This is a genomic window from Spirosoma profusum (assembly GCF_014699005.1).
GTDB classification, from domain to species: Bacteria; Bacteroidota; Bacteroidia; order Cytophagales; family Spirosomataceae; genus Spirosoma; species Spirosoma profusum.
Map to the genome: position 1 here is coordinate 1 of NZ_JACWZY010000021.1, position 57,322 is coordinate 57,322.

61 protein-coding genes (1 of these 61 cut by a window edge) are annotated in these 57,322 nt (G+C 44.3%); 27 read left to right on the forward strand and 34 right to left on the reverse strand.

Translation table 11 applies throughout. The features are described from left to right. The first annotated feature begins 167 nt into the window (after positions 1 to 167). Complete coding sequence (locus tag IC229_RS21865; protein WP_190889156.1) at positions 168 to 998, forward strand: helix-turn-helix domain-containing protein; 831 nt, start codon at positions 168 to 170, stop codon at positions 996 to 998. Positions 999 to 1,076: 78 nt separating this feature from the next. Then, the gene (locus IC229_RS21870; RefSeq protein ID WP_190889157.1) at positions 1,077 to 1,616 is read left to right on the forward strand and encodes an SgcJ/EcaC family oxidoreductase; all 540 of its coding nucleotides are present in this window, start codon (positions 1,077 to 1,079) and stop codon (positions 1,614 to 1,616) included. A gap of 382 nt (positions 1,617 to 1,998) precedes the next feature. Here IC229_RS21870 and IC229_RS21875 read toward each other — a convergent pair whose 3' ends face one another. The 5 genes from IC229_RS21875 to IC229_RS21895 form a co-directional block, all read right to left on the reverse strand. Next, a complete protein-coding gene (locus IC229_RS21875; protein WP_190889158.1) occupies positions 1,999 to 3,099 on the reverse strand; it encodes an alpha/beta hydrolase in 1,101 nt (366 codons plus the stop codon). A gap of 59 nt (positions 3,100 to 3,158) precedes the next feature. Further along, complete coding sequence (locus tag IC229_RS21880; protein WP_190889159.1) at positions 3,159 to 3,782, reverse strand: cupin domain-containing protein; 624 nt, start codon at positions 3,780 to 3,782, stop codon at positions 3,159 to 3,161. 87 nt (positions 3,783 to 3,869) lie between these two features. Continuing rightward, positions 3,870 to 4,697, reverse strand: coding sequence for a helix-turn-helix domain-containing protein (locus tag IC229_RS21885; protein ID WP_190889160.1), 828 nt, complete (start codon positions 4,695 to 4,697; stop codon positions 3,870 to 3,872). Between the two features lie 306 nt (positions 4,698 to 5,003). Next, on the reverse strand, positions 5,004 to 5,522 hold the full coding sequence (locus IC229_RS21890; RefSeq protein ID WP_190889161.1) for an Imm30 family immunity protein: 519 nt from the start codon (positions 5,520 to 5,522) through the stop codon (positions 5,004 to 5,006). A gap of 201 nt (positions 5,523 to 5,723) precedes the next feature. Then, positions 5,724 to 6,542, reverse strand: a complete 819-nt coding sequence (locus IC229_RS21895; RefSeq protein WP_190889162.1) for a Fic family protein — start codon at positions 6,540 to 6,542, stop codon at positions 5,724 to 5,726. Between the two features lie 394 nt (positions 6,543 to 6,936). On the opposite strand from IC229_RS21895, the gene IC229_RS21900 reads away from it, so the two are divergent. The 3 genes from IC229_RS21900 (at position 6,937) to IC229_RS21910 (ending at position 9,102) form a co-directional block, all read left to right on the forward strand. Beyond that, positions 6,937 to 7,725 carry a polysaccharide biosynthesis/export family protein gene (locus IC229_RS21900; protein WP_190889163.1) on the forward strand — a complete coding sequence of 263 codons (789 nt, stop codon included), beginning with the start codon at positions 6,937 to 6,939 and terminating at the stop codon, positions 7,723 to 7,725. A 349-nt stretch (positions 7,726 to 8,074) separates the two neighbouring features. Further along, positions 8,075 to 8,557, forward strand: a complete 483-nt coding sequence (locus IC229_RS21905) for a response regulator (RefSeq protein WP_190889164.1) — start codon at positions 8,075 to 8,077, stop codon at positions 8,555 to 8,557. Positions 8,558 to 8,748: 191 nt separating this feature from the next. Then, the gene (locus IC229_RS21910; protein ID WP_317171611.1) at positions 8,749 to 9,102 is read left to right on the forward strand and encodes a response regulator; all 354 of its coding nucleotides are present in this window, start codon (positions 8,749 to 8,751) and stop codon (positions 9,100 to 9,102) included. 2 nt (positions 9,103 to 9,104) lie between these two features. On the opposite strand, the gene IC229_RS21915 is transcribed toward IC229_RS21910, so the two are convergent. Continuing rightward, the gene (locus tag IC229_RS21915) at positions 9,105 to 9,527 is read right to left on the reverse strand and encodes a response regulator (protein ID WP_190889165.1); all 423 of its coding nucleotides are present in this window, start codon (positions 9,525 to 9,527) and stop codon (positions 9,105 to 9,107) included. A 158-nt stretch (positions 9,528 to 9,685) separates the two neighbouring features. Between IC229_RS21915 and IC229_RS21920 the strand changes: the two genes are divergently transcribed. After that, entirely contained in the window at positions 9,686 to 10,126 is a 441-nt protein-coding gene (locus tag IC229_RS21920; protein ID WP_190889166.1) for a response regulator, read from the forward strand. A gap of 170 nt (positions 10,127 to 10,296) precedes the next feature. Here IC229_RS21920 and IC229_RS21925 read toward each other — a convergent pair whose 3' ends face one another. After that, complete coding sequence (locus IC229_RS21925; protein ID WP_190889167.1) at positions 10,297 to 10,584, reverse strand: hypothetical protein; 288 nt, start codon at positions 10,582 to 10,584, stop codon at positions 10,297 to 10,299. A 485-nt stretch (positions 10,585 to 11,069) separates the two neighbouring features. Between IC229_RS21925 and IC229_RS21930 the strand changes: the two genes are divergently transcribed. Beyond that, the gene (locus tag IC229_RS21930; RefSeq protein WP_190889168.1) at positions 11,070 to 11,438 is read left to right on the forward strand and encodes a hypothetical protein; all 369 of its coding nucleotides are present in this window, start codon (positions 11,070 to 11,072) and stop codon (positions 11,436 to 11,438) included. A gap of 463 nt (positions 11,439 to 11,901) precedes the next feature. Here the strand turns inward: IC229_RS21930 and IC229_RS21935 are convergent, their stop codons facing one another. Further along, positions 11,902 to 12,885, reverse strand: coding sequence for a site-specific integrase (locus tag IC229_RS21935; RefSeq protein ID WP_190889169.1), 984 nt, complete (start codon positions 12,883 to 12,885; stop codon positions 11,902 to 11,904). Positions 12,886 to 13,160: 275 nt separating this feature from the next. On the opposite strand from IC229_RS21935, the gene IC229_RS21940 reads away from it, so the two are divergent. The 5 genes from IC229_RS21940 to IC229_RS21960 all read left to right on the forward strand — a co-directional run bounded on the left by IC229_RS21940 (position 13,161) and on the right by IC229_RS21960 (position 16,397). Further along, complete coding sequence (locus IC229_RS21940; RefSeq protein WP_190889170.1) at positions 13,161 to 13,349, forward strand: hypothetical protein; 189 nt, start codon at positions 13,161 to 13,163, stop codon at positions 13,347 to 13,349. A 338-nt stretch (positions 13,350 to 13,687) separates the two neighbouring features. After that, positions 13,688 to 14,281, forward strand: a complete 594-nt coding sequence (locus IC229_RS21945) for a tetratricopeptide repeat protein (protein WP_190889171.1) — start codon at positions 13,688 to 13,690, stop codon at positions 14,279 to 14,281. Between the two features lie 81 nt (positions 14,282 to 14,362). Further along, positions 14,363 to 15,103 (forward strand): hypothetical protein, encoded by a 741-nt coding sequence (locus IC229_RS21950; RefSeq protein WP_190889172.1) that lies wholly within the window; start codon positions 14,363 to 14,365, stop codon positions 15,101 to 15,103. A 347-nt stretch (positions 15,104 to 15,450) separates the two neighbouring features. Continuing rightward, the gene (locus IC229_RS21955) at positions 15,451 to 15,879 is read left to right on the forward strand and encodes a DUF4304 domain-containing protein (protein WP_190889173.1); all 429 of its coding nucleotides are present in this window, start codon (positions 15,451 to 15,453) and stop codon (positions 15,877 to 15,879) included. Between the two features lie 158 nt (positions 15,880 to 16,037). Continuing rightward, positions 16,038 to 16,397, forward strand: a complete 360-nt coding sequence (locus IC229_RS21960) for a hypothetical protein (RefSeq protein ID WP_190889174.1) — start codon at positions 16,038 to 16,040, stop codon at positions 16,395 to 16,397. Between the two features lie 808 nt (positions 16,398 to 17,205). Here IC229_RS21960 and IC229_RS21965 read toward each other — a convergent pair. The 7 genes from IC229_RS21965 to IC229_RS21995 all read right to left on the reverse strand — a co-directional run bounded on the left by IC229_RS21965 (position 17,206) and on the right by IC229_RS21995 (position 21,082). Beyond that, entirely contained in the window at positions 17,206 to 17,445 is a 240-nt protein-coding gene (locus tag IC229_RS21965) for a hypothetical protein (RefSeq protein ID WP_190889175.1), read from the reverse strand. Between the two features lie 34 nt (positions 17,446 to 17,479). Next, entirely contained in the window at positions 17,480 to 18,040 is a 561-nt protein-coding gene (locus tag IC229_RS21970) for a hypothetical protein (RefSeq protein ID WP_190889176.1), read from the reverse strand. 20 nt (positions 18,041 to 18,060) lie between these two features. Next, the gene (locus IC229_RS21975; protein ID WP_190889177.1) at positions 18,061 to 18,522 is read right to left on the reverse strand and encodes a hypothetical protein; all 462 of its coding nucleotides are present in this window, start codon (positions 18,520 to 18,522) and stop codon (positions 18,061 to 18,063) included. Positions 18,523 to 18,760: 238 nt separating this feature from the next. Further along, entirely contained in the window at positions 18,761 to 19,210 is a 450-nt protein-coding gene (locus IC229_RS21980) for a response regulator (protein WP_190889178.1), read from the reverse strand. 76 nt (positions 19,211 to 19,286) lie between these two features. Next, positions 19,287 to 19,715 carry a response regulator gene (locus IC229_RS21985; RefSeq protein ID WP_190889179.1) on the reverse strand — a complete coding sequence of 143 codons (429 nt, stop codon included), beginning with the start codon at positions 19,713 to 19,715 and terminating at the stop codon, positions 19,287 to 19,289. Positions 19,716 to 19,971: 256 nt separating this feature from the next. After that, entirely contained in the window at positions 19,972 to 20,364 is a 393-nt protein-coding gene (locus tag IC229_RS21990) for a response regulator (protein WP_190889180.1), read from the reverse strand. 70 nt (positions 20,365 to 20,434) lie between these two features. Further along, positions 20,435 to 21,082, reverse strand: coding sequence for a recombinase family protein (locus IC229_RS21995; protein ID WP_190889181.1), 648 nt, complete (start codon positions 21,080 to 21,082; stop codon positions 20,435 to 20,437). Between the two features lie 178 nt (positions 21,083 to 21,260). On the opposite strand from IC229_RS21995, the gene IC229_RS22000 reads away from it, so the two are divergent. Both IC229_RS22000 and IC229_RS22005 read left to right on the forward strand, forming a co-directional pair. After that, positions 21,261 to 21,494 carry a hypothetical protein gene (locus IC229_RS22000; RefSeq protein ID WP_190889182.1) on the forward strand — a complete coding sequence of 78 codons (234 nt, stop codon included), beginning with the start codon at positions 21,261 to 21,263 and terminating at the stop codon, positions 21,492 to 21,494. Positions 21,495 to 21,931: 437 nt separating this feature from the next. Next, positions 21,932 to 22,366: a response regulator gene (locus IC229_RS22005; protein WP_190889183.1), complete on the forward strand. Its 435-nt coding sequence runs from the start codon at positions 21,932 to 21,934 to the stop codon at positions 22,364 to 22,366. Positions 22,367 to 22,499: 133 nt separating this feature from the next. Here IC229_RS22005 and IC229_RS22010 read toward each other — a convergent pair whose 3' ends face one another. The 5 genes from IC229_RS22010 to IC229_RS22030 form a co-directional block, all read right to left on the reverse strand. Then, on the reverse strand, positions 22,500 to 24,563 hold the full coding sequence (locus tag IC229_RS22010) for a PAS domain-containing sensor histidine kinase (RefSeq protein WP_190889184.1): 2,064 nt from the start codon (positions 24,561 to 24,563) through the stop codon (positions 22,500 to 22,502). Positions 24,564 to 25,491: 928 nt separating this feature from the next. After that, entirely contained in the window at positions 25,492 to 26,421 is a 930-nt protein-coding gene (locus tag IC229_RS22015) for a ketopantoate reductase family protein (RefSeq protein WP_190889185.1), read from the reverse strand. Positions 26,422 to 26,430: 9 nt separating this feature from the next. Further along, positions 26,431 to 27,210: a class I SAM-dependent methyltransferase gene (locus IC229_RS22020; RefSeq protein ID WP_190889186.1), complete on the reverse strand. Its 780-nt coding sequence runs from the start codon at positions 27,208 to 27,210 to the stop codon at positions 26,431 to 26,433. 76 nt (positions 27,211 to 27,286) lie between these two features. Then, positions 27,287 to 29,206 (reverse strand): CocE/NonD family hydrolase, encoded by a 1,920-nt coding sequence (locus IC229_RS22025; RefSeq protein ID WP_394355975.1) that lies wholly within the window; start codon positions 29,204 to 29,206, stop codon positions 27,287 to 27,289. Then, positions 29,203 to 30,642, reverse strand: coding sequence for an aminotransferase-like domain-containing protein (locus IC229_RS22030; RefSeq protein ID WP_190889187.1), 1,440 nt, complete (start codon positions 30,640 to 30,642; stop codon positions 29,203 to 29,205). Before IC229_RS22030 ends, IC229_RS22025 begins: the two co-directional genes overlap by 4 nt. 198 nt (positions 30,643 to 30,840) lie before the next feature. On the opposite strand from IC229_RS22030, the gene IC229_RS22035 reads away from it, so the two are divergent. From IC229_RS22035 to IC229_RS36295, 6 genes are all read left to right on the forward strand, one after another. Further along, entirely contained in the window at positions 30,841 to 32,079 is a 1,239-nt protein-coding gene (locus IC229_RS22035) for an aminotransferase class V-fold PLP-dependent enzyme (RefSeq protein WP_190889188.1), read from the forward strand. An 8-nt stretch (positions 32,080 to 32,087) separates the two neighbouring features. Continuing rightward, entirely contained in the window at positions 32,088 to 32,693 is a 606-nt protein-coding gene (locus IC229_RS22040; RefSeq protein WP_190889189.1) for a DUF1572 family protein, read from the forward strand. Then, positions 32,690 to 33,043 (forward strand): nuclear transport factor 2 family protein, encoded by a 354-nt coding sequence (locus IC229_RS22045; protein ID WP_190889190.1) that lies wholly within the window; start codon positions 32,690 to 32,692, stop codon positions 33,041 to 33,043. The genes IC229_RS22040 and IC229_RS22045 overlap by 4 nt, the downstream gene beginning before the upstream one ends. A gap of 53 nt (positions 33,044 to 33,096) precedes the next feature. Then, the gene (locus IC229_RS22050) at positions 33,097 to 33,525 is read left to right on the forward strand and encodes a hypothetical protein (RefSeq protein ID WP_190889191.1); all 429 of its coding nucleotides are present in this window, start codon (positions 33,097 to 33,099) and stop codon (positions 33,523 to 33,525) included. A 441-nt stretch (positions 33,526 to 33,966) separates the two neighbouring features. Continuing rightward, positions 33,967 to 34,206 (forward strand): recombinase family protein, encoded by a 240-nt coding sequence (locus IC229_RS36290; protein ID WP_449451361.1) that lies wholly within the window; start codon positions 33,967 to 33,969, stop codon positions 34,204 to 34,206. Then, positions 34,199 to 34,588 carry a recombinase family protein gene (locus IC229_RS36295; protein ID WP_449451362.1) on the forward strand — a complete coding sequence of 130 codons (390 nt, stop codon included), beginning with the start codon at positions 34,199 to 34,201 and terminating at the stop codon, positions 34,586 to 34,588. Before IC229_RS36290 ends, IC229_RS36295 begins: the two co-directional genes overlap by 8 nt. Before the next feature lie 159 nt (positions 34,589 to 34,747). Here the strand turns inward: IC229_RS36295 and IC229_RS22060 are convergent, their stop codons facing one another. After that, entirely contained in the window at positions 34,748 to 35,299 is a 552-nt protein-coding gene (locus IC229_RS22060; RefSeq protein ID WP_190889192.1) for a dihydrofolate reductase family protein, read from the reverse strand. A 251-nt stretch (positions 35,300 to 35,550) separates the two neighbouring features. Continuing rightward, positions 35,551 to 35,742: a hypothetical protein gene (locus IC229_RS22065; RefSeq protein ID WP_190889193.1), complete on the reverse strand. Its 192-nt coding sequence runs from the start codon at positions 35,740 to 35,742 to the stop codon at positions 35,551 to 35,553. 331 nt (positions 35,743 to 36,073) lie between these two features. Between IC229_RS22065 and IC229_RS22070 the strand changes: the two genes are divergently transcribed. Then, entirely contained in the window at positions 36,074 to 36,739 is a 666-nt protein-coding gene (locus IC229_RS22070) for a hypothetical protein (protein WP_190889194.1), read from the forward strand. A gap of 146 nt (positions 36,740 to 36,885) precedes the next feature. Here IC229_RS22070 and IC229_RS35385 read toward each other — a convergent pair whose 3' ends face one another. The 3 genes from IC229_RS35385 to IC229_RS35395 all read right to left on the reverse strand — a co-directional run bounded on the left by IC229_RS35385 (position 36,886) and on the right by IC229_RS35395 (position 38,205). Continuing rightward, positions 36,886 to 37,326, reverse strand: a complete 441-nt coding sequence (locus IC229_RS35385) for a WG repeat-containing protein (protein ID WP_317171617.1) — start codon at positions 37,324 to 37,326, stop codon at positions 36,886 to 36,888. Positions 37,327 to 37,353: 27 nt separating this feature from the next. Further along, positions 37,354 to 37,668, reverse strand: a complete 315-nt coding sequence (locus IC229_RS35390) for a hypothetical protein (RefSeq protein WP_223834124.1) — start codon at positions 37,666 to 37,668, stop codon at positions 37,354 to 37,356. A 105-nt stretch (positions 37,669 to 37,773) separates the two neighbouring features. Next, entirely contained in the window at positions 37,774 to 38,205 is a 432-nt protein-coding gene (locus tag IC229_RS35395; protein ID WP_223834125.1) for a WG repeat-containing protein, read from the reverse strand. A gap of 533 nt (positions 38,206 to 38,738) precedes the next feature. Between IC229_RS35395 and IC229_RS22080 the strand changes: the two genes are divergently transcribed. Next, positions 38,739 to 39,392 carry a recombinase family protein gene (locus tag IC229_RS22080; RefSeq protein ID WP_190889195.1) on the forward strand — a complete coding sequence of 218 codons (654 nt, stop codon included), beginning with the start codon at positions 38,739 to 38,741 and terminating at the stop codon, positions 39,390 to 39,392. A 46-nt stretch (positions 39,393 to 39,438) separates the two neighbouring features. Here the strand turns inward: IC229_RS22080 and IC229_RS22085 are convergent, their stop codons facing one another. Further along, entirely contained in the window at positions 39,439 to 39,861 is a 423-nt protein-coding gene (locus tag IC229_RS22085; RefSeq protein ID WP_190889196.1) for a DUF1810 domain-containing protein, read from the reverse strand. Between the two features lie 683 nt (positions 39,862 to 40,544). Here IC229_RS22085 and IC229_RS22090 point away from each other — a divergent pair. From IC229_RS22090 to IC229_RS22105, 4 genes are all read left to right on the forward strand, one after another. Continuing rightward, positions 40,545 to 40,724, forward strand: coding sequence for a hypothetical protein (locus IC229_RS22090; RefSeq protein ID WP_190889197.1), 180 nt, complete (start codon positions 40,545 to 40,547; stop codon positions 40,722 to 40,724). A gap of 5 nt (positions 40,725 to 40,729) precedes the next feature. Next, positions 40,730 to 43,108, forward strand: coding sequence for an AAA family ATPase (locus IC229_RS22095; RefSeq protein ID WP_190889198.1), 2,379 nt, complete (start codon positions 40,730 to 40,732; stop codon positions 43,106 to 43,108). Positions 43,109 to 43,338: 230 nt separating this feature from the next. Continuing rightward, the gene (locus IC229_RS22100; protein ID WP_190889199.1) at positions 43,339 to 44,517 is read left to right on the forward strand and encodes a DUF262 domain-containing protein; all 1,179 of its coding nucleotides are present in this window, start codon (positions 43,339 to 43,341) and stop codon (positions 44,515 to 44,517) included. Further along, positions 44,510 to 45,220, forward strand: a complete 711-nt coding sequence (locus tag IC229_RS22105; RefSeq protein ID WP_223834126.1) for a hypothetical protein — start codon at positions 44,510 to 44,512, stop codon at positions 45,218 to 45,220. Before IC229_RS22100 ends, IC229_RS22105 begins: the two co-directional genes overlap by 8 nt. A 294-nt stretch (positions 45,221 to 45,514) precedes the next feature. Here IC229_RS22105 and IC229_RS22110 read toward each other — a convergent pair whose 3' ends face one another. From IC229_RS22110 to IC229_RS22135, 6 genes are read right to left on the reverse strand one after another with little or no spacing between them, the layout of a single operon-like run. After that, complete coding sequence (locus tag IC229_RS22110) at positions 45,515 to 46,936, reverse strand: argonaute/piwi family protein (protein ID WP_190889201.1); 1,422 nt, start codon at positions 46,934 to 46,936, stop codon at positions 45,515 to 45,517. Continuing rightward, positions 46,933 to 48,465 carry a trypsin-like peptidase domain-containing protein gene (locus IC229_RS22115; RefSeq protein WP_190889202.1) on the reverse strand — a complete coding sequence of 511 codons (1,533 nt, stop codon included), beginning with the start codon at positions 48,463 to 48,465 and terminating at the stop codon, positions 46,933 to 46,935. The genes IC229_RS22110 and IC229_RS22115 overlap by 4 nt, the downstream gene beginning before the upstream one ends. Beyond that, the gene (locus IC229_RS22120) at positions 48,462 to 49,529 is read right to left on the reverse strand and encodes a ComEC/Rec2 family competence protein (protein WP_190889203.1); all 1,068 of its coding nucleotides are present in this window, start codon (positions 49,527 to 49,529) and stop codon (positions 48,462 to 48,464) included. Before IC229_RS22120 ends, IC229_RS22115 begins: the two co-directional genes overlap by 4 nt. A 30-nt stretch (positions 49,530 to 49,559) precedes the next feature. After that, positions 49,560 to 50,861: a patatin-like phospholipase family protein gene (locus IC229_RS22125; RefSeq protein WP_190889204.1), complete on the reverse strand. Its 1,302-nt coding sequence runs from the start codon at positions 50,859 to 50,861 to the stop codon at positions 49,560 to 49,562. Between the two features lie 14 nt (positions 50,862 to 50,875). Then, positions 50,876 to 53,131 (reverse strand): ThiF family adenylyltransferase, encoded by a 2,256-nt coding sequence (locus IC229_RS22130; RefSeq protein WP_190889205.1) that lies wholly within the window; start codon positions 53,129 to 53,131, stop codon positions 50,876 to 50,878. A gap of 1 nt (position 53,132) precedes the next feature. Continuing rightward, positions 53,133 to 54,293, reverse strand: coding sequence for a ComEC/Rec2 family competence protein (locus IC229_RS22135; protein WP_190889206.1), 1,161 nt, complete (start codon positions 54,291 to 54,293; stop codon positions 53,133 to 53,135). A 122-nt stretch (positions 54,294 to 54,415) separates the two neighbouring features. Here IC229_RS22135 and IC229_RS22140 point away from each other — a divergent pair, with 122 nt between their 5' ends. Then, entirely contained in the window at positions 54,416 to 55,615 is a 1,200-nt protein-coding gene (locus IC229_RS22140) for a helix-turn-helix transcriptional regulator (protein ID WP_190889207.1), read from the forward strand. Between the two features lie 41 nt (positions 55,616 to 55,656). Here the strand turns inward: IC229_RS22140 and IC229_RS22145 are convergent, their stop codons facing one another. Further along, positions 55,657 to 56,655, reverse strand: a complete 999-nt coding sequence (locus tag IC229_RS22145) for a PDDEXK nuclease domain-containing protein (protein ID WP_190889208.1) — start codon at positions 56,653 to 56,655, stop codon at positions 55,657 to 55,659. A gap of 501 nt (positions 56,656 to 57,156) precedes the next feature. Beyond that, positions 57,157 to 57,322, reverse strand: the 3' end of a protein-coding gene (locus IC229_RS22150) for a ParB N-terminal domain-containing protein (RefSeq protein WP_190889209.1). The gene runs 686 nt beyond the window's last position; 166 of the gene's 852 nt are visible here — the last part of the coding sequence; its start codon lies off the right edge, out of view; it ends in the stop codon at positions 57,157 to 57,159.

Consider the following 57,322-nt stretch of genomic DNA (forward strand, 5'->3'; position numbering starts at 1 on the left):
CTATTGAAAGGTCTTGATTTTTAGCAACAAAGGCCAGCCATAAATCTGGGTTTTGTCTCAGCAGCGAACCTAACAGTTTTTGTGAGACGGAGCTTTCGAAAGCAGTTAGCCTGAAGTTTTGTACTTTAGCTAACAGATAACAGATTATACAACATACTTTTTGATAGATGTTCATCCAATTCTACTCGCCTACCCCAGCACTGGCTAGCTTGGTGAAAGGCTACCAAATTGTGCATGTCCAAACGCCTAAGCACTTGCCCTCCTCCGCTCGCCCCTTTCCACCCCATGCCGTTCAGAGTTTGTCATTTTATCCCCGTGATCCGACCCACGTATTCCACCACCGTACGGGACTGACTAGCCGCCAACCCAGCTGCATCCTGGTTGGCCCTCAGGTTTCACGCGTTGACCTGACTACAGGACCGGATATGTTAATCATAGCCACATTTTTTGTGCCAGGTGGATTGCATCGACTACTGGGCATTCCAATGACTGAATTCTTTGACTATGCACTTGATGTGTCGCTACTGTGGGCTCCCCAGATTCGTCAGGTCGATGAACAGCTTCGCCAAACCCATAACTACAAGCAGATGCAACAGATCGTTGAAGCCTTCCTGTTGGATCGACTTCGAAAAAAACAGCTTGAGCAGCACCCCATTGATCGGGCTTTCCAGCGAATGGAAGACCCAAGCCGACCCGCTTCATTGGATTACCTAGCCGATCAGGCCTGTCTAAGTCCCCGGCAGTTTGAGCGTAAATGCTATGAACGACTGGGCCTTGGCCCTAAAACGTTCGGTCGCCTTGTCCGCTTTAGTAAAGCCGTTCGATTAAAAGAGAAATGTCCTCAGTTGGACTGGCTCGAGATTGCTCTCCAGAGTGGGTATTATGATAGCCAACACCTGCGACGCGACTTTAAAGAATTTGCCGGTTCTACGCCAACCTTGCTGTTGGAGCAAGAAACCAGCACCCTCATACGGGGTTATAGTTCCCATAATTTTTAAACGCAAGAATGTCGTTTTTATACCCCCACTCTTGACTAAGAAGGGAGTAGGTTTGTTCGAATCAAAACTCGATCAATCATGAAACCATTCATTTTATTGGTCTTCATGACCCTCTTGGGTCAAGGAGTCTACAGTCAGCAGAAGGCAACATCCCTACCTCAAAAAAATAGCCCAGAACAAAAAGCCATCGAAGCCCAGGTAGACGCTTTTTTTACGAGCTGGAATACCCATGATTTTAGGGACATGAACAAGTATATGGCCCCGGAATGCGATTTTGTCAATATAGTCGGTATGCACTGGAAAGGCCGCGAAGACGTGCAGTATGCGCATCAAACCATGCACGAACAGCACTTTAAAACGATACCCTTAGAAAAGCGGTCAGTAGCGGTTCGGTTTTTAACCCCTGATGTTGCCATTGCCCATGTCTTGATGCACGTCAAGGATTCTTACATTACACCTGATGGATCGAAAGGCGGTGATGGGGATGGGTTGGCTACCTTCGTTTTTGTCAAACGAAATCGGGTTTGGCTGGTGGAGGCAGTCGAAAATGTTGTTGTCAATGAAGTAGCCAAGCCGTTTAACCCCATAACCGTGAGAGACCAATCAAAACAGAAATAAGGTCTGCTTCTTTCGGCTCAGTGTTATCCAATAGCAATAATCCTTTTAGGTAATGGTAGTTATAGAACGGGTCTGGGAATAGCAATAACTTACTGTAGGTCAGTTCGTTGTACTTTACCTAGACCCGTTGTATAACTCACTGTATGTAAAGCTAGTAGTGTAAAGATAGGATTTAAGCCTGTTCAATATTGTCAGATAAGACGATCAAAACAGAATTTTACAAACGTACTACCACGTCGTAGGCTTGTAAAACTACCATTTAGCCGTATCGCAAAACGCCCGAATTATAGATACTACCTCGTATCATTTGGGAGGGTATTTCGAGACACTTGTCATATAGATTTATCGATAAAGATATCCGCTATGTCTACCGAACAGAGGCTCATTCTTTAGATTCAACTGTCAAATACGTGTCAAAGAAAGGAAGCATTTCCGTGTAAATTCTACCTTCAAAACCGCCTATATGGCTCACATGCCCCCCAATGTATTCTTCCGCAAAATGCTTTACCTGATTGGCTTCGAGCTTTTTGCTGAATTGAAGGCTGGCAATAGGTACATTCTTGATTTCTTCGTTTCGGCCCCAGTCTAACTTTAAGGCCGTTAAACTTTTCAGCCCAGCCAGATGACTCTCAATCATATTTATGGGAAAGTTGGCCTCCCATTTTCGTTTTGTCTCCTCATCCACCATCATCCTGTCGCCACTATAGCTTACTGGCATTTTAGCCGAAAGAAAGGTTTTTCCGGCCTCATCCGGTGAATACGCTCGGGCCAGATTGGCCATCGCTTTTGTATAAAATTTTGTAAAATCATTTCGTTTAATGAGGTCACCCATTATTTCCGCTTCGCTATACTGATTTCTATAGGAATCCATGTGTTTAAAGGCCGACATCTCTAGACTAAAGTCACCGCCCCAGCCCAAATTACCAGGACTCAGTGCATACACGGCTGTGAAAACATCCGGATAAAGCATCCCAATTTTCAAAGCACCATGGCCGCCCATAGACTGGCCGCTCAGGCCTCTACTGTGTCTACCAGCAATCGTTCGATAGCGTTTATCGATATACGCAACCACATCTTTCGCAATGTAATCGGCCCAGTTTCCGGTAAGCGTTGAATTGGTGTAAAAACCGGAGCCTAATTTAGCATCACTGTTAGGCAGGACCAAAATCATGGGTTTGATACGACCGTTTTGAATAGCCGCATCCATTAACTCATGAAAACGCCACCAGGCCATCACAATGCTGTCACCTCCCATTTCCATCCCACCATGCAAAAAATAAATGACCGGATAACGCTGTTTGCTGGCTTCATAGCCGGGCGGCAGGTAAATGGTTAGCCTTCGCATAGGGTCCTCTCCAGCGTGGTTACCCTGAAGGGAAGGCGCTACGAATTTTTCGATGATAACTTTACCTTTTATGGAGTTTTGTGCCGAGAGGTTTCCCCCAGAAATAAATACGAACAGACAGAGCAGAAACGGTTTCATGGTTATATGGTTAAGAAGACAGAATGATGATTTATTGTAGGGTAGAACAGCGTTAAGACTTACCCTTTCAACCCATATTGAGCCATGATGGGCTGCCGCTGCTCCTCGAACATGGTGATCCCATACCGAGTATATAATGCATTCATTTTATCAGTGGCCTCTTTTGAGGTTAAGGAAACACCCCGCTTCATCAGGTCAGGAATCAATCGGGCAAACATCTCTTCCAGAAAATTTTCAAAATCCTGGTTGAAAAACATGTCGATATACCGGACTGGTTTATCGGTGGCATTCCAAAATGTATGGACAAGGCCGTGAGGGCGCAGATGCCACCCGCCCGCTTCGACTTCATACACCTTATCGCCAACCAGTATGCTGACTGTACCTTCCTGCACAAACATCAGTTCGTCCAGTTCTTTGTGAACGTGCGGGGCTGGCCCCATCAGTTTAGGACCCATAATGCCCTCCATACAGGAGAATTGTCCGTTAGTTTGGTTGCTGCGGACGGGTACTCTGAATCCCAGACCATTGGGTCCTACTTGAGTTGGCTCGGGGGGCGAGTAAAAAGGTTTTAGTGGTCCTCTGTCAGAATGGGTAAATGCGGGTAAAAGACTCTGAGTCAGCGAGGGGCATTGGGCGTCGAAGCCAGCCAGTAGACCACTAGCCAGGAAATGTCTGCGTTCCATAACAAATCATCTTGTTAGGCAAAAGTGACGTTCTTCCTGTCGTGAGTAGTGGTACAAAAACGACTTTTTAGGGCTGCCCTAACCGCTTTATTCGTGCAAGCCCAACAGTCGTTCGGGCGCCTGATTGTCAAGCTGAAAAAAAGCCGGAGGAGTAAGCCCAGTGATCACTTTATAGTCTCTTACTAAGTGTTGATAGTCATAGTAGCCGCACTGTAGGGCGATGCTTAACCAGTCGGTTTGGGGCTGGGCATTTTTCATCCGGAAGGCTTTATCAAAGCGAGCAATTCGGACCAGTTGGGGAGCGGGTACGCCCATCCGCTCTTTAAATTTTCGCTCGAATTGCCGGGGACATAAACAGGCTTGGCTGGCCAACCAATCCATCGAAACAGGTTCGGTATTGTGCAACAGCAGTTGAGCTATCTTATCAATACCATGGGCATTCTTTTTGGCTCGTCTGATTAGTCTTGCGACAAACAATTCCGCCCATTCAAGCATTTCAGCATAGGAGTCGGCATTTCTCAACTGTTCTGTTACAGTCTTTATGTCTGATGAAAAAACCGCTTCTGCTTCGATATACGTGTTGGTCAGCTCGTAGGAGGGAATGCCCGTTAGTCGGAATAAAGCACCGGGTTGAAACTTGATATTGAGGTATAAAAACTCTCGGCCAACACACCGATTGTACACCATTGTATGCTGGCCATGTAAGAAGGCCACTGGTCTTTTCGTTTTATTGGTTTCTCTCGGATATTGCACGTATTCAGGATCCCGGAGAAAAAATTCAATGGAGTCGCCGGTTTTGGGGGTATAGGCTTTCACCGGAATCGGTTCCTCGACGGAAAATTCCAGATGGACAATACCGATATTTTCGATGTACCCCCGTAAAGCAGGGCTGGGCAAAAAACCTTTCAGCAGCATCTCCCACAATTGACGTTTCGTCTGCTAAAGTTAAGCGGTTTACTGAATTTTTCACCAACCTTTTGCTGGCCGCTATCACTCGTATTTATCAAATGCCCTACTACCTAATGGTGATGCATATAAACTCATGGGGACGAAAAACCAGTTGTATATGACTCAGGAAACTCCCCATTTCTGGAGCACTACTATGAAGTTTCTATCGTCTCAGGTAGGAGCCTTTTCTGAGAATGTGTCCGATGTTCAATTGGTGTTTAACTCAATCCGTTTCATCTTATAAAACTTTTTTAGAATACTGATATTCTGTCATTAGTTTAAAATATCTAATGATTCAATCGTTTCTAATGCATCTCTTCCATTACTCACGATCTCAAGATGAGAACGATCACTAATATATTGAGTAGACGATGCTATTAATGAGGTGATGGTTTCTTTTATGATAGTTAAGTTTTGCACAGAAGTGCTCATTAGAGCTGCCATAAATCGCTTATTATTATCCCTCTGAGTTATTAAACCGTTTGCCAAAATAGTAGTATACCAGTTTATTGCATGAGGATATATAATAGATGCACCGTCAAAAACTTCTTTAAAATATGAGTCAGGGTTTTTATTATTTACAGCGTTGAGCCCATGAATTAAACTGTACATATAATCAGGGTTCGATGTGTCATCAAAGAAACCGTTGAGTAGTATTTTAATCAGAAATGGGTCAAGCTTTGATGGATTATCATCCATCCATAATAACAGTTCATCAAAAGGCTCATAATCTTCATCTGATTCCAAAACACGACTTTTTATTAAGCGTGAAATCATTGTAGACCAGTTCATTTTGGTTTTTGAAAAATGTAAAGTGAAACTTGTAATACTTACTTCAGCCTTTGTGTATAAGTGAGCGATATGTTAGCCAAAGTACGACGATTGAGGCTAAATACTGTTTTATTAAACGCCCCATTTTTGACGCAGCTAGATGAACGGTAGATTGCCTGACGCTGAAACGTTTATAATCAGAAGTGGTTTGCTAGCAATTCACTAAAAAAGTAATGTCAGTCCCCCCTTCTTAGGGACTTGGGGCTTGCTTAAGCGGGCAATCTCCTGGGTAAGAAACTGGGTGAGCTGACCGTACATAAAATCCGTTATTGGTTTGGTAGCTTCTTGCCGACGCGACTCTTCTAGAGCAGCAATATAAGCCGTCCGATCCTGGGCATACACTAAGCTCAAGGGCAGGCCATGATACTGCTGAACATAATTCATTAGCAGCCGAGAGGTGCGCCCGTTGCCATCGCCAAAGGGATGAATACTGACCAATTGAAAATGTACCTGAAAGGAAAGGTCATAGACCTGCCGGACTGTTTTAGCTGCGGGCAACAGCGTGTTCATCTCTTTAAGCAAAGTGTCCACTGCCGTCGGCACCTTCCTAGCATCTAAAAACATGCGGCTACCGGCCATGGCGCTCACCGTGCGAAATTGACCAAGGCTCGAATCAAACGTACCTAATAGAGTGTTTGTTGGTCCACCCGTTTGACGCATGACCGCTGCGGCAATGGCCTGTAGCCGGTCCCGGTTCAAGGGCTCGTGTTGGGTGGCCCAGTCGAGGACCAGTTGTTGAGCGGCCTGGTGATCAACGACCATCAAGTGGTGTTCTAGCGGCTTGCCCCCCGCCGTAAGCCCTTTTTCTAACAGGGTCTGGGTCTCCAATAGCGTTAGGGTGGAGCCTTCGATAGCGGTCGAGTGATGAGTGTGCACCATTTGATTATACAGCTCGAAGTTAATCACACCGGTGGTGAGCGCCTGGTATTGCTTGATCAATTCAGGCAATGTAGGAGCGGTAGGAGGTGTGATTTGAGCCATGGTGAGCGGTCAGGCGATTGAGCGAGAAGAGTCACTCAAAGATACGAAAGATGCTGGCTCGGACGCGAACGGCCAATAAAACTAGCTTTAGTTGACGTTCCAACTTCGGCTAGCTCTCCGGTGAGGGCGTTTTAGTCAATTTATAAAAAGCCTACCTTCGGTCACCCTGAATACTTGTGATGGGTTAGTTGTGGCTCCATAGTTTTTCTGATAATGTAAGCTACTCTAGGAAATACCGATTTGTCTCAGTTCGAGGAGCCTTTTGTGAGAATGAACCTAGTGTGTGCTTTTAAGTAGCTTACGTGCTTAGGAATGATGCCCTGAACTTGTCATTTTTACCTCTTAAGCGAAAGGCCTATAAAAGATGAAAAAGACTTTTACACAAAAAAGAAATATGTGTTCTCACGTATTACTTACAGGTATATTTATTCTATTCATCAGTTCGCTAATTGGCTGTGCGACCTCTAAACAACTGGGTTATTTTCAGGAAGATGGCACAAATGATAACAATAAAGAACTGGATAGTATTTTTGCTGCCGTCCAAAACATTCCCCTTTCCAAAGGGACTATACTGACCATTCGCGTAAATAGCATTACCCCACCCAACAGTGCTACCGTTAATCCATTTGATCCGATCCTCATACCCGGTAAGGTCATCGACCCGCCGATTATTACTGGCTTTTTGATCAACGAGGAGGGTAATATTGCTTTACCCTTAGTAGGGTTGATTCCAGCAGCAGGCAAGACGACGGCGCAACTGGCTACGGATATACGGGCCAAGTTACGGGCGCATCTACTAGAGCCTACTGTAACGGTTGAATTCACGACCCGCATCTCTGTATTAGGGGAGGTCAATAAGCCTGCCCTGTTTACCCTCAGCAGCCCAATTCTCAGTCTACCCCAAGCGCTGGGGCTGGCAGGCGATTTGACCACGTATGCTCGACGAGACAATATCTTAGTGATTCGTTATAATGGTCCTAATAACCTTATCTACCAGCGAATTGACCTCACTAAGCGAAGTATCCTTCATTCCCCTTTTTATTTTTTGAGGGCCGGTGATGTGGTGTATGTTTCACCGGGTAAAGACCGGGCGGCCAGCGTCGATCGGGCTTACCGAATCATTCCCATCGCGCTCAGTGCGCTTACCGTAATTGCTTCTGTTTTGAGCCTAGCCTTACGATAATGTAAAGATCCGCTCTGTGTAGGCGACCTCCTCGAGTGCGTATATGGCTGAAATACGCAACCGGGTATTTTCTTCCTACACCGGACATGGTGAAGGATATAGTGTATAGGTCATGACATCATCTGACATTTTCTTTGCCAAGTTTTCGAATCATTAAACGTCCGAATTATAGATACTTCCTCGTCTCAGTTAGGAGCGTTCAGTGAGAATACACTCTAAGAATCACAATACATACAAACTGAAGCTTCACTTATCCTCAAACACAAAATGCTCACACCTAGTTTGTAGGTTAAGTTATGTTCTTACGAGTGATATAGCTGGTTAGATTCATCTATTCGCAAGCTTACTGATGGCCATGAAAACGGCTGATACGCACATTAACACCAATTTCAACAATGCTAAATTATTGCTCGTTGAACCCCAGACCGATCAATGGAAAATGATGGAAGGTGCCCTCCGGCAATACCTCCCACAAGTAACCACCCAACGTGTAGCCAATGTTGAGCAGGCAAAACTCCTACTAAATTCGTGGAGGGGTCAGGAATGGCAACTCCCCAAACTTATTTTGCTCAACCTCTACCTACCTCAGAATACCGATGGCTGGGAACTGCTCAGGACCATTAAGGCTATGCCTGGAGCCTTCATCCGAATTCCGGTTCTTGTGTATGGTCCTATCGGCAAACAGTCTGATGTTACCCTATCGTATGAAATAGGCGCTGCTACCTATTTACCACAACCTAACGACCTGGTAAGTTGGCAGGATTTTTGTAACGCGTTACGGATTTACTGGTGGGAAACCGTTTCATTGCCACCCTTACATTTCGACCTGTAAGCTGCATAGGTATGAATAAAGGCTTGTTCATCGTTAAATGTCTGTTAGTAGTTAATAGGCTTAATAGGCCGTTTTCTAGCTCTCTACAACATACCCAGGAATGAACCTGTTGTACCGCTATGCGTACTGGTCCCATTTTGTTGATCGACGATGATCAACTGCTGTTTTAAGAAGTCGTTCGGGATTTAGGAGTGCTCAATCCCATCCATTTCTTTGTCACGGGCCAGCAAGTGCTGGATTACTTGCTCACCACCTCAGAGCAACCCTTCCTTATTCTTTGTGGTATTAATATGCCCAAAATGAATGGGCTGGAGTTGAGGCAGCGCATCGAAGCGAATCAAACGCTGAAACAAAGGGCAATCCCCTTTATTTTTTTGACCACTGACGCTTCACCTTCACTAATTGAAGAAGCGTATGAGGGTACTATTCAGGGCTTTTTTAAGAAATCGGTAGGCCATGAGGCAGCCAAAGAACAACTCCGCTGGATCATGGGTTACTGGCAACATTGCCTGTATCCTTATAGCGGCCCCCAACCCAAGCAGTAAGGCTAATTGGGCAATACTACCGTTTGGTGCCAATACGTTTTTAGCCGTTCAACATAGGCCCGCCAACCAGCTAGATCCTGGGGCTTTTGGGTATAGGCAACGGCGCCTTTCTCGTAGGTTTGAATAATATTGGTGTCAGTAGAATGGCCGCTAAACATAATGATTGGCGCTTTTCCCTGAAGCCGTGCTCGTAATTGGGGAAGTACATCAAGCCCATTTACTGACTGCTGAAAATCAATATCTAGCAGGATAAGTTTAGGCTGTTGGGCCAACTCGTCATTGAGATAGGCAAAAGCCTGCTGGGGTGAGGCAACCCCCACAAAGCTCGCTTCGGGGAATGCTTGTTGGCCAATCCGTTGCAACATTTCAAGGATGGGCGGTTCATCATCAATCACCAGAATAGTTAATGGAGTCTCGGTAGGCATGCCAATTGATTGGTGAGATAAAGAGTGGCGACTGAGCTTAGGAAATAGGGATCGCCCCATTACTAACGCTGGTAAAAGTAGATAAACAAAGGTACATCCCCTTATTGTATTTTAAATTATTTAGCTTTACCCACCCTTTTCCACCTAACTTCCTTGCTGTGGCTGCAACTTTCCGCATTTTATTGGTTGATGATGATCCCCATTTAATCGACATCCTACGGATTGCTTCCACAGAAAGTTTTCCTGAGGCTTACTATGTGCAGGTACATTCTTACTCGGAGGCCCTGAACTACTTTAGCCAATTAGACGGACATGGCCCTCAACTCCTATTGCTAGATCTTAATCTAGGCAGCATGACGGGCTTCGAACTGCTAAAAGAACTAAGAGCGCATCCTACAATTTACATGCTTCCCATTGTAGTCTTGACGGTGAGTCAACTTGATGTAGATGTCAAAAAGAGTTACAAGGATGGTGCCTCCAGTTTTATCCGCAAGCCGGAAACACTTGCTGATTGGAAAAAATATGTAGAGCAACTTCGGCTCTACTGGCTAGACACGGTCACCCTGCCGCCTATCGTGTACCGAAAAGCGGCAGGGTAAAGTAGGCCCTGTCAATTTATCATAGGTACGACTAGATAGGTTATTCGGGATTATTAATTTCTTGATTTACTATTCTATTTTACTGTCTCCTGAAACGCCCCAATTCTGAAGCAGATATATGAATGCTGCTTCGTCTCACATAGGTGCATATTTTTAAGATAAGTTACTAACTATTCAAATTCCCCATCAGCACATGCTTTCAAAAGGTAAGACATCCATAAAATACCAGAAGCAAACCCAATTATTGTGAGAACTTTTTTTCCCTTTGTAGGAACATCCAGAAAGAAACAGAAAAAACTATATGCAACCAATAAAGGGCCAGAAAACAGTAAAGCAAACATGCCTATCTCATCATCTGCTTTGGTATGAAAGTGAAGCATTCCCTCGGCAATCAAATAGACAATAGGAAGCACTAATAAGGTTAGAGCAATAACTAGTGTGTAAAAAGCTCGATTCATCTTTCCTGTTGTATAAGTGAGTTTTATGTGAAGTAAATTTTAAAACAGCCATCCGCTCATACCCACCATTGTTAAAAGACACATGGTCCAAATGATTCCGCTTATCAAAAGCACTTTCCCCCACATTTTACGTATAGGAATCGAGCGTACAGAAACGAGATAAGCACCCATTAGGATAAGTCCGGGGCCACTAACGAGAATACCTGTAATTGTCAGCCAACTGTCCACCCTGAATTGTTGGTTAATCTTTTTTGTGTTAGCCAAAGTACAAACCTTAGGCAAAATACCGTTTCACGAAACGCCCCATTTTTAAAGCAGACACATGAACGCGGCTTCGTCTCAAGTAGGAGCCAGTCATGCGTGACCTGTTCGATGAGTTGATCTTAAATAAGTGATACTGACTTTACCAAAGCACGGGACATAAAGCCGAACTAACCGTAACTTGGCACTTGTAACACCAGCACCAGACTGGAAACAAGTTGAGCATGACAATTGACCTTGAATTGATGGCTGTGTTGAAAGACATCGTGGCGGATTGGGCCGATCCAAAAAATCAATTCCTGATAACGGCCAATTACTATGACCAGCTGCCCCAGGGGCGTGAAGGCGAACGTTGGTACATTGCTCACATCTGGATCAGTCAGGAATCCGCCCACAACGTTACCCTAACCGATGAGGGTTTAATCTGCGATGTGCATCTAAACCGACACGACTATAGCCTGGTGAGCCGCATCCTGCTCCCCTTCGACCAGATCTGGAATGTGCAACGGGTTACTGGATCACTCGAGCCTACACCGAGCCTCTATTACCGAGTCGATAAGATGAACCTGCACCGACCCGGTGACGACACATAAGTGAACTTGTTGTATTTTTCTGTTTTGCTATTTAGTCAGCTTCTTTGCTTCGCTACTTACCATACCATTTAGGGTGAACGAATCGCACAAGTGAACAATATGTTAGCTAATGTATGGAGAATCAGGCTAAAGACTGTTCCTTTAAACGCTCCGATTTCTGAGTCGATAGATACAGTAATTGTCATAGCGAATCATCCTGTATGAATTTCAGTCTCAAATTGCCATCTCATGAATCAAAATCAAAATCTCACAGTTCAGTTGAGTTTGTGAGACCAAATGCTCCTATAAATCAGGCCAATTATTGGTGCAACACTGCTGACTGAACGAAGTACATTAAGGTTGCAATTTTTATCAGTTAGCTACAAACGGTCCGCCGTGGCGACCGTCCGCGGCTGGAAATTTGCCCGCCCGGCGGCCCGGCTCTTTAGTTGGTTATCCCCTACATACTCAGGCTAGCAGGTCGTTAAAGTCCCAGTTTGCCCGATGCATTATGCTTGCGGATATTGCGACGTCGGTCATAGCGCTGGATCATGGTCGTGGTGCGATGTTTGGTCTGATTCATCACTTCTAAATCATCGGCTCCGTTAGCTTTGGCGATCGTGACGAAACTGGCCCGTAGCGAGTGAGCCGTAAAGGATTCACCCAGTTGGTGTTGAACCAGTAGATTAACCCATTCATCGGAAAGTCGCTCCCCGGTCACGCGTTCCCCTTTCCGGACCCTGACAAATAAAGGGCCTTCCGCTCGAGCTACAACCCCCAGCCAGGCTTGCAGAGCCCCAATCGGGCAATACTCCGCTTCGTTAGCATAGGCAACCGCTTTTTCTTCCACCTCCCCAAATTGATTGGTTTTCGAGCGGTCTAGCCGAATGACCATGCCGGCCTCATCAATCAGGATATGATTCACATCAAGTGCCGCTAATTCACTGCGCCGAAACGCACCGGTGAAACCCAGCAGCAGAATGGCTCGGTTACGAATACCAGTTGGTGTTGGCGGTAAGGCGTCCAGTGCCTGGCGAAACTGCTTGAGCGAAAAGTCGGGGGCCTGTTTCTGGCGAATGGTCTTTTTGAGCTTAAAGCCTTTTAGAAAGACCTTGAACTGTTCATCGGTGGTCGGTGAGTCAATTCGATGCTGACGGTGGAGTTTGGCAATCGAAGCCAGATGGCGTTGAATGGTAAAGAAGCTGCGAGTCCGTCCCAAGAAGGTTACATATTCTACCAGGGCAATTGCCGACAAAGGCGTTGGCTGGTAGTTATTCTCCCCACACCAGGCAGCATACTGTTTGAGGTCGGTCACAAACGCCCGGTGGGAATTGGGGGAACCTTGCAGGCCTGCCCGCAAATACTCGCTAGCCTCCTGGTGAATCTGTTCATCGACTCGTAGAGAGAGACTCCGCTCAGGAGCTGGCATAATCATCAGGGTTTGCGCGGTACTGTCAGATTGACTCATGGGTTGGCACGGGAAAAAGAGTTTAGTGTTTACTTTTCGAGTAAAGTCGACCAAAGTCTACTCGTTTTGACAAATATAGGGTTACTCGTGATAATTAAATCTTATCACGAGTAACGAATTTTATAGTTCATTTATATCTAGAGAAAAGAGATTTCCGGGAAGACTTATGAAGCATTAACACTCGTTGTAGGGATATATGAAATCATCAATCAAGAATACGCATGCATTCAATATCCTTACGCTTTACTCAGGAATTAACTCAGCGTCTTAACCATATGAGTATCCGAAGCACCCGCTACAAAGTAGCCTTGTTTAGGCCCCTTAATCTGGACCAGCAGCCAGGGGAATACAACCTGACCGATGTTCAGACTGAAAATACCGAGTTCGCCTTCAACATTATGTTTGAGCGCAACAATCCCGAGTCCGAATGGCGATTGGTAACCCCACTTAAATTTACAGATTAATCAAGAGTTCCATTGACGGGAGTTCTTGGTTAATCTGTAAATTTAAGTGGATTAGGTAATGCTGCTACAACTTATTGATTTGTACTATTATAAGAATTGAATACGTTAATGCCCATAAATCAGGTTAAGCAGTAATAGTATTTTTCAATGTTAAATTGAGGAATGATCTGCTCTAAAATATGATCGATTCGCTTACTGATTGTGATGCTATTTTTGGGAAACGATCATATTTTGGGAATGGATTGTCAAGGATCGTTTTAGGCGTGGCTGGCAATGGTTACTTTAATGGCCAACTAGCCTTTGGGCTTAAATTTCAGTGACGACTATATCTTCTAGCAATGACACCCAAACAAAGACAACGGCTGGAAAAAAAGATTGCTGATGTCAAACGAGTCTTAGCCGCCGAGAAACGAAAATTTGGTGGCTACGATGACTCCCGTGGCCTACGCTATTTACCCACCCGCTACTATATCCAGCTAGCCGATTATCCAGGGGGATTGACTTACCTCCGCTGGTTTGCCAAAACGTTTCCCGATGACATTGGCTTTCCTGATTTCCTGTTTGAGCGGGCGATCCTACTCTTTAAGTCGGGTAAGCTAGCTGAAGCAAAAGTGAAGGTATGGCAAACCTTCTGTGCCAACACGTATGTACTGGATAATTTCTTCGGTCAGCCCATTCATGCGCTACCCAAATACGAGTGGTCAACCATGGCTCAGATTGGTTTCACGGCGCATTTCCCCTATACGCATCAGCAAGCCGATTTGCTGGACATGAGTCCATGGTTGGCTGAGTTTATTGTTAGCGATACGTTTTCGGCCCGAAAAGCGCGCTATCTAACCCTTCACCAACAACTACTTGTGGAAGAGGATGACGAAATCAGAGGCTATTTACACCAGGAAGTAGAAGTGTTGGAAAGTCATACACAATTCTAATTGAGCTGGGTTTGAAATGGCAAAATCTGGCTTACTTTACATATTGTAGATTATACAATAAGAAAGAGACTACTTAAGATCTTGATAGAATTAGTTCATATGATTGTTAAATCTCTTCGCTCAAGATGGCTGCTAGTTATGCTTTCGATTAGTGTTACGGCCTCTGCTCAAAAAAGCGTGTCCATTCAGTTGTCCATCGTTAGCCGACAAGCGTCAAGCACAATTAGTCAAGATGTGGGGCTTTTACTGGAGGCTAAAAACCAGCTGGATCAAGATGTAGCTTTGTATACGCCAGCGCCAAAGGGCAACCTAATGCGTCATGTCAAGTACTATAAGTTGAATTCACTCACTAACCAATACATTGAGCTTAAACACCCTCTTGATCAAGAATTAGAGCGAGAAAAGGCTTTGACAGATAGTCTTTACAGAGCAACCGGCGCAATTGTTGATTTCTTCGGCCAACAGAATTATAATTCAAAATCTGAGCTATATCAACAGTTCGTTCGGGATGATTCACTGTGGTACGATTATGATTACAAGAATACCCAGTATGCTAAAACTATCCGTGAAACAGACCTTGAGCATTTTAGCCAAGTGACTGGTTTAGAAAAGCGAACTGCCTTATTTACCCTGATGAAGGCCAAAGAACGGTGTCAGGATTTTACTAATATCACCTTTCTTTATCAGCAACCAGGCGATTATAAGATTGCTCTGGAGTTACCTGAGGTTGATTTACATGGATCAGTCTGTAGGGTAGGTCAGTTTTACGTAAACGAACCTAAGACGATCCGTAGCAACGAACTGTATCTACGTATAAGATGAAAGATCGCTTTGATTAACATATACCCAATTATACAACACCTATTATGAGGAGACAGAAGAAGTGGGTATTACTCATAATGATCCTCAATTTGCTATCAATCTATATCGGGCTCACTTACCGAAAAGGAGATTGGATCACGCCAGGGCTGTTGGCTATGTGTATCTATCTTCCATTCTTAGCGGTTGTATCCTTCGCCCTATTGCTGATGTTCGGATCTGAGAATTCGCTTTACCTCAAAATTGGTAGGCTATCTTTGATTACTTTAACTGGGGTGAACCTAGCTTTCCTCCTAGTGTATATATTCGCCTACAACTAACATAATGGCACTTATATAACAAATCTGCCAATGGCTCAAAAGGGAATAAAAGAGCTTGTAAAAAGTGAAATTGAGCCTGTTATTAAATCATTGGGTTTTAAAAAGCAGAGCAATAGCTATGTGAAAACTGAAGAGGGCTTTCTTAAAATTATTGGTCTTCAATTTAGCCAAACGAACACTTCAGAAGAGGCTTCATTCACGATAGAATGTGGTATATTTTTTCCTGAGCTTTATCTAAAATGCTTTGACGAATTACCCAAATACCCTAAAACCGTAGATTGCTTTTTTCAATATAGGCAAAGAATAGGGCGCTTAAAAGGGTCACACGATGAATGGTATAAAGTGAAAGTTGGCGAAGATAATCAGCCTGTCTTAGACAGGGTTAGGCATGATCTTACTTGGTATGTTAGGAGACATTTTGAAAGATATACTTCTACTTTCAGCTTCTTTAGTCATTGAGTTAATAGTATGACTATTTTGATAGTAGTATAGCTGTATCTCCTCTGTCACTTATTTGAAAAATCTCTTTACATAAAGATAGTTATAAAACCCGTCTCAACTACGTGATATTTCAGCCATCTTTATCAGATATATAAAGAATTGTACTTTATTAATTTATGCCAAGCCAGAAAGACTTCCTAAAAGACATCATTGAGCGAGCACCTGTCAATTCTATCTGGCAGATATCGGTTGACTCATGGCCAGCTCTCAAAGAAATCTTGTCAGATGTATCTTTAATTGACGATTTATATATCAAAGTAATTATCACTCAGAGTAGTCGAGGAGAACTACTGGCACTTATCGATAAATACCCTTTTCACGACTGGATTATTCATCAGAGTATTATCGATCCACTTAATGTTTGCCTCATGAATAGCTTTGATCATATGAGTACCTTGGCAATAAATCATTCCTTTCCAGATTCAGAAAGTTTGCTCCTTAAATACAAAGATGAAGATTTACTATTTATTGAATAAGTACAAATATTGGCAATAAGCTGATCTATAATTAATTACAGAGCCGTTTTATAACTACACTTATGTTAATGAAAATAACTCAGAAATGCGAGGTTAGGATTAATAGAACCTTTCTTGTAATAGTTTTATCAGAAGTCCTTTTCAAACTGAATCTTTATTGCGGTTTTTGAAGTAGTAAAAAACAGTGTACCCTTCCCATATTATTCCGATTATCATTAGTACTCTCCCAGCGATTTGCTGATTGGATATAAATAGCCAGCAGCCTACCACAACTATTAGGAAGCCAAGTGAAAGCATACGAAATATTCGAGCAAAGAACGGATTCATAAGAATGTCGTATAAGTGGCTATATGTTAATAAGCCCTGATATAAGTGCCAATTTTAGTATTAATTATTGAATCCCACTCTGTAGCAGAATCCGTTTGATGCAGTTTGAGTTTCGAAGAAGGTCGTGGTGTCTCAAAACGTTCACTTCCATAATTTAGCACTATCCGTCCAGTTGAATCACAGACAGCGATAATGTCTGACTGCGAATCCATACCTGCAAAATTATGTTGCACGACATAGTCTTTTTCGGGATAAGTGTTCTCTAAATGACGACCGTAGATATATATTAACTGCCTATCGAACGGCCTCCAGTATAGCAGTTGAGTTAGATAAACATTAGGGCATGAATGTAATTTGAAAGCTTCAATCTCGTACGTAGGTCTCAACGAAAAGTACCCTAGTAATATACTTACGCCTATAATTAGACCCAACTTCCAATGATGAAGAATACTCATTTTGCTGTTGTATAATTGGGTTTATGTTAGCTAAGACGCCATTGCTCTCTGTTAGCGTACTCCAACCGGACATGCTTAATTACAGTTACTCCAGCCTTCGAACTGGAAACCGGATAAGCGTCGATTTCAGAATCAACGATTAAATGCATATGGTCTTTACCTTCCTTTATACCCTGTAGGTAAAGAATCAGATCATCAATACCTTGCTCGTCTGCAACTATTTCAATCTGCTCTTTTGCGTCTGTATACCCTATAAATGAAAGCATTTTTATGTTGTATAATCTACATTATGTTTACTTATCACTTTTGATCAAGGAGTTTTAAACCTAGCTCTTTATCCAAGAAATAATGTCTGTAGATACCAGGCCCTTTCTCATTGACTTTCTTTTTAAACGCTTCTTCTGATAAGGGACTCACTTTGCCGTATAAACTAAAACCACCTACTTGCTTGTAGTAAACCTGCTCTTGACTGAACTCAATCCGAAGCCTGCTTGTGCTGCTATAGTTAATGAGTAACTCACTCAGATTGGTTTCAACGAGCGTATATCGGCCAATCTTAACTACTCCTTGGATGGGTTTGCGATTGACGTTAGAGAAGGTCAGCGTATCGTACTGAGCAGCGAACAAATAGATTTTGTTGACGGAGCCAGTTTGAGCGCTTGACAATGTATTGGTTAATAATGATAAAAGAGCGAGTAGAAGAACCCTCATCAGCTTTGTTGTATAATCTGCGTGGCTGTTGCAAAAGTCTGTAATAGACCCAACAGGCATGAATGATGAGCCCGTTTTGGCCAACAAACAGCTGAAAAATGACGAGTGAATGAACGGATTCAACGCCATACCGACTTTTGCAACAGCCACCTGCTTTATGCTAATCCGTATCAGTTTACTTTGAGTACATAGGTAACATTGTCAGCACCTAGACTGACGGGCTCATTGTTAAATCGCATCCCGGTAAGGTGCATCCATCCATTACATTTACTTTCATTCCGGCGGCTAGTCATCGACAGCGTGCCGAGCACTTTATCACTAAGCGCAACTGTGTATTGAGTCTGCTCGGACCTGGCAAATAGATCATACCCGACATTATAAATGAATTTATAACTATCATTTGAGGCAATGGCTTTAAAGTCTGTTTTGGGTAAATGAATGGGTACACCCGTAGAAGAAGTATACCATATATGCACCGCATCGGCTTGCAGAGGATCGCCAATTAAGGGCTGGCCTTGGGAATTGACAAAGGCAACATTATATGTCGGAGGAGGAGCCTGACACTTTTGTTGTTCGCAGGCCAGACCAAAGCAGCCGCTAAACAGGAGGACGATAGCTTGAATAAATCTCATAAAGTTGACGAGTTAAATAACTATGAGTTAATCGCACCCTAAAAGGTTGTAAGAAGATATTTCCTCTGTTGTATAATCTACAATATGATTACCTAAAGCCTTGATTTGGTAAAGTATAACCCAAATGACGGATTTTACGGTCCGCCGTTGCGGTACAAAACGGCAAAACTACCCAACTTTATAATATTGCGCGTACACTTGTCTAAATAGAGCTAGGCTTCTATTATGCTTGGAAGCACTAATTAGTTGGTGGGCTAACACCCGGTAAACGAGCGGAGCGATGCCAATAATCTCGTAGCATTGAAACGTACTCGTGCCAGCCCTCCATATCCTCTGGTTTTTGCGTATACGCTACGGCACCCTGTTCATAGGCTTGCTCAATTTTGGCCTCTTCATCCAGATAACTGAGCATGATGATGGGCACTCGCCCTTTGAAGCGGCCCCTTAATTCAGGCAACAGACTTAAACCATCTGTAGCGGCACGCAAATCAATATCTAAAAGGACCAATTGGGGCGGCTGATCCGCGTGTGAGTCGAGATGCTCTAAGGTTTCGGGGGCTGATCGGGTGTTAGTCAACCTAGCTTCTGGAAAATCCTTAGCAGCGATTCGACACAGAAAATCAAAAATGGGGGGCTCATCATCCACCACCAGAATATGAAACGATTCAAGAGGTTTTATTGACTCCATAGGTTCATGTATTGAAAACGGTAGATCATCAACTAACCCCATTTTTAGATACGCTTATTTTGCCAGGTTAGCAGTATTAGTGATTCAACCGACGTGTGGGGATTTTCGCCAACTTGAACCAGTAGTTGCGAATCTGCGCGGCTAGTTCGATCAACTGCTGATGTCCATTCGGCTTGGTGAGAAATGTATTAGCGCCTAATTCGTAGGCTCGGATAACATCTGCCTCGTTGTCAGATGTCGTTAAAATCAACACGGGCACATACCGGTAGGCTTTGGAACCTCTTAAATTAGTGAGCACTTCAAAGCCATCAATGAGCGGCATATTGAGGTCTAATAGCACTATATCAGGGAGGAAATCTGTACCATCAAGGTTTGCTAAAACTTGGGTTCCATCACTGACAAACCGAATGTCGTAACGGTTAGAATCTGTCTCGAAGGCAGTTTTCATCAAGAACTGATCATCTTCATCGTCTTCGACAATCAGCACATTAAACGTCGTCTTCATTCGGCAAAACGGGTTTTCGGGCTAGTTAACAGGCGTTATACATCATGTTCACAGTTTGAGTTTTACTATTGATTCGAAAAATCGAGGGAGATGCGTCTTTATGATAGAGTGTAAATATAATTCGATTTATCACTTTTCCCTCGTTGGAAAATGAAAGCTCAACGAGCGATACACTCTTAAACACAACTGCCAAGAACGGAGGCCGCATTAGGCCACTCTTTACTTAGCGCCTTCGCTAGCTTATGGAATAGAATAGCTAGAGCCATTCCAGAGCCAGTAGTTTTAACATGCTCACCGTTTCTTCATCCGAAAGTGGCTTGGTCAAAAAGCCATTAGCACCTAGCGAGTAGGACAAGGTTTTGTCACTTTCTAAAGTTGATGAGGTCAACACAATGACCGGCAGGTTTGTGTACTGTGGAAGCCTCCTGATCTCCACCAGCGTATCAAATCCGTTCTTGCGAGCCATGTTCAAATCCAACAGCACCAGCTTGGGTAACGAAGCACAGGCTTCTAGCTGGGCTAATAGTTCTTCCCCATCATAAAGCTGTTTGACGTAAACAGGTGGGTTGAGATTTCGGAAGGCAAGTCCGAGCAGAAATTGATCATCGTCGTCGTCATCAACAATCCAAACGGCGGGCGAATTTGACATGGGCGTGTTAGTCAGAAGAACTGACTTAACAAACCACGACTAAACCGCCATTGTTAGATTTCTGTCTGGATCACTCTTCGATGCGCTTCAACAAATAGCGCACACTGGGGTAATGCCAGCTTTGCCCTTCTTGGCGAAAGGTGGGCACCCCTTGCCGGTTCAGCTCGTCGCGAATGCCCCGAATCGACGTAATTCCCCCCTGTCGAATTTGCTCGATCGTTGGCCGCATTTGCTCGGCGAACTCGTCGGCCGCTTCCTGATTCTGCTTGGCCAGCACGGCACCATTTGCGCCTAACACCTGGCCGCGCCGTTTGGCAGCTTGGAGGGCTTCGGTAGTACGTTTGCTGATTTGCTTACGTTCATGCTGGGCAAATGCCGCTAAGAGGTGGATCATCAACTCGTCGGCGTGGGGATTGTCCACGGCTTTGAACTGCACCCGGCTTTCCATTAGATTGGCGATGAACGCTACATTTCGACCGAGCCGATCCAGCTTGGCGATAATGAGCATCGCCTTTTTTTTACGGCACTGTTCAAGTGCGGCCAACAACTGAGGCCGTTTGTTTTTCTTGCCGCTCTCGATCTCGGTAAAGTGGGCCGTGACCTGGTAGTGTTCCCGCTCGGCGAATTGGCGCACGGCTTCCATTTGGGCATCGAGGCCCAACCCACTTTTTCCCTGCTGGTCAGTGGAGACCCGATAATAGGCGATGGCTGGTTGCATGAAGGCAAATATAAGGGATTTTGATACTACGTAAACGTGCGTTTATTTAGTATCAAAAGGGAGGTCACAGAAAGAAATGACCATATTGTAAGCAACAGAACCCCATTTCCTAAATAATCTCTAACTAGCAACCCTTTAGTAATCCATATTGGTTATTTTAGTCTATCGTTTGCACTCTATGCTTATCGCAATCACTTCGATCACCCCCGGCAAACAATGGAGAGATTTTCAATTTCTGGCTCAGGACTTAGAGCTTGGCTTCGCTGTGTTAATGCAAATTGCCAAATCGGGAGATTCAATCGTTGAAGCAAAACTCATTGAGGACGAAAAAACGACCATAATTTCCCTCGACTTTTTGGATCAGCAGCCTTGCTGTAACCCTATCACCCAACTCAGAACTCAGTGGGAGTGAGTATTATATCAACCGCGAATTGCTAATAATGTGAGTACGATGACACACGCCGAATGGGTTCAGCGCTGGTCTGACATTCAACAACAGCAGGCTAATCATCTGCGCCAGGTACTTAGCCAAATGCGAGAGCTATATTTGATGACTCAGGAAACGATGCATGAAAGCCCTCGTAAAATGCGCTTGCTCGCTCAGTATAAACAAACAATTGATCGGTGTTCCCGCTCGATGGCCCGGGTTGAAACTGATCTTACTGATTACCTACAGAGGGGGTAATTTGGGGAGCGTCACTACCTCAAACGCTTGTTTATATAGTATCACTCGTTATCCATGAATGCGCGTCTACATTCGAACACACCACCTACTATAGAGGTTTACATTGATAAGGGTCGAGGATTGCTCAAATGATATGCATTGGCACTCCTTGGCTCTAGCACTCTATGTCAGGAGCATTCCCTATTCTGGTTGTCGATGATGAAGCGCATGTAGCCGACATACTCAATCGAGCTGCTATAAATTCGTTTCCTGAAGCCAAATTCACTTATGTCAGCAGCTTCAAAGAAGCGGTAGGCTACCTGGATGGTTTGAGGGGGGTAGGGCCGAAGTTGGTGCTGCTCGATCTGGATCTCAAAAGTACACCGAACGGATTGGATTTTTTATCGCTTATTCGGCACCACCCTCAAGGCCGCTTGATACCTGTCGTCATTCTTTCCTCTCACGCAACAACTGAAAACCGTGACGAAGCAATTATGCGGGGCGCTACGGCTTTCACTGTAAAGCCGTTCTCTTTTGCTGACTGGAAAAAATACGTCACTGAGCTACGCATCTACTGGTTTCAGACAGTCACAATTCCAAAGCTGTATTTCGACAGTTAAGCCTAAAAAACCTGCTCTAAATAGGCCGCGCTCACCGACAAACGCTCGTTTAGATGGTGACAAAGATGAAGGCCAAATCTCACACATGAGGCCAAAATAAACGACCTGTATCAAGACTAACTATAACGACCAACTAAGCTGGTAGATAAATGGAAAAAGTTGCACCTTGTCCTGGTTGACTGCTGGCCGTAATGGCTCCGCCGTGATTGGTCACTACCTTTTCGCAGATGGCCAGACCAATGCCCGTTCCCGCAAACTCATTCTTACCGTACAACCGCTGAAAAACCTGAAAAATGCGATCTAGGTACTTTTCATCAAAGCCAACACCATTGTCCACGACATCAATCCGGTGATAACTTTGAGCACTTCGGACCGGCTTTATAGTGGCAGGCAGTTCGCTCCCATTTAACTGTTGGGCGTTTATGTGAATGACTGGCGTAACCGATGGCCGACGAAACTTCAGCGCATTACCTAATAGGTTTTGAAACAGTTGAATGAGTTGAATTTCATTGCCTTCCACAATCGGTAAGGGGTCTATTATGATCTCCGCCTGGGTTTCAGCCGTGACTAGCTCCAACGTAGAAAGCACCTGCGTAATAACCCCATTCAGCGGGACTAAGGTATCAATGGCTTGCTGAGTGGAAAGCCGGGAGTAATCCAACAAGTCCCGAATCAAGGTAGCCATGCGTCTGGATGCTGACTGCATTCGATCAATATAACTTATATCATCTCCTGACAAAAGGGCCTGACTGGATTTGAGTAAATCCCCAAACTGTTGGATCTTGCTTAAGGGTTCCTGCAAGTCGTGAGAGGCTACATAGGCAAATTTCTGAAGGTTTTCGTTGGAGCGGGCTAGTAGCCGGTTGGACTCTTCCAGCTCTTCATTAATGGCTGCATATTCCTCATTATTGGATTCCAATTCTTCATTATTTGCCGCCAACTCTTCATTGGCAGCCGCCAGTTCTTCCGTTTGCTCTTTTACCAACTGCTCTAATGCTAACTGCGTTTGCCGCTGCTCGGTAACATCCCGCATACTGCCCACCAGCTTAGTGGGTCTTCCTTGGGGATCGAAAAACATTTTGGCCTGAGCCCGTACAATCCGATGCCGTCCTGTTTGCTGGGTAATAACCGTGTATTCTTCATCTAATAGCCCACCGGATTCGGGATTAGACGCTTTGGCGACAGCGTCCACCAAACGAGCCCGATCTGATTCAAGGATAGGATTATAAAGCCGTTCCTGTTCGATGTAGTCCTGAGTAAATTCAAAGAGTTCTCGAAGGCGATTAGAATACGTAGTCAGCCCCGTTTCCATGTTTAATGTCCATGTGCCCATGTCAGCAACCTCAATCGCTCCTCGTAGAACCGTCTCGGCTTCCTGCAACTGCTGTTGAGCTTTCACTTCCTCACTGACTTCGACCCCCATTGTCGAAATAGCGTATACCTCACCCGATTCATTAAAGATGGGGGAGTAATAAATATTATAATATTTTTCAGTGAGTACCCCGTCTTGCACGATCTTAGCCGGTGTTGCCTGGGCGATAAAGGGTGTGCCGGTGGTGAATATATCATCCAAAATTTGGACGAACGGCTGACCATACTCAAGCATTTCGGGCATGACTTGGCGTAAGGCGAGTCCTTCGATATGGGGACCTTTGCCCACGATCTCAATATAGGGCTGGTTCGGGTTTTCAATCACTAGATCACGACCTACTAAGAGGCCGATCGCAATAGGAGCCGCAGCAATGAGTCCCCGCAGTTTTGTTTCACTAGCTTCTATCCGTTGCTGATCCATCACTTGCTGAGTGACCTCCTGAGCAACTCCTGAAAAGCGATATAGCTCACCCTCAGGTGTAAAGTAGCTTTGTCCCCAAAAGCGCACCCAGCGTAAGAGGCCATCATCAGCCCCTAGTGTACGATACGTCACATCATAAGCGCCACCGGAAGCTGGATTGTACGCCCACTCTATCGCCTGAGTAACACGGGTCAAATCCTCGGGGTGAATGTGCTGGATAGCCTGTTCCAATGGCAATTGATTATCATTGGATAAACCAAACAACTGTTGGCATCGGTCATCCCATAGAATAACGTTGGTGACAGGGTCTAACTCCCATACTCCTAGTCCGGCGGATTTAAGCGCGAAATTTAAGTCCAAACGCCCATAAAGCGGTCGGTTGTCAAAAGGCTTATTGTCGCCCATTTTAAGAATGCAATTAATTTTTCGAACGGTAAGTCATCTACATAGTAGATACTATACAGAGAGTAACGCCTATATTCCTACTCCCGTTAATTACGTATAGCCTCTTCTTTTGGGTTGTCATTTATCATAACTGCTTGTTCGGATTCCAGGTTTGAAAAGGAACTATTATTGCGGAGATAATCATTCGCATTCCCGCCAAGGCTGGAAGCTAGCTTGCGCTTCTCCCTCAAAATGACCAACCCGATATGGCTTGCACATCGAATAAATATAGCGATTCGACAGGTTTTCTAAAATCCTACATATGCATGTGAACGAAACGCGACAAAAGATTTTATCTCAGATGTTCCGCTATTGACGCTCGTTTATATAGTAACAGTTGGACATCGGTGTTCAAAGGTGCATGAATATTCATATAGTAACAAACAAACTAAGACATACAAATAGACGAACATTTGCTTATCAACTAGGTCCTAGATTCGTTATTTTGAAAATAGTATTTTACCAATATAGCTATTAATATAATAGTGACCAGCAGTAATATTTATAATTTGCACTTTTTATAGTGAGTAATCCTTCCTTGTACGCTTTCTGGCATTTAAACCAAGGAATCCAATATTTTTATAAGCAAGGATAAGCGTTCATTTGGAGAGCGTTTTCGTGATCGTTTTATAAAAGAAACTGATTTGTACTAAAGTACGAGATTGTCATCTCAATAGGTAGCACTTATCCATTCGTGAAATAGTACTTTATTTGGATGACTTACCTATTAAGATAATATATTAGTCCGGGAGCTGATATCTATGAAGCTGGTCAACTCACATACATAAGACTATAGTGTTGATTTTTCGACAGTAAGATTTAGTAGTAAGCCCCTGATTACTGTAGTCGATTATCAGAACACAGTGTTGTCATTCGGCTCAGTCAGTTTCTATGGAACCTGGCTCAGTGCTGACTTTAACTGGATTAGTTCGCCCAGCAGCCGGGTTCGATTAGCCAAATTAGGTTTGCCGAGCCGTTGTGCCAGGCGGGCTACGGCTAGATTCAGTGACTCAATTTCGGTTGGGTGGCCCTGGTTAATATCGACTAACGTCGAGATAAGCTGTCCGTCTGAACGTTGACTGATCTGGAGCAGCCGATTCTCCACGTCCATTCGATTCAGCATTATACCGACTTCATTGGCCACGGCCAGGCATTCATCGATGATCTCTCGCGCTAAAGCCAGTGCCAATGCATTCCGATGAAAAATACCATTGTCGACGCCAAGGAGTGGACAGACGGCATTGAAAACACAATTGCTAATAACCTTCTCCCAGACGGCTCGCTGAATGGCTTCCTCCATCCGAAACGGAAACTGCGCTGTGTTAAGCTGCTCAATGAGTTCAGCCAGACTAGATTCATGGCCGCGAATCACACCAATAGGTGAAGCCGCTACAGGTTTATAACGAACGCTGTACGGGGCCTGAACCTGGCTGGTCGCCAGTAACACACACCGATATACTTCGGGGAAATCAGCGTCTATAAACGGCTCTTCAATTCTCAGGCCGTTTTGCAACAGGACTATGGGCGACTTACCTGTCTTTCCGATTAATCGTTGGGCCAGTTCCGGGTTGCCGTATGCTTTTGTGGTTAGCAAAATAAACCCATCTAATACCATAAACTGGTCCAGCGTCGAAATCGGAACGGTAGCCTCCAGAGTAATTCCGTCGATAAAATCAAGGGTGATCCTGGCGTCTTGGGTTTCCGGCCGACTATCCTGACGACCACGGATCAGGATAACTTCTTTACTTGCCTGCTTCAGCAACACGGCTAAGGTCATGCCAATGGCACCGACGCCAATAATGTAAATAGGCTTTTGCATGGAATAGAGTTAGGGGTCAAGTGGTTTTAGGGCGACAAAACGTAGACGTTTATAGTCAGCGAACCAGTGGCCATCGCGAAAATTGGTGGGGCGAAGCTTGTCGTTTACGGCCGCCAATACTGTTTGTCGATCTTGATCAGAAAGAGCGGCCAATACGTCCCCTCGAAACATGGCAATCCAGTCGCTTAGCCTCGTTTCCGGATCAGCCAGCGGGGTATCCCGGTCAAAAAACTGCGCTAGCGTAACGGAAAAACCAGCCGTCTCCAGCATCGTTGTGTACTGCCCAACGCTCGGGAAGAAATTCGGATTTACCGGGTCGTTCATGCCCAACTCATTTAAAGCCTTCGCTAATGCGTTCAGGATGCGTGCCACGTTACCCCGACCTCCCAGTTCAGCAACGAAACGGCAACCTGGTTTGAGCGCCCTGAAAACAGCCGCTAGGACGGATGGCTGCTCGGTTTCGTTGATCCAATGGAGCGTAGCATTGCTGAAGATGGCATCAAATGGCTGATCCGTATTAAAATCCCGAGCATCACCTTCTTGAAAGCTGAGATGGGGAAAAGATAGCCGGGCATTCGCAATCATCGAAGGCGAAGCATCCAGGCCGATCACTTCGGCCCCGCTTTCGGCGATTCGGGCGGTAAGTTCTCCAGTCCCACAGCCAAGATCAAGGATACGTTCGCCAGGCTTTGGGTCAAGTAAATTCAGTACGTCGGCCCCAAAATGGAAGACAAAGGCGTGTTTTTGCTGATAAAGATCCGCATTCCAGGAGCGATTCGATTGATTCATGGACGATGAATGACTAGTAATTAGGGATAGACAGCCGTTGGAAATAACGTATCAGTCTGGCCAATAAACTAATTCGTTAGGGTAACCAAGAAACTTCCACGAATGAGTCACTGTATAGCCGATGACGAGCTGGTTTAAAATCACTCTCCCGTGCTTTATAGATGTTTTCCACGAACGTTTGCGGATTTCGATCAGTCAGCGGAAACCAACTGCTTTGCACCTGAATCATGACCCGATGTCCTTTTTTAAAGGTGTGCAGTACATCCTGAAGCTGGAAAGTTACTTCGGTGACTTGATTCGGCGTAAAGGGCTCCGGCTTCTCAAAACTATGGCGAAACCGTCCGCGCATGACATCGGCCCTGACCAACTGCTGATAGTTAGCTAACTGCGTTTTGGGATTGGACAGATAGGGGTGATTTGGTTCATCAGGTGGATACACATCAATCAGCTTCACGACCCAGTCGGCGTCAGTACACGTTGTACTGACTTTCAACCGGACTGTTATCTCTCCGCCCACGGTTAGATTTTCCGCGAGCATATCCGTTCTAAACGTCAGCACGTCGGCCCGTTCACTGGCAAACCGCTGATCGGCCGACATATAGCTGGCCAACGCACTAAAATCAGGTTCGGCTACCAGGCTTGCTTCGCTGTAAGGGACTGGATGAGCTGGATCGCTGGTATATTCCCGAAAGCGAACCGGCTTAGCCGTCTGCGCGCTTAGTTGGCCACTGCCGGTTAAATACCACCTTACCGAACGGCTGGCCGATGCGGGCCAGCCTAATGCGGGCCACCCGGCAAAGGTTCGCCAGCTCTTTAGTCCTGTATCGAACAGACAGACGTTGGGTAGCCCCGTTTTGCCGTCACCAGTTCCTTTCAGATAATGGTGAAAAAAGGGAGCTTCAATCGTCCGTTGGTAATAGGTCGCCAGACTGTCGCCAAAATACAGATCATTATGCAGGGTATGGCCCGTTTCTTCCGACCAGCCCCGATGGCCAAATGGCCCCATCACCAGCATCGGCCGCGATTCCGGACTTTTTTGGGCCAGTGTTTTATAAATACTCAGTGGCCCGTATAGGTCTTCGGCATCGAACCAGCCCCCAACGATCAGCATGGCGGGCCGAACATGCTGCAGGTGAGGCAAAATATTACGTTCCTGCCAAAAGTTGTCGTAATCAGGATGCGCCACTGTTTGCTGCCAGAATGCATTTCGGGCTAGATACTGCCGGGCGTTAGCCAACGGACCCAACTGCCGATGCCAGGTAAACTCGGTCTGGCCCTCCGATTGAATCCACTCAGACAGAAACCAGGGCTTGATGGTCGGTCCGGTTGAGCGGTCACCGAACAACGGATAGGCATGTAGATAGACCTGAGTGAAGGCCCCATTGTGGTGAATGTCATCCCGGAACAAGTCAGCAATGGGGGCCTGGGGTGAAGAAGCTTTCAGGGCCGGATGCGCATTGATGGAACTCGCCAGTGTATAAAATCCCGCATAGCTCATGCCCCACAATCCGACGCGGCCGTTGTGATAGGGAACGTGGCTGAGTAGCCAGTCAATGGTGTCATAGGTATCCGTACTTTCGTCAATCGCGTTAGAAGTTAATGCGTTCGGGTGGTCACTGACAACCGGCGTCATGTTGGTCCAATGCCCTTCGGAAGCCCATCGGCCGCGTACATCCTGATAGACAAAAATGTACCCATCAGCCTGTAGCGTGGGCGATGGTCCCAGGGCAGCTTTATACTGTTCGGAGCCATACGGCGTCGACCCAAAACAAGTCCGTTGCATCAGAAATGGGTAAGTATTCCCGGTCGACGCCCGGCGGGGCACATAAACGGCGGTGTACAGTTTAACACCATCGCGCATGGGTATCTGGTATTCAAATTTTTGGTACTGTCCGCGCACCGAGTTTCCCAGACAGACAGCTGCAGGCGGGCAAATCGATAGAAAAGTGGTAAACGCTGCGATCATCCAAACCGCTCGCCAGTGTAGAAATTTCATACCTTCAACTGTTGGTGAATAAGCTGTCCAATTGTTTGCAGCCCCCAGGCCACGCGTTCGTCAAAGGGCAGGCCGTAGCTGAGCCGCATACAGTTGGCGTACTGCGGCTGAAGACTAAATAAACTGCCCGGCATGATGCTGATTTTATGCGGAGCCAGTTGGTCGGCAAGCACCAGCGTATCCACCCGGGCATCGGTTTCTACCCATAAGGTAAAGCCACCTTGTGGTTCGCTGATGCGCGTGCCAAAAGGGAAATGGGCCCGAATCGTCTGCTGGTAGCGTTGGCAGTTGCTTTTCAGCCGCTGCCGGAGCCGACGCAAATGCAATTCGTACCGGTCGTTGGCCAGAAAATTAGCCACGGTCTGCTGGGTTATTCCCGGTGAGAACCCGGCTTGATACCGCTTCACCTGAAGCAACGCGTCAAAATAACTTCCTGGTGCGACCCACCCCACCCGGTAACCAGGCGCCAGGGTTTTACTGACGGACCCACACCATAAGACCAGCCCCTGCCGGTCGAAGGCTTTACAGGGAAGGGGGCGATCCGGCCCAAAATGAAGGTCGCCGTAGAGATCATCTTCAATGAGGGGTACCTGATAGGTTTCCATTAGCTGCACCAGCCGTTGTTTGTGGGCGTTTGGCATGCAGCAGCCAAGTGGGTTGCTGAAGTTGGGCACCAGCAAACAGGCCTGTACATGTCCAGCTTGCAAATGACTTTTCAGCACGTCCAGATCAACGCCGGTCAGGGCGTCAGTTGGCAATTCAAGTATCTTCAGGCCCAGCGAGAGGATCGTTTGAAGGATACCAAAATAGATCGGGCTTTCTACGGCAACGGTATCGCCCGGCTGGGTAATGGCCTTCAGGCATAATGTCAGGGCGGCTGTGCACCCCTCCGTGGTAATGATCTCCTCGTCGGTTAGCGGACTACCCCAGAAGAGCGCATATCGGGCAATTTGCCGACGTAAAGCCGCATTGCCTGTCATCAACTCGTACTCAATTCCACCATGAGGCAGTTCGCGCTGAGCCTGTTGGAGCGCCTTCATTAATTTACCAACCGGCAATAGCGAAGGAGCGGGTACACTTAGGGAGAAAGGAAGCCAGCCGGGTTGTCGCTGCTGGTGCATCAGTCTCAATAAAATTGACTCCTGATCAGCCTGAAGCGGCTGGCGGGCCGTGGCCTGGGGTGCCGATCGGCGTGGTACATTACCCAGCCGATCGATCAGCGTTCGGACATAGTACCCCGACTGAGGACGGGCTTCGATCAATCCTTCGGCCTCCAGACAATAATAGGCTTGTTGAACGGTATTGATGCTAACACCCAGTTCCTGACTAAGCGTACGCACGGATGGGAGCTTGTCACCCTCCGCGAGCGTACCCCCTCGTAACTTATCGCCTAATTGACGAGCGATCTGCTGATACCTGGGAGTCGATACACGCATAGACGAGATGATGGGCACTGATTTTAGTTTACAGGACAAAAGTAGTCGTCCAATCTGTACGTATTACCATACAGATTTTGCAAAAAAAGCCCGTACAGTTTGTTGGGTTTTCACAATTCTTATTCAGATAATCTGTATGGTTCCGCAAACCCAAAAGTGTGTCTGTTTCCGTACAGCCTTGTGGCTTTTTTTTGCGCTATGCAACCCCAACGTACTACCATTCTCGATATCGCTCAACTACGAGCCGACACGCCGGGCTGTCAAGATAGCCTGTTTCTCAATAGTGCCGGCGCTTCCCTGATGCCGCAGCCCGTCGTTCAGGCGATGCAGGATTATCTCCAGGTGGAAACCCAGGTAGGCGGGTATGAAACCGAACGACTACGACAGGCACAGATTGGCCGGTTTTATGAGGAAACAGCCCGGCTTTTGAACACCCAGCCCGAACATATTGCCTTTGCCTACAGTGCTACCCATGCCACCTTTCAGGCCCTGTCGGCTATCCCGTTTCGGGAAGGTGATACCATATTGACCACAACGAACGATTACGTGTCCAACCAGCTAGCCTTTCTATCCATGCAGCATCGGTTAGGCATTAAATTACTACGGATTCAAAACCTGCCAAACGGTGACTTGGACCTGACGCATGCCAAGGAGTTGATACGAACGCACCGACCGGTCCTGGTGGCGATAACCCACATCCCAACAAACTCGGGTCTGGTGCTTCCGGCGGAGGAAATAGGCAAACTGTGCCAGCAATACGGTGTCTGGTATTTACTGGATGCGGCTCAGTCGGTGGGGCAGTTGCCGCTCGACGTTAGCCGTATTCAGCCTGACTTTCTGGTCGCCACGGGCCGTAAGTTTCTGCGTGGACCACGTAATACGGGTTTCCTTTATGTTTCGGATCGGGTGCTGGCGGAGGGACTTTCGCCCCTGTTTATTGATCGACGGGCCGCCACCTGGACTGAGCCAGACACCTATGCCTTACAGTTGGGTGCCCGCCGATTTGAACCCCAGGAGATTTCGCTGCTGAGTGTGGGGTTGGCCGAAGCGGTTGGGTATGCCAATCAGGTCGGTATAGAGGCTATTGCCCGGCAGAACCAACGGCTGATGCACCAGCTCCGAACAGGCCTGGAACAGATCGACGGTATTACCTTACTCGATTGGGGTTCCTGCCAAAGCAACCTGCTAACCTTTCACACGGCTCGCCAGCCGTTATCGACCCTTGATGCCACATTGCGACACGGTCGGGTAGTGTTTACGGTACAGTACCCGAATTCGGCCCTGATCGATTTTGGACGGAAAGGTATAAACTGGCTGGTTCGACTTTCGCCCCACTATTTTAACACGCTGGATGAAATGGATGAGGTGGTCGATTTGATAGCTCATTTTTACGGTAAGCTTCTTAAAAAATCGAGATTAATTTTACCAAAACCCTAACCGACCCGATGCAGAGCGATTACTTACAAAGCGCGATCCGCCAGTTTGAGTATTATAAATTACTTGGCGAAAAAACATTGGCTCAACTTCCGGATGATGCCCTTTTCTGGCAATACAACGCCGAAAGCAACAGCATTGCCATCCTGGTGAAGCACCTTTGGGGGAATATGTTGAGTCGTTGGACAGATTTTCTGACCACCGATGGCGAAAAAAGCTGGCGCGACCGGGAGGGCGAGTTTGCTACTGATATTCAGTCCCGAGCCGAATTGCTTCAGAAATGGGATGAAGGTTGGCGCGCGCTTTTAAATACGCTGCAATCGCTCCGGGAAGAAGACTTAAGTAAAACCATTTATATTCGAAATCAGGGTCATACGGTGCTGGAAGCCATCAACCGGCAGTTAGCCCATTATCCGTATCACATTGGCCAACTGGTATTTCTGGGGAAAATGCTGGCCCAAAACTGGACGTCACTCTCCATTCCAAGAGGTGAATCCGGGCAATATAACGCTCAAAAATTTGCTCAACCGAAACGTAAAGAACATTTTACGGATGGATACCTAAAGTCGGATCAACCCATTGATCAAAACGGATCAACAACAGAATCTACGCTATGACTCAGGAACAGGCCCTCCACTTTGCCGATGAATGGATCGGTGCCTTTAATGCTCATGACCTGGCCGCCATTATGGCGCACTATGCCGATGAGTTGGAATTTTATTCGCCGTTCATTCCGCTGCTAACGTTTAATGAAACAGGCTGTATCACCAGCAAAGGTGATCTGGAACGCTATTTTCAAGTAGGCCTGAGCACTTACCCCGACCTGCATTTTACCCTGCACCATGTTTTTGTGGGTGTTCACACGCTGGTCATCTATTACACGTCGGTAAATGGCCGACTGGCTAGCGAAGTCTTTCAATTGAATGAGCTTGGCCAGGCTGAGAAGGTGTTCTGCCACTATGCCTGAACCAATGACAAGCAGCCGTTTTAAGTCACATCTCCAGCCAAATTCCACTTTTTATGAGCGCTAATGACTTATTAGCCCATGCCGTCAAAGCGTTAGCCTATCGGTTCATCAAAGCGACCACTGGCTCAACTGACAGCTTTGGCGGGTATAAGCTAAACTCACATACCCGAAGTCCGAATGAAATCCTGAATCATATGTATGATCTGGTCGTCAAAACCAGAACGATGATTCAGCAAGGTCATTTTAACTGTCCGATTCCTGAAGTTTTACCGTTTGAGCCTGAACGGGACCGCTTAATCAATGGACTCGGAGAACTGCGGACAGCAATAGAATCCCACCAGATTGAGGATGACGTTTGTGGACGACTACTACAGGGACCCCTATTAGATTTGGCCTCGCACATAGGACAGTTAGCGATGCTTACCGGCCTTAACGGAACTATTATTCAACGGGAAAACTATTATAGGGCCGATATAAGCTAGGTGCTTATACCTTAACGATGGCTATTGCTGACTATTTTTCGTAAACGTTTTTATGTTCATGCGTGATCAACTGATCCATCAGATCTGAACTCTAGTAAGTTCATTTTACACTTGATTGGTCGTTAATTTTGCTACCTTTTGCATTTTTCTGTTATGCGATTCTTAGAATTGAAAACTGCTTGGCTCTTCTTAATTTGTACTATTCATAGTGATTGATCATGAAATGTAACCTTTTCGTGAACGGTTTCAGACGTGATTGATGATTAATCCATTAGATCAGTCATTTAAAGGTGAGCCCCTTTCTAAAAAAACTTAAAGGGATCATTTTTTTAGCCTTATAAACTGATAATTCTGTACCTTCAAAAGCAACAACCTGCTTCCTTGATCGACAATAGATTTCTCCCATTCACGTCCTTGACGTGAGATAGACACTAGTACGTCATGAAGTTAGGTTATGCCCGCGTCTCTACGCAAGATCAAAATCTGGCCCTTCAGCTAGATGCCCTTACTGCCGCCGGTTGCTCGAAAATCTTTCAGGAAAAAGCCAGTGGATCTAAAACCGAACGGCCTGAATTAAATCGGCTTCTTGAAATCATCCGGGAGGGGGATACATTGATGATTTGGAAACTGGACGGCGCCGGCCGCCCGGCGACTAGGCCGTTCCCTAAATCACTTGATTGAGATCGTCACTCAGTTGGAGCAACAACATATTGGGCTAGTGAGTCTGAACGATCCCATCGACACTACCACGGCGCAAGGTCGGCTGGTTTTTCGCATTTTTGCCAGTCTAGCCGAGTTTGAACGGGAAGTAATTCGGGAGCGGACTTTAGCCGGTTTAGCCTCCGCCCGGCGACGCGGTCAACTCTTAGGCCGACGCACAGGGCTATCCAAAGCTGGTGAGCAGAAAGCCCGCATCGGCGAAAGTCTTTACAAAGAAGCCAAGTACTCGGTCGAACAAATCGCCCGCGAGTTACACATCTCTAAAACCACCCTGTATAAGTATCTCCGTCTACGCGGGGTTGAAATTGGTACTTCAGTCCAAAAGCAAACGGCTACCACTTAGCAAAACACAGATGTATTCAGTTTAACGTTTATTAAACGAACGTTCAATAAGCGATACGTCAAGTGAGTTTAACGTTTATTAAACGAGCCTTTAACTAAGGTTACGCTTATCGCGTCTAGTAGGAAACTGATACTAGTAATTCGACCGGCTAATTTTCTGTCACTGTTTCAAGTAGTGAAGCGCCGTACTACCGGATTGGAAAGCAATGGTATTAACCAGCTTTAACTGAAGCCTTTCCTGAAGGCTCCCCACATGAAGCAAAGCTCTCCCCTGCCCCACCAGCACCGGATGGACAACTAATTGAAATTCATCGATCACACCGGCTTGAATTAATTCCGGGAGTAAGCTTATACTATCTACCGAAATTTTGTTGCCCGGTTGCTGCTTCAGTTTCTGGAGTTCTTCAGCCGGATTGCTCCTAACAATTCGTGTCTTCTCATCTACGCTGTCTAATGAGTGTGACATCACCACTCGGTCGATCGCTGTCAGGCGCTCAGCAAATCGATTTTCAGCCGCTGTGCCGGATTGATTTTGGGCCACGTCAGCCCAATAGGGAAACATAAGCTGATACATTACACGACCAAAAAATAGCAAATCTACCTCCCTCAACGTTTCAGTGAAATATTCTAGCACTTCTTCACTGGGATTGAACATCGTGTGATCGCAATAGCCGTCCAGGCTAATATTCATAGTGAATGATACTGTTCTCATGGAGTTAGCTCACCTGGTTTACTGTTTATGCAAAAGTAAACCAGGTGAGCTAAGCTGATGGGGGTCAATCGCGACAATATGCGGGCGTTCTTGTGACCATTTGTTCTATTGAAAGCCATCATTGTATGCTCTTGACCGAATCGATCCAGGAATACAGACGCTTTTAAGGTTTTATATAACCTAGGAGCCCAAGCTACGTAAATGACTTTACCCTCTTATTGACGGACTAGAACTGGGCGCCAAGATAAGCATCAGTCAAGTTTAGCGGGTGAAATGCTCAACGGCTCCTGAATACGCAGTTGGGGGTAAGCCGTTTTACAAATAGCCCGAAACGTTTTCTCCTTTTCGTCTGGGGTGTCAACGCCAAATAGGATCCGTGCGAACTCGGCTGTGGGTACACCAGCCTGGTTGACGAGTTGAGTTTTGAACAAGAGTGCGGCCATGGATAGTGGAGATGGTTACCGAAAGATAGCCGAAAACCTGGTCTCTATAAAAGGTATGCTCTTCAAGGTGAATTCATCACTTTGTAACATTTTCACAACGTCCATTGCTAAAAGGTTTCCTAGCCACCCGTTTAAGGCCACATTAAGCATTAGTAATAGGCGTACGTTTACGAGTATAGAAGTGATTCAGGGGGTAGTTAATGCATTTGGGGCGTGTAGATCCTACCATACTTTCTATCTGATTTCTATAAGGTAATAGAATATGCTTAAATTCACTATAAGTTCGGGGCGTTAGGCTCCCTGAACCCGTTGACGGCATTGATGCGCTGCCATGAAACATGAAATTCACTACATCACGACTGACCTCGACCTTCGGGCACCCGTCGATTTGACTCCCCTTTCCCATGCGCTGGAGAAACAAGGGCTTTGGGCGTATCTCAGTGGCCCCTGGCAGGGTTTGTGGTCCGCCCAAATCGGGGCCGAGGAGTCTTTTCCTGAGCCAGATCCTTACATTGCGGCAATGCTCACGGCCATTGAAAGCCTCGACCAACCAGCCCGGGATCTCTGGTCGGCCTGTACGATCCGTGAATTCAATATCGGTTATGATTGCGGTGATAGGCCCTGGGCCTTTCATCAAGAACTTTTGCCGGCAACACTAGCCCGGATTGCCCAGGTTGGTGCCAGCCTTGTGATCACGATCTATCCGGTCATCGAAACCGATGCCGTTGAAGCGGCTATTGCTGTTCTAAAAAAAGATTCCTGGATCAGAAGGCGTCGGGGTAAAGCTAATGGGTATGGCGTTCATCATGCGGATTCGTCGTCGTTAAAGAAAAACCAGGCCGAGGTGAAGGTAACGCTATACGGTAAAAAAGAGTCGGTCTACGTGCATTGCCTGATGCAACTGAGTATTGAAGGCGAATGGGTGCTACAAGAAATCATTAAAAAGGAAGTATGGGTAGCCTCCTGTAGCCTTAAGCCCCAAGCACCAACCGAATAGGATTGGGACGAGTCTTCAGAATACAATCGTTACAACGATGAAAACGGTTTGGTATATGTGGATTTAACCTTTTTTAAACGAGCCTTCAAGTAAGGTTCTTGACACGGAATTGCCTACCCTAGTTCACAATCAATAATCTGTCACTTTTACCGTACCGGCCTAAACTTGCTGATCATCCGTTGAGTTAAACTACTGAGCCAGATAAATAGCAGGAGACCCAGGATAATCAATACGGCATCCAGCTTGTAGGAGAAACCCGTAAATTTCTCCCTGCCATCCAGGGAGAGCTCATACCGAATCCAGTAGCGCTCAACAATCGTCGTTACCCGGTCAAAGGGGAACGCTTCATCGTAGATGATCAACCGGTTGGTCGTATCGATAAAGCCGTATTTGTCCTTCATGCGAACCATCGAGAGGCCATGCTGATAATACGAGGCAAAATCATAGGTCAATGGCGTGCGCACCTTACCCGACTTGTCAATATGGCCAAATTTACCCTGAATGGCCACGGCTGAACGATCTTCAGCGGTAAAGCCGGTCGCTTCATCGTACAAATGGGGAATGCGTAGCTGGCCAGTTTTGTCAATACAACCCCATTTGCCATTCTTCTTGACCTAAAATAACCCGTTGGTTGGCTTGCGTGTATCGGTATACTTGAAAGGAACGATCAGTTCACCCGTCAGGGGACTCACGTACCCGTACTTAGTTCCATATTGTACGCGTTGCATGCCTTGACCTGAATAGGCATAATCGACATCAACGGCATCGAGCGCCACCGGCACTTTCAGCACCAAGTCAGGGTCGATGATGCCAAATTTGCCTTGGTATTTAAAGGCCGTAACGTGCTTGGATCGCTGGATCTGCTCGGTGACAAAGGGAGTAAAGTTGAAGTTGAGAATAAAGAATTCGCCCTTTCGCCACCAAAGCACATCTTCCTGAGTATCGTGGTTACAGCTATAATCGATTGTCGCGTTTTTGATCAGGTAATCGTTTGGATAGTGCTGAATGGGGATCTTATACAGCTCTTTTCCGGTCTAATCAATATAGGAAAGCCCATAGTGCGAGTCGGCGGGGTAAATGACCCAGGTTTTGCCTTGGCGGAATCGGTCGGTGGCGATGTATTTAGGCTCGATAATGACCTTCCCCTGTTTATCGATAAATCCGTGCAGACCCTGCCCTTGCCCGCTACGTTGCATGGGGACAAACTCGGCTAGCCCTTCTTCAAAGTCGCCAATGTCACGATAGGCTGGGGTTAATTTGTGTCCGTTTTTATCGGTCAGGAAGGTTTGATAGGAACGGCACGCCTTGGTAATCTTTTTGACCACATAGACCTCACCATAGTCCTGGTATTCATGGTATTGATTTAGCCAGCCATCAGTTGGGGTAGACTTGGTCTGGGCGAATAGCCTGACCGATAGTAAGCATATAGCAATGAGCGTGAGGTTTCGAACCGTGGTTAGAAGCATTCGTAATTTCTGCCTTTTTATAGTACACCAGGCACTTCTGAAGTAATGCTGAAATATACACCTTGATGGACAATAGACCGACTATTCTTCGATGATGCAGTGAGTTTACCTATTCCATACAGCTATATGGGAAAACTAGATTTAGTTGGTGAATCAACGGAGATGGCCCAAGCCAGCGGCCTAGCTTTACGATCGGTTTCACCTGTCTACATGTAAAGAATCCGTCCGTGTCGTTATAACAGGATTCGCCGTGTTGTGCAGATTTGAAAAGATAAAGATGCCATTTCTATTAGCATGTCCGTACGACTCCTTACATTTTGCATAACCAAAAAGTAACCGATAGTCAACTTAAGTTGATTATTTTAATCCGTAACATTTTCACAACGCTCGTCGTGAAAATGTTACAAAGAGCTATTTTTGACTATCTTCGTTTGAAGTGCGCTTCGAGCAAGCCAAATTAAATTTGGAAAGGGGAGAAAAGTATAGATTTTAATCCCCTTTTTAACCCTAACCTATATACGTCTAAGAACTGAATGAAGTACGTTCCTTACTATCGCGTCTCAACCGTTACTCAGGGTAAGAGTGGATTAGGGCTCTCGGCCCAGCAGGACATCGTCCAACGGTTCCTCAAACCTGGCGACGAACTGCTCGATGAGTTTATTGAAGTCGAATCTGGTAAGCGAGCTGACCGTCCGCAACTAGCCTCAGCTATTGCTCACGCTAAACAGAACAAAGCGCGATTGCTAATTGCTAAGTTAGACCGGCTCAGTCGGAATGTGTCATTCATCTTTTCTCTACGTAACTCCGAAGTCGACTTTGTCGCTTGTGACATTCCCGATGCCAACACCCTCACCGTAGGCATCATGGCCGTATTAGCCCAACACGAACGAGAGTTGATCGGTGAACGTACTCGATCCGCCTTAGCCGCTAAGAAAGCCCAGGGACATAAACTAGGCATGCCCAACATTACCCCCGAGGTGACTCGTCGAGGTTTGGCCGTCCGTCAACAAAACGCTCTGGTGAACTTAGCCAATCGACAAGCTGCGGAGTTGATTCGGCTCTACAGGAAAGAAGGGTTGACTTACCGGGTCATTGCCGATCGGTTGAATCAGATGGGCTATCGGACCCGGAGGGGTCAAGAATTTTTGGCTATGAGTGTCAAGCGATTAGATGGATGGCAAGCCTAGAACAATAGTTAATTCATTGCTTATTCAATAGTTGAGGGAAGCCCATTTATTCGTTTTTACCTAACAACGTCAGTGTTTTACTGTCAGTCTCTCCTTGATAATATTTAGTTAAGACCTGCTGAAAGACAGGATTTGTGGGACCAACAAGGCTAAATAAGGTCATACTCGATTTCAGTTTTAAATCGTCTGGACTACCCATAATTTGATGAGCTGTTTTGCCCTCGACACCTAGAAGCGCCTTTGAAATTTCAATCAGTCGACTGCCCAGGATGGGATGCGCTAAGTATTTCTTCGCTTCGGCTAAATCGGCAATGGCATAATATTGAGCCATTTGACTAAAGCCCAATCCGGCTAGTTGAGGGAAGATGTACCACATCCAATGGGTTTGCTTACGGCCGTTACTGATTTCAACAAGTGCATGGGCATAGGAAGAAGCTTGCGCGTCGACAAATCGAGTTAAGTCATACATGGATTAGTTAGCTAAATGAGTTTGGGTAAGTAAACGCAGAGAATAGCCCTTTGTTAGCAGCTACCCTGCTTTTAAAGACCAATACTGAACATTGCCAGTCATTTACGAATAATATCCCATCAGTGGCTGATATCTATACATGAACCAGCGTTAATGTTATGTAAAGTTTAGAAAAATCAGGTTGGGTTTTATTTTTAAACGAGATGTAGAGGTGAATCAAGCGTATAACGAGCGTCATGGCTTTGTTACGATAAAACTGTCATATATCATCTGGCTGACAGATTGACATAAATACAGTCTATATAACCTGTTGTATTTATTAGTATACATTAGTCATTGTGATAGTGTTTAAATCAATAAATCATTGAAATATCATTTGTTAGTCGTACTTCGCATAAAGGGTTGCCTTCCCTCCCTTTCCAAGTATTTGTTGGGTATCATTTATCTTTGGGATTAGACACACTACAAAAAAAATAAGTACCGAGCGGATGAAGCCACGCCCTTTTCGATTTTTATCAGCCTTGTTTACCCTCTTGTTATGTGGACAGACTTAGGCCCGGATCAGCCTGGACACCGAGGACATACCGCGTCTTTAGCAAGCCTTTGATAATGTGATGACTACGGTCGATACCGCCATTGATTCAAATTAATGGCACTATTAATTAACATAACAGCTTACTAAAATGACCAAAATCGAAGATTTTTTTGAGGAAACAGTTTTTGAAGGTTTACAACTAAATGAAGTTAAAGAACTTTTAGAAAGTTGCATAAGTAATGAGATATTTAATGTACAAGAGTTTGAATCCAAAATTGACCAAAAGCTAGATGCACTAGGAGAAGAAGCCACACAACAATTTAAATAAGAAAAATGATTATTAAACGGTTTAAAATTGAAAATTTCCGAGGAATTAGCCTTCCAATTGAGTTTGATTTAAAGAACAATGCTTCCTTAGTAATATTTGGTAAGAATGGAAGCGGAAAAAGCTCAATTGTGGATTCTTGGGAATGGTTACACAATCATAAAATTGATCATTTAGCAAGAGAAGGCGCAGGAGAGGCAGATTACCCAAATAGAAATTCAAATGGGGAGAATACTTACCTAGAAGTTGAATTTACAGACCCTAGAATTGAAAATATAAAAATACAGTACAATAAAAAGAAAATAAAAGACCCTATTATAACTGGGGATTATATTGCCTTTAAGGAGAAAGCAAAGCACCCCTTTCATCTAAGGTATAAAGACTTACAACAGTTTGTCTATTTTACTAAAACGGACAAATATAAATACTTGGCGAAGTATCTTGGATTTGATCCACTGATTTCTTTTCAAGAAAAATTGTTATCAGCCAAAAATAAAATTGAAGATAAGCTAAATAAATTTTCAATTGAGTATGAAAAAGCCAAGGCTGGATTAAAAGAACATTTAGGTAATGATAACCCATCAACGGCGGACGTACTAGCTTTTCTAAACACTATAGCAATTAATTACAAACAGCCAACAATTGATAAGTTAGTCGACAGTAAAAAATTAATTTTTAGTTTAAAAGATTTAGTAGCTAATGACCCTAAAGCGAAAGAACTTTCGACACTAAAAGATTTAGAGCAGAGTTTAAGTCGCTTTTACCCAATTCATTCACTTACAGAAAAAATAAAAAATTTAGAGACTCTATTCAATTCGCTTAAAGCGGATGAGAAAAGCATTAAAGATTTACTTTTAGTAAATCTTTATAGAACGAGCTTAGAAGTCTTAGAGAATAATTACCACGATGGAGGGCCATGTCCAGTATGTGATGAGGTGTACTTAGGAAACTTAGTAGGACATATACAAAATAAACACCATACACTCAAAGATCTTCAAGACAAAAAGGATGAATTTATAACACTTCAAAATGAACTAATAGGTATTTTTAGAGCGTACACTACTAAGTGCAAACAAATTACCCAAGATATAAATGGGTACATTGAATTTAATGAATTTGCGTCTCTTAATAAATTATGTTCTGATGAACTTACGAAAGCATTGGCTATAATTGAGAAGGATATTATTGACATCAAAACAATAAATATTAGCCAAGAGCCCTTTGTTGCGCAAATAGAACAAATTGTAGATTTTGAAAATAAGGCAAGAGCAATATTAAAAGATAAAATTGATATTCTTGAAAGTGATAGTTCAATAAAGGAGTTATCAAACGATTATCAGAGGGCAAAAGATGCATCAACGGCATATTTCTTTTTTAGAAAACTTTCTAAACAAGTAACTTACCTAAGTAATGTTAAATACAATTATTCGCAAATTTTAGAATCCTTTAATAATTTTATTCGCGATAAAATGCAGGAATCATTTAATAAAATTGCGAATAATGTTGTTACCTATTTTGAAACCCTTGAAGAGGACAGTGCCCATATAAAGAACCCAACTGTAAATTTAATAACTGGAAAAGATAAGGCAGTTGAATTAGAAATAGAATTCGTTAGTAAAAAAGTTTCACCTGCATTTAAAGTGTTGAGTGAATCTCAAGTTAATAGCTTTGGCTTAGCAATATTTTTGGCGTCAATTAAAATTTTTAATGAAGATTTTAAATTTATAATCCTTGATGACATCATTAATAGTTTTGATGCTCATAAAAGGCCCAAAGTTTTATCTTTAATAAAAGCAAATTTTCCTGATCACCAATTCCTAATATTGACGCATGATCAAATTTGGTATGACCAAATTCAAAATCGATTCCCAAGTTGGATAAAATATAAATTTCAAGGTTGGGATAGCTCTTCTGGGCCAAAATACAAATTAGCTAAAAATTCGATTGATGAAATAGTTGATGAATTAAATGATGATGAAAGCATTAGTGCGGGTCAAAAGTTAGGTCGATACCTAGAATGGCGTTTACAGGAAATAAACCAGAATCTTCAAACAGCCATAAAATATAGGATTGATAATCAATATAGTATGATCGAACTTTTTAACCCTCTAAAAAAGCGTATAAAAGATTTACTTTCAGAAAGGCATCCGCTTTATAAGCTCTTTTCTGATTTAGATGGCTTATCAAGTTTTCGCAATTATTCTGCCCACTATAAAAACTCTTCTACATCATTTACAAGTAGTGAGCTTCTAACAGTTGTTAAATTATGGATTCAAATTGAAAATAGTCTTATTTGTCAGAGCAGTACTTGTGATAATATCCCATTACAATATGAATCAAATAGTATCAGATGTAAAAACTGCGGGTTTACACTAGATAAATTGTAGGTTGTTAACTTCCGCCACATTTTGTTGCTAGAAGATTTAGATGACAACTATTCATAAAGTAACTATTAATACGTGAATAAGGCCGTAAAGTCAAAGGTGGTAATCGAGTTACTAGGGGAGCTATTTTATAGAATCAAAGTAAAGCCACTTTACAGCCTTGTTCAAGCAGCAATAACACCCAGTTAGTCGTTATCATGTAACGGAAGATCATAAGAAAAACATTATAATTAATGGACAACCGAGTATTCTACGGACAGTATTCTTTACGACATTGGCTAGACCTTCTGCTCAAAGGCAATATAATTCTCCCTGACTATCAACGGTTCTTCGTTTGGGACGAAACTAAGGTTAGTAAACTGATCGATACACTTAAGAAAAAGGAGTTTGTGCCCCCAATAACGATTGGAGCATTTTACGAAAATAATGCTAATCAAAACTTGATTTTAGATGGTCAGCAACGTTTAACCAGTATTCTTTTGGCTCATTTAGGCCTTTATCCTGATGTGGAAACCTTCAAAGCAACACAACAGCAGATGGCTAACGAAAATGATGATGATATAGATGATGAACCCCAGCTTGACAATATTTTAGCGTGGGATTTTAGACAACTCACTACAAAAGGAAGAACTAAGGCTGAGATACTCGGTAAAATAGTTCCCGGGAATTATAAGAATGTAGATTTTGAAATAGATGAAACCTTTTTGAAGCGCACATTTCTAGGATTTTCTTATTTGGTACCGGATACACAAGACCTACAAGTACAGCAGAAATATTATTCTTCGGTATTCAGAAATATAAATATCCAGGGAGAGACTTTACTTCCATTAGAAAGCCGTGCATCGCTATACTTCTTAAACAAAGAACGTACAGATTTTTTCGACCCGCCGTTCATGAATGAATATGCCCTTAAAAACTCCAATATTGAAAATAAGATTGATTTTGTAAGATTTATAGCGCTCTTATCTCAGTATGCTATCAACGATAACGGTACGAATATAGCGAGAGGGTACAAGCCGAAGATGGAAAAATATTATGAAGAATATATATATTCTGTTGTTGGGGAGCATCCTTCAACCTTGTTTAAAGAATTTACAGAAATTTTCCCACAAGGTTTATATCAGGAGCGCTTTGAACGCTTGAACGCAACAATACATGAGCTTGATATTCCCAAACAGTTCAATTCGATTATTGAAGCAGACATCTATTTGTTTGGATTGATTTACTGCATACTCTTCGAAAACAAAACTATAGACATAGCCAGAAAAGCTGATCTAAATGCTGAATTACAAGAAGCAGTAATTGTTTTTAGAGACGAGCCAGGCCATAAAAGAGCGCCAAGTGCTTTAAAATATTTACGAGCGAGAATGGATAGGTCAATTGAAATTTATGATCAATACACTAATGAGTAAGCATACCAACTTTATTCTGACTCCTAATTCTGAAATTCTCAAAGAGTTTGTTTCTGCGAACAAGGGAATTGGAAATGGTATTGAAACCTATTCACTAAGCGAATATACTTTTCAGTCAGTGTTCCTCAAATTAACTGGTGCACAAGAGCAGAAGATGAAGTGTATTTGCTGGGAATTGGCCACAGATGATTACGAATATCGATACGAACGATACACAAAGAGCAGACTCGGGGAATGTTCTGACTATAAAGAGAAAAACACTATTTATAAAGATTTGATTTCTGCAATCAAGAAGCTTCAACATGATTTCGACCATGCTGCGTATTTTGATCGTCAAGCAATCTCGCAACAAACTATTGCAGAAATTACAAATTTGTTTGCTGGTTCGAATCTCTCGACATGGGCAGAGCTGGCTTATTTAGAATTTACTCAAAATAACCAAGTTCTACCTCACAATCAATTTGCTTCGGCTAACCTTTTCGAAAACGTATTGCAAGAACGCTATGAACTATTGTACCGACATCGAAATCGATGTGCTCATAATACGTTGTCTTATCAAGAAAATCTTCCCACATTCAAGAATCTATACAATTCAGATCATAATTATGATAACTACTTTGTACGCTTTGCTCTACTAATTTTAATTGACAAAATAGTCATAAAGCTATTTCAAAAATATGAAGCGTTGTTAGCTGAGAATTAATTTCAATGTGACGAATTATTGAAAAATTCTACAAAGCTTTCCCCTTTTGATCCGTCAAGTGGCTTTACTTTGATTCTATTGTATAGTTTCAATAACGAATCGATACTCATTTTTACATTAAAGATTTATTCAGGAATCAATAAGTCTCACTGTCCGCTCTTTGATTCGGATGGTAGTGCGCGGCCTGGAGGCATGGGTCCGTCTCCGAATCGATTGACCTAGCGCGGCCCACTGTTTTCACCAAACATCCATATGCTACGGCTTTACCATTCTAGAGCGCTTGGATTCGGTAGCTTACATATAAAACCCGTACTTTATTTGTGCCTTTTCATGCCGGTCGAGGTACTTCATGACTTCCCCTACTTTACGAGCGCATACCATCGTGATCGGATATTTTCCGTCAAACTGGGTATTATTCCAGTTCATTTTCGTTAAAGCGAGGATTTCTTCGCAAATTATATCCGGCGACGTGTCGCTCTCTACTATGCGAATTTCAAGTGGTTGAGGAATGTAGGGCCCTGGGTAAGTCCGATAGTACTCAACTGACCCTTTCGTGTAGAGTAGCCTAATATTTTTATCCAGTTCAATTTGAGTGCCTCTCAGGGGTGGATACATGGCATCGCGAAGCATCCTAATATCCGAATCGAGTAAGGTTACAAAGTCTACTTTACTTATACCCATATCATAAACGGCATTTCGAAAACCGTCTAACTCCTCCTGATTATAATTTGACGACTTGTGGATGACTAATCGAGCCGGGAAGGTCTCCATAGCTAGGTTATACTCGCTAAGTGCTCCTTTTAACAAATCGAATGCTTGCTCCGATTCCAGGTGCGGCTTGCGATCCCGTTCATCGATTTTTACGGGGGTTCCCCGCAGAATTACGCCGTTACCTAATTCATCAAAAATCTGAGCGAGGCTGGTGTGGGTTACTTTTTTATCTCGACTTTTATAAAAGCTAATGCCTACAAAACAAACGGAAGGCCGGTTGATATTATGAGGCAGACGCCAGGGAATCTGGCCAGCCTTATAATATGCCGCCGTACAAAAATTCCAGGCTTTTGTGGCCTCATCCTGATTAAAGCGGGAAGGCGTCAAGGATTGTTCTCGGACCAGCTGCAAGGGTTTGCCCAAGTGCATACTTTTGGCTTTCAAAGCCCGCCTAAAATTTAATTCAAAATCCGTTTTTTCCGTTTCTTCTCCTTCAATGGTTTCCTCATGATCGGTCCTTACCTCCTTTGAGATATACGGAAACAGTTCATTAGGAATGACACAGGTAATCAAATCGACGTTTCGGTGCTGGGCAATGAATTTTACTTTTTCGTAATACAAGTCGATGGCCTGCGTTATCCGATCGTTATCGTTAGCGATCTTTATGATTCGTTTAATGTCCGAATTATTGAGATCTTTGGCCAGGGCTTCGCCGTACTGAAGATTGGCCATGAACCCGGATTGAGCCGAAAATCCATCAAACGAAGGGTATAAGTGAGGGTGATTATTTTCCGTCTTCTGCGGAATGAAGTGGCTGCATTTAGTAATCCAGTCCGCTAGTTTGCCTAGATTATCACTGGTGCCAACCCCACCAACGTTAATCTCTTTTTTTCGATAGTCATTTTTTGATTCATACGTATGAAACGCACTGATGCCCGCTCTGGGGCAGATATGTTTCCCTTGGGCGAATTCTAGTTCCGGCTCCTGGATGTATTTCAATTTCATTTCTCTTTCTTTTCTTTTTTAATGTGCCAATACTCATCCGCTAGTTTAGGGGCATTGTCGAAACAGACCAGATCGTCAAAATTGACAAAGAAGTCTTTGTTCTGGGTCAAAAAGTAGGCGAGGAACCGTACGTGGGTGAATACTTCGCCATTACGCTCATTTTTTTTCTTGTAAGCGGCCAACTCCTGGGTTTTCCAGGGGTGTTTTTTGCTACCATTCCAGGTCGCGTAGGAATCTGGCATAATATTGAAAAACCACTGCTGACCAAATTGCCGGAAATGGCCCTGAAAGGCAAAATGGGTGCAGTGTAACAGCTTATCAGGTTCGTCGGGGTTGGTTTTTGACTGCATTTTCGCTTCAAATACTGTCCGTTCCGATTTGACTTTTCCCTGCCATTTAATTTGCCGTTTGCCTAATCCCTCATCCTGGGGTCCAAAAATAAATGTCTTGTCCTCGTGCTTCCAGGAAACGTTCAGGTGATGAAGTTTTCTACTTAGACAGTTATTAAGCAGATTGACGAAGGTTCGCTGGCTGTCAGGCGTACTACAATACTCATCCACGGCTAAACACTCAACAGTTCCCTGGTCAACCAGATGATGAAATGAGTTATCCCGCTGGGTAAGGTCATAGAAGGTAACGATCTTGTTGTTGTAAACGGCGAAATCACCGCTCAGCCGTAGCCCCTTCATTTTGAGAAGCTCATAAACAAACTGGCGGCTATCCAGCCGGAATGGAATGTATTTTTCTTCCCGTTTGGCATAGTCAAACAGCTCCGAGCGGGCAATATTGATTTCACCCACAAACACGTTGTCAGGCAACTGGACTTTCAGCAGCGATGAATAAAGGGTTTCCGTCGTTTGATCATCCAGCCTTCCGGCCACGTCGTCCACGGTTAACTGGGGAAGGCTGTAGCGATTAAAGAGTTGATTGATCATGGAAAAATTGCAGCAGTGCACCTGATTAAATGATCCTGCTGAATTCCCCAGGTGGGTGACAATACCGACTAGCGCGGGCTGATCTCCGGCATCCAAAACGACACCACTGCCCGAAAACCCGGCTACCGAGCTGGAGGCCAATTCCCCGGAAGAATCACTTAGGTTAGTAGTGACCCGGATTTTGAAGCCCTGCGCATTACCTTCAATAAATCGAGCTTCCAGTTTGGTAGCTTCTCCAGCTAAGGCTGCGGGATAGCCCCTAAATTGGAAGGTGCCTGATTCATCCGTTATCCGCCCGATGGATAGAGAGGGAATCGCCGATTCGTCTAGTGGGAAATCGGCTTTATCCAGTAAGATGATGGCAAAATCGTTCTTCGGATCGGCAAACGTGTTGGCCTTATCAACAATTATCTTTTTAAAAACACCGACTGGTTCCTCGTATTCGACCAGACAAAATGTTGGATTGTTCTCCAAGCAATGATTGGCGGTGAATACATAGTAGTGTTTGACATCATTCGGGTGAATAAAGAGAATACCACTTCCGATTCGGTTAATACGGATCGTCAGTTTTTGCAATCGTTCTGATAAATTCATACCTCAACAGTCAACTGGTTTTGATAGGAGCAGCAAAAATTATATTCGTCCATTTCCAAAGGAGTGAATAGAGTCGTGGTAACTAGATTTGAATAATTAAAAATCAATTTGGTTCGACGACCCCGTACATAATTATGATGGATAATTCGGGCCAAGGCTTCTTTGTGTGGTAAGCCATGGGCGTTGTGGCCATTACTGCAAATAATGAACTGGCGGCAGTCAATTAAGTCGAGCAACTGATTATTAATGTTGTGCTTACTGCCGTGGTGAGATACCTTGACGTAATCTACTTGTAACGGGTTGGAGGCAGAGTACCCTTTCTTAACCAGTGCCTCAACTATTGTTGAGGGATGGGCATCCGCTAATAATAAAATCCGGCTGGTCTTATCCGTTGCCAGCAGCGCAATACTGCTGCCGTTGGGAATTCCCTTATCTTCCGTAAACGGTTGATGGATCAATTCGAGAATCGTTCGATGATAATCGGTTGGCGCGCCTGAAAGGGGCACGTGCCCGGGGTTATTGATTTCAGCGGGCCAGTTCTTACTCAGCTTTCTAAGCCCGGTCTCGTCCGGAGAAAGAATATCGATGACCAAGCCGTCCACCTCATACTTTTGTGAAGCCAGGACGGGTAGAGAATTGGATGAGATTTTCAGCCTAGTCAGAAAATTTTCAAAGGTGTTACCCTGCTTGATGCTGATTTGTTTATCCACATGAGGTAAGACAATATCTTTACCTGGTAAATCCATGTCGACAAAATACCTGGATAAGACACGGGCTGAATTAAACCAACAACGGGCAATGAGTTGATCAGGCAACCGGTTTAACTGTATGTCGTTAACCAGTCGGAGAATACCGCCAATGTGATCGGAATCAATGTGGCTAAGAATAAGCAGATCAATTTGTTCCCCGTTTTTTAGGAGTGTCTGAATTTCCCTCTTCAGCGATAGCGTATACGTATTAGTTACGCCACCATCCATAAGCAGGTTGCGGTTTTGGCCGCTTGAGCCTACCCAGCTTAAAAGCAATGCGTCTCCCGAAAGAGCGAGCAAAACCTTGATGATCATGCTTTATGATTATAGACCTATTCCGGTCAGTTAGCAAATTAATGATGGGCAGTACAAACGAACTTGAATCTCAGTTAAGTTGGCCGCATGCCGCATTAAACAGTCTATTTGCTTCGGGCTTAACTTCGTTAAATTCGTCGAAACACTTCGGGCTATCAACTTGTCTTGGTCGACCACTTTTTCATTGATTATACGACTATAGCCGATACTGGCTTGAAGTCGCTCCATAACAGACTCTTTATGGGAATCTAAATCTGAAAGCCACTCTTCTGGAATCTGATGGGCTTCAATCAACCGAGTCGGAATCCGACCGGCTTTTAATCCGTCGAAGAATCCCGATAAACATTTCTCTATGTCCCAGCCTAGTGAAAGATAAGCAATCTCTCTATGATGACTTTTAGCCGCATCGAATAGGTGCTGAGCCATCTGAAAATTTTTGATTCGGGTCATGAACGTTTCCACCGTTCGCAGCAACAGAGCAAACGTGTACGTGTACGAGCCTTCAAAAGGCAGTTTGTTGCCTGCATCGCTGGTAATAATTACATCACATTCATAAGAGCTTCCTGACTGAGAAAGCTTTTGGATGCCTTGATTATCGAAAATACCACCATCCACTAAGTTGGGACGAATCTGGTTAAAGTGTTCAGGCTTTTGAAAATATTCCCGGTCAATACGTACCGGTGAGAAGGCAAATGGTACGCAGCTCGAAGCCACTACGGCCCGGGCTAACGGAAAGGCTTGATGCTGAAAGCGTATCGGGAATTGCTGATAGGCATAGAACGAGTCCTCCATTTTCTTTTTTGAAAAAGTAAAAGGACGACAGGTCTGTAAATTCGTGGAGGCAATGGCCAATACAGGCCGATCGGGTAAATCCGAAAGGGTAGCCTTTCGGTAAAAAAAAGAATCGTAAGCCCGTTCGATCTGACGGCTTACCGGAAAGATAGAAAATTGAAATCGGATGAGGCAGTATAGCCATAAAAGAACCACGAACGCAGCAAGCCATGACCAACCCGCTGCCAATAAATAACCGGTTAGAATCAGGCCACCAAAAAAATATACCAACGCTCTAAAAAATATCCAGGAGAAGACGACCGAACGGATGACGCTTTTGGTCGCGAGTTTTTGCTTTAAATCCTGCTCAAAAGTCGTGAAGTCTTTTTGGTTTAGGCAGTAATAAGCGCCGGTGATCGACCCACCAGAAACTGTGGATAGAACACTTATTTGGGGGAGAATACCCAGCTCATGTAACTTTTTTAAGGTGCCTAAATGAAAAGCCGCTGCTCGATAACCTCCTCCCGACAAAGCAAGTCCTACTCTTTTTTTTTCATGCATAGCCAATCCTAAATTTATTCATAAACATAAACCAGCAGTTCATCTGGTGTCACGATCAGAGCGCAGGTAGGTATAGGAACCGTACGGTTTAATACCCTAAGTTCAGCAATGGTTTTTTCATCCTTTGTGCTTAAGCCTTTCAGGTTCATGGGATGCGTATGCCATTCCCCTATGTAACCAATTACCTCACCAGTCTTTCGCTTGATTTCATCAATTTCAGCTGGCAAGCCTTTGTTACCGCGAACAAACTCGCAGTAGGTTCCATGGCTGCCTTGCGGCTCAACTACAATGTCAAAAACATGTATCGTTTTTGTTTTATAATTAGCGATACCGATCAGTACCCCGCCTGTTTCTTTAGGTGCCTGGCGATTGCCGTTCGCAAAAAGCAATTCTTTAATTCCACCCATCAACCGCACTTCCCATCCGCTACCGGCCTTACAGTTTAGTATGTCGAATGCCTGCACGTCTAGGTATTCAGTACTGATGCTCGGAGAGCCTTTACTTTCGTCCAGACTGGAAATAGCCAATATTCCTGACATACCTTGGCTCTCTTGAGTAGTTGCTTTAGCCAGCATTCTTGAGAATACGCTGGCATGAAAACCCAGGGTATCATCCGCCATCACAGATGTTGTTGAACTACAACCAAGTCCCACATTCAATGTGGTCACTTCACGTTGCGCATCATTCATTCGCCAGGTCCTGAGTTGCTCAATCTTGGTGGCATTAAAACTGGCCAGGTTCACCAGGTCGTCCATCCTTGGATTACGGTTGTATCCTTCTGCGTATAATAAGCCCAAGGCTCCTGCATCCGCTATTTCCGCTTTATAATATCTGGTGTTTGTCGGCAGTTGCTTTGAGATCAGAAAGTTCATTACCTGCACACTTGCGGTTGTATCGATAATGCACTGGTATTCTTGAAACTCCTTATCCAAATAAATCGCATTGGATGTGATGGCCGTAATTTTATCCGTTTTATCAGCCGAATAAAACTGTTTAATTATAGAAGCAAGAGCCTCCGCTTTGTTCTGGCCTAACCGATCAGCAACTAATGCATGTCTGGCGAGGTTGTGCGGCAGCATGGTGTCATCATCGCAAATGCCTATCTGGAGATTACCACTCCTCGCATCATGGAGTATCAATTTAGAACCAAGCGAGCCAGCACCTATATAAAGCGAAGCGGACGTCTGGTTCCTGTCTGAGAGAGTTACAGCCATGTCTTTGCTAAAGGGTTCAATATGGCCTTGAAGCTTCACCTTCCGACTATCGTCTATCGCAGCTACGCCTTCGGCGGGTAGGACGATTAGAAAATTTATGAACTCATAATTCCCATTGTACCCGATCACTCTACGTGGTCGTTTAATGGCAAAAACTATGGGCAGTCCAAGCCTGGGGATAGCTCCAAGCATTTCCAATTTCAAGAGCGCCTGGTGTAAGTCGATTCCACGCAGGCTGAAAAACAGTTTGAGCTGTCCATAATTTTTAGGTCTGGACGTTAGATACAGATTGTCCATCGCACCGTCGGGATCCCAGAAGACAAACGTAAACACTGGGTTTGCAACCAGTTCTTCATTTTCTTCGGTCGAAAGGATCGCTATTGCGTTGCGGACTTTTTCAAATACAATAAATGGAACGTGTGCATTTGTCTGGTAGGAATCAACTTTTCCTGCTTTCAAAAGCTGCCCTCCGATAAATAAAGCAGCTGGGAGATCAGGGATAAACCGCTGATTTTGGGAGACGACCTCATTGATTAGATCATAGCGGTAAATATGCTTTAAACCGATATTTCCTTCAAGTCGGGTTGGATCGAACTCATCTCCGTCTTCATCAAGCTGACCTGTAGCTGCCTTATAAAGCCACTGGCCGCCCACGTCTAAGAAGTCCCTTAGTTTGATCGTTGCGAACCATTCATGGGGATTATTGCGTACCAGACATAACCTGGCTGGCTCGTCATCCGTCGTAAAATATAAATGTGAAAGCCGTGATCTGGGAAAATCTTTCCTGTCACTTAGTAAAAACGGCGCAGCGTGAGGGTAACTGTTTAATGAAAGACGAATCAACATTGGTTCCTGTTCCCTTATATCAATACCATCTACTGCGCCCCTACTCGGTAACGATACGTTATATACGACCGGTACAACAACGTGCCAGTGATCAAGAATCAGTACTTTGGGATTCGGTATCCCAAAGTACTGACCGATTTCTTGTATTGCAGCCTGAACCTCAACCGACAAGTCATCTGCATAGGGTTGTAAAGAACTACTACGCAGCATATTATCCCTGGGTTACAATTGTTCCTGCCGCACCAGCACCGCCTGCTGAACTAGAAGCTGAACCCGTGGACTTTTTGGGTGCTCTAGCCGGTCCATTTACCGTAATATCAAAAACTATTGGTTCTGGCGCGGATTCCTTCGGTTCCACAGCCGTGTTCAGGAACTTGTCCGAACCGGATAGCTTTTTTACGTATTCTTTTTTGGCGTCATAGTAAGGCGGGTTGTCATCATTATTGACAATCTTCTTACTGGAAGCGATTACCCAGGCTCCACTACGGGCATAATCCAGTGCTTCGAGTGAAGTGGTTTGTACATCATCCTCTGAGGTTTCATTGAAAAAACTCCAGGAACAATGATGCGGAGCTAGAAACAAATCCCAGCTCAAAGCCTCTTCATTGACATCATTCTTAAACCGTTTCGTACGCTCCAAAATCTCGGCCCACGTTGTGTGGTCCGAATCTCCGCCGAACATAGCCAGACAGCAGAAGTCTGAACGCCAGCTGTAGGCTTTAAATCGTGCCTGGAAAACAATGCTAGCCGAGTTTTTATCCTTATCCGGAGAGTCCAGATGGATTTTGAACGGAGCGTGAATAAAGATCGAGAACGTCTGCTGATCAGTATCGTTAAACCGGGTTACCACATCTCCTGGCACAGCTCGCAGATGATTTAAATCTTTATAATCTTTATTACTGTCATAGCCGATTATTTTGATGCGATTACCGGGCTTATCTTTATCCAGATGATTCCTCCTGTGCAGGTCAAGGCGTCTTTCCGCTTCGCACTGATGAGCATCTTCATCTTCGTTGGTGTACTGTTCAGCAATCATGGGTGAAAACCACATCGTGTCCATAATGATCAGATTCTGGTCACGTTCTTTCTGCCCGTATTTTGTCGGATCGCCTTGATAAAAGTTGTCTTTGAAACCGTGGCAATGATCCCGGTCACCATGGGTAAGAATAAAAACGTCTACGTAGTAATTGCCATCACGTTTTTGAAGCGAACTCAGCAGATCCTTCTTGACATCACAAATTTTCGGGTCCGTGCTTTCATCGGATTTCGCGGTAAGCTTACAATCAACCTGTATTCTGGTGCCGTCTTCAAGTGTGATCAGTGACATGTCACCATTGCCTACTGGAAAGTATTTAATCGTAGGGTTAGCCATAATAAATTAGTTTATTAAAAGATTAAGTTTTCGAAACGTTTAGTAGTGAATTGCCTTTCCGTTTCGGACATTGACCAGTTGGCAATCAATAACAGTTTCTCAATCCATGTTCGAGACTATAGATGAGAAGGGCTTTATCTAAATGCCGAGGCAAAGGAAAAAGGCAACTGTGCAGTCAATTTGCACAGTTGAAAAAATTTATAAATATTTTTTTCAACCCTCGTTTGTCAGCTAATCATATAAGGGTTTACTTAGCTAAATCGGATCATGCACTAAGTATTTTTTTTGTATTACTACCAGACAGCTTAGGTGGAATGCCAACTAACAAAAACGCTCAAAATCGCTATATCATCATTGATAAATGTCTATGTCGGCGCAATCGCAACTGGACGTTCAACGATTTATTGAACGCCATCAACGAAGATTACAGCGAAACGACTGAGAATGGCGAGGGAATCTGTATACGGACGCTTAGGGATGACTTAAGAAATATGCGTTCATCGACGCATTTTAATGCACCCATCAAATTTTCTAGGCAGAGAGGGTATCATTATACAGATCCTGAGTACTCTATTTTTAAAAGTACCCTTACCAGTGACGATCTATTACTGCTTCATCAAAGTCTTTACACCCTTAAAGGGCTTCTAGGTTTCGGGTTAGCCGATGATTTATCTGAACTGATTCAGCGCCTGGAGCGGCATGTTCCCAATGACGTAACCTCGGCCACTCCTATTCTTCAGCTTGAAGTGGCACCAGACTACATCGGTACGACGTACTTAAAGCCTTTGTACATAGCAATTCGGGATAGAACACCTTTAGTGATCCATTACCAACCCTATAGAGCTACCCAAGCTAGTCAAATCGAAGTGCATCCGCAATTACTGAAACCCTATAATGGACGCTGGTATTTGATTGCGCTTAACGAATCGAAAGGCCTACACCCCCAGAATTATGCGCTAGATCGTATTCAGCAATTGAGTGCTAGTCAGCTCAACTATCGATCTGCGGATTCTGATTTTGGTACTTATTTTGATTCGCTTATTGGGGTAACCATTCCTGAAAAAAGTAAAGGTGTAGAGACGATCCGATTGCATATAACCGCTGGTCGAGCCCCTTATGTGCTTACGAAGCCTTTGCATAAAAGTCAACGAATTATTACCGATACAGATGCTGGAATGGAACTAGAATTACGACTTGTAATCAATCAAGAGTTAGTAACCCTCCTACTCAGCTTCGGACCTGATTTACGCGTTATTAGCCCAGTGTCGCTACAAAATTCTGTGCAAAAACGGCTAAAAAATGCGCTATTTAATTACAAATAGCCAATAACGCCAAGCTTCCGCGAACTTTTGAACAATATCAACTACAGTTGATCATCTTCCTCTTCATTTAGTTCTTTTCGAATTTCATCTGCTAATTGTTGCTCTGTTGGTAGATGGAGTTGATACTTACTAGCAAATAGCTGGGTATTGTTTTCTGGAAGTGTATACCGGACTACCGCGTCATTTTTATCTGCACACAGCAGAACACCAATTGTAGGATTTTCGTAAGGTTCCTTTATGCTGCGGTCATAGTAGTTAACATACATTTGTAGCTGACCCAAATCCTGATGAGTGATTTTATCCATTTTCAGGTCTAGTAGTACGAAGCATTGTAATAACCGATTGTAGAAGACCAAATCAATTTTAAATTCGTCGCTGTCAATGATGATCCGCTTTTGCCGCGCGACAAAGGAGAAACCATTCCCTAGTTCCAACAGAAATTCCTGAATATGGGTGATGATGGCGCTTTCAATGTCATGTTCGTAATAACTGGCTTGTGGTTTTAAGCCCAAAAATTCTAACACCATAGGATCCTTGATTACTTGATGAGGTTGAGTCGGCTTAGCTTGTGATTGGGCAATGGCTAAAACGCTTTCTTTATCCTGACTCATTAATAGCCGTTCATACAGTAAGCTATTGATCTGCCGTTCCAGTTGCCGCACCGTCCAGGCATTTTTATCCGTTTCGGCCATGTAGAACGCTCGCTTATTAGCGTCTTCCAGTCGTATCAGGATTTTATAATGCGTCCAGGTTAATTGTGAACTCAGTGAGTTCACAATTGGATAAGTAAGGTAAAACTGTCGACTTAACTGGAGATTTCGGCTGGAAAAGTTTTCACCATATTCAGCAACTAATTGACTAGAAAGGTTTTTAATCAGCCCTTTACCATACGTGGCCCGGTCTTGCCCTTGCTGCTCATCCTCGACGATAACCCGGCCAATATGCCAGTACATTAGGGCTAATGCATGATTGATAGAGCGAGCTGCACTTTCTCTTGATTGATGAATAATCTGCCGAATATCAGAAACTAATTGATCCATTTAGCTGGAAAGCAAAGACGTCTTTTAAAGTAAAATGGGATCGTGACAAATACGATTTCCCATCGGCGAAGTTACTCAATAAAGGATGAAGGATAGGTGATGAAATTACAGTATCAAGCTGCCCGGATGAAGGTCATACGTTCACAAAAACCAAACCTTGGCTAAAAATGGTGAACATTAAATGCACGCAAAGAGGGCCGTTTCCAGACCCTTCCCTCCTACTCGATCACCGTTCAGAAAAACGTCCGAATAATTGACCTGTAAATTCTTTATTGGCTTCGCTACTTGGGTAACACTTTCTATTTTTTATAACGAAAGGGATATTCTATTCTGTTAGTCATAGCGCTTTATGAACCTTGTCTCCCACTCAATATGGCTTAATTATTCGGCAAACTGCTCAAAGTGACAACCTGTCACTTTGAGCAGTTTGCTACTTTTATTCATTACTTTAATGGCAAAAGTTACTCAATATTTTTCTTTTACAAGCAAAGTGACAAGGTGTCACTTTGCTTGTAAAAGACCTAGCAACTCATTAGTTTTCAGTATAATTTGCTCGCATGTCTTTCTAGAGAGCGTTCCAGCAGCTAGTTCCCGGATCAAGCTTTCAATTTTCTTTATTCGCTCCTCACCTACTCGTTTATGACTTCTTCTAGCAGGCTCAAAAACC

Bases quoted from the DNA above. Each gene is read 5' to 3' on its own strand.
- IC229_RS22130 (WP_190889205.1), bottom strand. From the start codon at position 53,131: ATGCTGCGTAGTAGTTCTTTACAACCCTATGCAGATGACTTGTCGGTT.
- IC229_RS21880 (WP_190889159.1), bottom strand. From the start codon at position 3,782: ATGGAACGCAGACATTTCCTGGCTAGTGGTCTACTGGCTGGCTTCGAC.
- IC229_RS21890 (WP_190889161.1), bottom strand. From the start codon at position 5,522: ATGAACTGGTCTACAATGATTTCACGCTTAATAAAAAGTCGTGTTTTG.
- IC229_RS22045 (WP_190889190.1), top strand. From the start codon at position 32,690: ATGACTCAGGAACAGGCCCTCCACTTTGCCGATGAATGGATCGGTGCC.
- IC229_RS21980 (WP_190889178.1), bottom strand. From the start codon at position 19,210: ATGGAGTCAATAAAACCTCTTGAATCGTTTCATATTCTGGTGGTGGAT.
- IC229_RS22145 (WP_190889208.1), bottom strand. From the start codon at position 56,655: ATGGATCAATTAGTTTCTGATATTCGGCAGATTATTCATCAATCAAGA.
- IC229_RS22085 (WP_190889196.1), bottom strand. From the start codon at position 39,861: ATGTATGACTTAACTCGATTTGTCGACGCGCAAGCTTCTTCCTATGCC.
- IC229_RS22060 (WP_190889192.1), bottom strand. From the start codon at position 35,299: ATGAGAACAGTATCATTCACTATGAATATTAGCCTGGACGGCTATTGC.
- IC229_RS22020 (WP_190889186.1), bottom strand. From the start codon at position 27,210: ATGAATCAATCGAATCGCTCCTGGAATGCGGATCTTTATCAGCAAAAA.
- IC229_RS21975 (WP_190889177.1), bottom strand. From the start codon at position 18,522: ATGAGATTTATTCAAGCTATCGTCCTCCTGTTTAGCGGCTGCTTTGGT.
- IC229_RS21875 (WP_190889158.1), bottom strand. From the start codon at position 3,099: ATGAAACCGTTTCTGCTCTGTCTGTTCGTATTTATTTCTGGGGGAAAC.
- IC229_RS22040 (WP_190889189.1), top strand. From the start codon at position 32,088: ATGCAGAGCGATTACTTACAAAGCGCGATCCGCCAGTTTGAGTATTAT.
- IC229_RS21900 (WP_190889163.1), top strand. From the start codon at position 6,937: ATGTGTTCTCACGTATTACTTACAGGTATATTTATTCTATTCATCAGT.
- IC229_RS21960 (WP_190889174.1), top strand. From the start codon at position 16,038: ATGCCAAGCCAGAAAGACTTCCTAAAAGACATCATTGAGCGAGCACCT.
- IC229_RS22000 (WP_190889182.1), top strand. From the start codon at position 21,261: ATGCTTATCGCAATCACTTCGATCACCCCCGGCAAACAATGGAGAGAT.
- IC229_RS21915 (WP_190889165.1), bottom strand. From the start codon at position 9,527: ATGCCTACCGAGACTCCATTAACTATTCTGGTGATTGATGATGAACCG.
- IC229_RS21925 (WP_190889167.1), bottom strand. From the start codon at position 10,584: ATGAATCGAGCTTTTTACACACTAGTTATTGCTCTAACCTTATTAGTG.
- IC229_RS22010 (WP_190889184.1), bottom strand. From the start codon at position 24,563: ATGGGCGACAATAAGCCTTTTGACAACCGACCGCTTTATGGGCGTTTG.
- IC229_RS21955 (WP_190889173.1), top strand. From the start codon at position 15,451: ATGGCTCAAAAGGGAATAAAAGAGCTTGTAAAAAGTGAAATTGAGCCT.
- IC229_RS22035 (WP_190889188.1), top strand. From the start codon at position 30,841: ATGCAACCCCAACGTACTACCATTCTCGATATCGCTCAACTACGAGCC.
- IC229_RS21945 (WP_190889171.1), top strand. From the start codon at position 13,688: ATGACACCCAAACAAAGACAACGGCTGGAAAAAAAGATTGCTGATGTC.
- IC229_RS22120 (WP_190889203.1), bottom strand. From the start codon at position 49,529: ATGATCATCAAGGTTTTGCTCGCTCTTTCGGGAGACGCATTGCTTTTA.
- IC229_RS22140 (WP_190889207.1), top strand. From the start codon at position 54,416: ATGAGAAGGGCTTTATCTAAATGCCGAGGCAAAGGAAAAAGGCAACTG.
- IC229_RS22095 (WP_190889198.1), top strand. From the start codon at position 40,730: ATGATTATTAAACGGTTTAAAATTGAAAATTTCCGAGGAATTAGCCTT.
- IC229_RS21885 (WP_190889160.1), bottom strand. From the start codon at position 4,697: ATGCTGCTGAAAGGTTTTTTGCCCAGCCCTGCTTTACGGGGGTACATC.
- IC229_RS22135 (WP_190889206.1), bottom strand. From the start codon at position 54,293: ATGGCTAACCCTACGATTAAATACTTTCCAGTAGGCAATGGTGACATG.
- IC229_RS22050 (WP_190889191.1), top strand. From the start codon at position 33,097: ATGAGCGCTAATGACTTATTAGCCCATGCCGTCAAAGCGTTAGCCTAT.
- IC229_RS21965 (WP_190889175.1), bottom strand. From the start codon at position 17,445: ATGCTTTCATTTATAGGGTATACAGACGCAAAAGAGCAGATTGAAATA.
- IC229_RS22065 (WP_190889193.1), bottom strand. From the start codon at position 35,742: ATGGCCGCACTCTTGTTCAAAACTCAACTCGTCAACCAGGCTGGTGTA.
- IC229_RS21985 (WP_190889179.1), bottom strand. From the start codon at position 19,715: ATGAAGACGACGTTTAATGTGCTGATTGTCGAAGACGATGAAGATGAT.
- IC229_RS22015 (WP_190889185.1), bottom strand. From the start codon at position 26,421: ATGCAAAAGCCTATTTACATTATTGGCGTCGGTGCCATTGGCATGACC.
- IC229_RS22070 (WP_190889194.1), top strand. From the start codon at position 36,074: ATGAAACATGAAATTCACTACATCACGACTGACCTCGACCTTCGGGCA.
- IC229_RS22125 (WP_190889204.1), bottom strand. From the start codon at position 50,861: ATGCATGAAAAAAAAAGAGTAGGACTTGCTTTGTCGGGAGGAGGTTAT.
- IC229_RS21895 (WP_190889162.1), bottom strand. From the start codon at position 6,542: ATGGCTCAAATCACACCTCCTACCGCTCCTACATTGCCTGAATTGATC.
- IC229_RS22080 (WP_190889195.1), top strand. From the start codon at position 38,739: ATGAAGTACGTTCCTTACTATCGCGTCTCAACCGTTACTCAGGGTAAG.
- IC229_RS22110 (WP_190889201.1), bottom strand. From the start codon at position 46,936: ATGAAATTGAAATACATCCAGGAGCCGGAACTAGAATTCGCCCAAGGG.
- IC229_RS21935 (WP_190889169.1), bottom strand. From the start codon at position 12,885: ATGAGTCAATCTGACAGTACCGCGCAAACCCTGATGATTATGCCAGCT.
- IC229_RS22005 (WP_190889183.1), top strand. From the start codon at position 21,932: ATGTCAGGAGCATTCCCTATTCTGGTTGTCGATGATGAAGCGCATGTA.
- IC229_RS36290 (WP_449451361.1), top strand. From the start codon at position 33,967: ATGAAGTTAGGTTATGCCCGCGTCTCTACGCAAGATCAAAATCTGGCC.
- IC229_RS21930 (WP_190889168.1), top strand. From the start codon at position 11,070: ATGACAATTGACCTTGAATTGATGGCTGTGTTGAAAGACATCGTGGCG.
- IC229_RS21995 (WP_190889181.1), bottom strand. From the start codon at position 21,082: ATGCAACCAGCCATCGCCTATTATCGGGTCTCCACTGACCAGCAGGGA.
- IC229_RS22115 (WP_190889202.1), bottom strand. From the start codon at position 48,465: ATGAATTTATCAGAACGATTGCAAAAACTGACGATCCGTATTAACCGA.
- IC229_RS21905 (WP_190889164.1), top strand. From the start codon at position 8,075: ATGGCCATGAAAACGGCTGATACGCACATTAACACCAATTTCAACAAT.
- IC229_RS22100 (WP_190889199.1), top strand. From the start codon at position 43,339: ATGGACAACCGAGTATTCTACGGACAGTATTCTTTACGACATTGGCTA.
- IC229_RS22090 (WP_190889197.1), top strand. From the start codon at position 40,545: ATGACCAAAATCGAAGATTTTTTTGAGGAAACAGTTTTTGAAGGTTTA.
- IC229_RS35395 (WP_223834125.1), bottom strand. From the start codon at position 38,205: ATGCTTCTAACCACGGTTCGAAACCTCACGCTCATTGCTATATGCTTA.
- IC229_RS21990 (WP_190889180.1), bottom strand. From the start codon at position 20,364: ATGTCAAATTCGCCCGCCGTTTGGATTGTTGATGACGACGACGATGAT.
- IC229_RS22030 (WP_190889187.1), bottom strand. From the start codon at position 30,642: ATGCGTGTATCGACTCCCAGGTATCAGCAGATCGCTCGTCAATTAGGC.
- IC229_RS22025 (WP_394355975.1), bottom strand. From the start codon at position 29,206: ATGAAATTTCTACACTGGCGAGCGGTTTGGATGATCGCAGCGTTTACC.
- IC229_RS21940 (WP_190889170.1), top strand. From the start codon at position 13,161: ATGAGTATCCGAAGCACCCGCTACAAAGTAGCCTTGTTTAGGCCCCTT.
- IC229_RS21865 (WP_190889156.1), top strand. From the start codon at position 168: ATGTTCATCCAATTCTACTCGCCTACCCCAGCACTGGCTAGCTTGGTG.
- IC229_RS21870 (WP_190889157.1), top strand. From the start codon at position 1,077: ATGAAACCATTCATTTTATTGGTCTTCATGACCCTCTTGGGTCAAGGA.
- IC229_RS22105 (WP_223834126.1), top strand. From the start codon at position 44,510: ATGAGTAAGCATACCAACTTTATTCTGACTCCTAATTCTGAAATTCTC.